This is a genomic window from Phyllobacterium sp. SYP-B3895 (genome assembly GCF_009647635.1).
Taxonomy (GTDB): domain Bacteria; phylum Pseudomonadota; class Alphaproteobacteria; order Rhizobiales; family Rhizobiaceae; genus Phyllobacterium; species Phyllobacterium pellucidum.
Genome location: NZ_WJIG01000004.1, coordinates 113,654 through 169,698, shown reverse-complemented (window position 1 = coordinate 169,698; position 56,045 = coordinate 113,654). Strand labels below are relative to the sequence as shown.

At 59.0% G+C, this 56,045-nt stretch carries 56 protein-coding genes and 1 pseudogene (2 of these 57 running past the window's edge); 30 read left to right on the top strand and 27 right to left on the bottom strand.

Translation table 11 applies throughout. The annotated features are described in order from the left end of the window. From GF108_RS18470 to GF108_RS18435, 8 genes and pseudogenes are all read left to right on the top strand, one after another. Window positions 1-803, top strand: partial view of an alpha/beta fold hydrolase gene (locus GF108_RS18470; RefSeq protein WP_153669772.1) — the 3' portion only. The gene continues 232 nt to the left of window position 1, outside the view; 803 of the gene's 1,035 nt are visible here — the last part of the coding sequence; its start codon lies off the left edge, out of view; it ends in the stop codon at window positions 801-803. A 38-nt stretch (window positions 804-841) separates the two neighbouring features. After that, a complete protein-coding gene (locus tag GF108_RS18465) occupies window positions 842-1,582 on the top strand; it encodes a response regulator (protein ID WP_153669770.1) in 741 nt (246 codons plus the stop codon). Then, a complete protein-coding gene (locus GF108_RS18460; protein ID WP_153669768.1) occupies window positions 1,579-2,895 on the top strand; it encodes an ATP-binding protein in 1,317 nt (438 codons plus the stop codon). The genes GF108_RS18465 and GF108_RS18460 overlap by 4 nt, the downstream gene beginning before the upstream one ends. Window positions 2,896-3,037: 142 nt before the next feature. Beyond that, window positions 3,038-4,336: pseudogene (locus GF108_RS18455) on the top strand (cytochrome c biogenesis protein DipZ); the annotation flags it as partial. A gap of 93 nt (window positions 4,337-4,429) precedes the next feature. Beyond that, complete coding sequence (locus GF108_RS18450; protein ID WP_036814633.1) at window positions 4,430-4,639, top strand: hypothetical protein; 210 nt, start codon at window positions 4,430-4,432, stop codon at window positions 4,637-4,639. Next, window positions 4,636-5,145 carry a peptide-methionine (S)-S-oxide reductase MsrA gene (gene msrA / locus GF108_RS18445; RefSeq protein WP_153669764.1) on the top strand — a complete coding sequence of 170 codons (510 nt, stop codon included), beginning with the start codon at window positions 4,636-4,638 and terminating at the stop codon, window positions 5,143-5,145. The genes GF108_RS18450 and msrA overlap by 4 nt, the downstream gene beginning before the upstream one ends. Beyond that, window positions 5,146-5,610 (top strand): NUDIX domain-containing protein, encoded by a 465-nt coding sequence (locus tag GF108_RS18440; RefSeq protein ID WP_153669762.1) that lies wholly within the window; start codon window positions 5,146-5,148, stop codon window positions 5,608-5,610. A 91-nt stretch (window positions 5,611-5,701) separates the two neighbouring features. Beyond that, window positions 5,702-6,016, top strand: a complete 315-nt coding sequence (locus GF108_RS18435) for a hypothetical protein (RefSeq protein WP_091923220.1) — start codon at window positions 5,702-5,704, stop codon at window positions 6,014-6,016. Between the two features lie 559 nt (window positions 6,017-6,575). Here GF108_RS18435 and GF108_RS18430 read toward each other — a convergent pair. Further along, a complete protein-coding gene (locus tag GF108_RS18430; RefSeq protein ID WP_153669760.1) occupies window positions 6,576-7,061 on the bottom strand; it encodes a hypothetical protein in 486 nt (161 codons plus the stop codon). A 247-nt stretch (window positions 7,062-7,308) separates the two neighbouring features. On the opposite strand from GF108_RS18430, the gene GF108_RS18425 reads away from it, so the two are divergent. Genes GF108_RS18425 through GF108_RS18415 form a run of 3 tightly spaced genes read left to right on the top strand, consistent with a single transcriptional unit; the run spans window position 7,309 to window position 9,346 of the window. Continuing rightward, a complete protein-coding gene (locus GF108_RS18425) occupies window positions 7,309-7,713 on the top strand; it encodes a hypothetical protein (protein WP_246664052.1) in 405 nt (134 codons plus the stop codon). A gap of 27 nt (window positions 7,714-7,740) precedes the next feature. Further along, window positions 7,741-8,310: an OmpA family protein gene (locus tag GF108_RS18420; RefSeq protein ID WP_027232108.1), complete on the top strand. Its 570-nt coding sequence runs from the start codon at window positions 7,741-7,743 to the stop codon at window positions 8,308-8,310. Between the two features lie 16 nt (window positions 8,311-8,326). Then, window positions 8,327-9,346: a DUF4105 domain-containing protein gene (locus GF108_RS18415; protein ID WP_153669757.1), complete on the top strand. Its 1,020-nt coding sequence runs from the start codon at window positions 8,327-8,329 to the stop codon at window positions 9,344-9,346. A gap of 11 nt (window positions 9,347-9,357) precedes the next feature. Here the strand turns inward: GF108_RS18415 and GF108_RS18410 are convergent, their stop codons facing one another. Beyond that, window positions 9,358-9,633 carry a hypothetical protein gene (locus GF108_RS18410; protein WP_153669755.1) on the bottom strand — a complete coding sequence of 92 codons (276 nt, stop codon included), beginning with the start codon at window positions 9,631-9,633 and terminating at the stop codon, window positions 9,358-9,360. A gap of 134 nt (window positions 9,634-9,767) precedes the next feature. On the opposite strand from GF108_RS18410, the gene GF108_RS18405 reads away from it, so the two are divergent. From GF108_RS18405 to GF108_RS18395, 4 genes are all read left to right on the top strand, one after another. Further along, on the top strand, window positions 9,768-11,579 hold the full coding sequence (locus GF108_RS18405; protein ID WP_246664023.1) for an adenylate cyclase: 1,812 nt from the start codon (window positions 9,768-9,770) through the stop codon (window positions 11,577-11,579). A 108-nt stretch (window positions 11,580-11,687) separates the two neighbouring features. Continuing rightward, window positions 11,688-12,497 carry a DUF2092 domain-containing protein gene (locus GF108_RS18400; protein WP_153669753.1) on the top strand — a complete coding sequence of 270 codons (810 nt, stop codon included), beginning with the start codon at window positions 11,688-11,690 and terminating at the stop codon, window positions 12,495-12,497. Next, window positions 12,494-12,706, top strand: coding sequence for a hypothetical protein (locus tag GF108_RS22535; RefSeq protein WP_246664022.1), 213 nt, complete (start codon window positions 12,494-12,496; stop codon window positions 12,704-12,706). The genes GF108_RS18400 and GF108_RS22535 overlap by 4 nt, the downstream gene beginning before the upstream one ends. Before the next feature lie 48 nt (window positions 12,707-12,754). Next, complete coding sequence (locus GF108_RS18395; RefSeq protein WP_246664021.1) at window positions 12,755-14,038, top strand: alpha/beta hydrolase; 1,284 nt, start codon at window positions 12,755-12,757, stop codon at window positions 14,036-14,038. Between the two features lie 144 nt (window positions 14,039-14,182). Here GF108_RS18395 and GF108_RS18390 read toward each other — a convergent pair whose 3' ends face one another. From GF108_RS18390 to GF108_RS18355, 8 genes are all read right to left on the bottom strand, one after another. Continuing rightward, entirely contained in the window at window positions 14,183-15,010 is an 828-nt protein-coding gene (locus GF108_RS18390) for a Hint domain-containing protein (protein ID WP_153669750.1), read from the bottom strand. A 218-nt stretch (window positions 15,011-15,228) separates the two neighbouring features. Further along, window positions 15,229-15,732 carry an acyl-CoA thioesterase gene (locus GF108_RS18385; protein ID WP_027232102.1) on the bottom strand — a complete coding sequence of 168 codons (504 nt, stop codon included), beginning with the start codon at window positions 15,730-15,732 and terminating at the stop codon, window positions 15,229-15,231. A gap of 179 nt (window positions 15,733-15,911) precedes the next feature. After that, window positions 15,912-16,559 (bottom strand): VOC family protein, encoded by a 648-nt coding sequence (locus GF108_RS18380; protein WP_153669749.1) that lies wholly within the window; start codon window positions 16,557-16,559, stop codon window positions 15,912-15,914. A 38-nt stretch (window positions 16,560-16,597) separates the two neighbouring features. Then, window positions 16,598-18,796 (bottom strand): xanthine dehydrogenase family protein molybdopterin-binding subunit, encoded by a 2,199-nt coding sequence (locus GF108_RS18375; protein ID WP_153669748.1) that lies wholly within the window; start codon window positions 18,794-18,796, stop codon window positions 16,598-16,600. Between the two features lie 5 nt (window positions 18,797-18,801). Further along, window positions 18,802-19,272 (bottom strand): (2Fe-2S)-binding protein, encoded by a 471-nt coding sequence (locus tag GF108_RS18370; protein ID WP_153669747.1) that lies wholly within the window; start codon window positions 19,270-19,272, stop codon window positions 18,802-18,804. A gap of 308 nt (window positions 19,273-19,580) precedes the next feature. Beyond that, on the bottom strand, window positions 19,581-20,261 hold the full coding sequence (locus tag GF108_RS18365) for a superoxide dismutase (RefSeq protein ID WP_153669746.1): 681 nt from the start codon (window positions 20,259-20,261) through the stop codon (window positions 19,581-19,583). Between the two features lie 42 nt (window positions 20,262-20,303). Then, complete coding sequence (locus tag GF108_RS18360; protein ID WP_153669745.1) at window positions 20,304-20,648, bottom strand: hypothetical protein; 345 nt, start codon at window positions 20,646-20,648, stop codon at window positions 20,304-20,306. Window positions 20,649-20,712: 64 nt separating this feature from the next. After that, complete coding sequence (locus tag GF108_RS18355; RefSeq protein ID WP_153669744.1) at window positions 20,713-22,263, bottom strand: DHA2 family efflux MFS transporter permease subunit; 1,551 nt, start codon at window positions 22,261-22,263, stop codon at window positions 20,713-20,715. 282 nt (window positions 22,264-22,545) lie between these two features. Between GF108_RS18355 and crcB (GF108_RS18350) the strand changes: the two genes are divergently transcribed. Further along, entirely contained in the window at window positions 22,546-22,947 is a 402-nt protein-coding gene (gene crcB / locus GF108_RS18350) for a fluoride efflux transporter CrcB (protein WP_153669743.1), read from the top strand. Then, on the top strand, window positions 22,944-23,351 hold the full coding sequence (gene crcB / locus GF108_RS18345) for a fluoride efflux transporter CrcB (protein WP_153669742.1): 408 nt from the start codon (window positions 22,944-22,946) through the stop codon (window positions 23,349-23,351). Before crcB (GF108_RS18350) ends, crcB (GF108_RS18345) begins: the two co-directional genes overlap by 4 nt. Window positions 23,352-23,370: 19 nt before the next feature. On the opposite strand, the gene GF108_RS18340 is transcribed toward crcB (GF108_RS18345), so the two are convergent. Further along, window positions 23,371-24,453 (bottom strand): ABC transporter ATP-binding protein, encoded by a 1,083-nt coding sequence (locus tag GF108_RS18340; protein WP_153669741.1) that lies wholly within the window; start codon window positions 24,451-24,453, stop codon window positions 23,371-23,373. A gap of 60 nt (window positions 24,454-24,513) precedes the next feature. On the opposite strand from GF108_RS18340, the gene GF108_RS18335 reads away from it, so the two are divergent. From GF108_RS18335 to GF108_RS18305, 7 genes are read left to right on the top strand one after another with little or no spacing between them, the layout of a single operon-like run. After that, on the top strand, window positions 24,514-25,248 hold the full coding sequence (locus tag GF108_RS18335) for a GntR family transcriptional regulator (RefSeq protein WP_153669740.1): 735 nt from the start codon (window positions 24,514-24,516) through the stop codon (window positions 25,246-25,248). Next, a complete protein-coding gene (locus tag GF108_RS18330) occupies window positions 25,245-26,231 on the top strand; it encodes an alpha/beta hydrolase (RefSeq protein WP_153669739.1) in 987 nt (328 codons plus the stop codon). Before GF108_RS18335 ends, GF108_RS18330 begins: the two co-directional genes overlap by 4 nt. 27 nt (window positions 26,232-26,258) lie before the next feature. Beyond that, entirely contained in the window at window positions 26,259-27,461 is a 1,203-nt protein-coding gene (locus tag GF108_RS18325; RefSeq protein ID WP_091923192.1) for a sugar ABC transporter substrate-binding protein, read from the top strand. Window positions 27,462-27,510: 49 nt separating this feature from the next. After that, window positions 27,511-28,434, top strand: a complete 924-nt coding sequence (locus GF108_RS18320; protein ID WP_091923190.1) for a carbohydrate ABC transporter permease — start codon at window positions 27,511-27,513, stop codon at window positions 28,432-28,434. Continuing rightward, window positions 28,431-29,264 carry a carbohydrate ABC transporter permease gene (locus GF108_RS18315; RefSeq protein WP_153669738.1) on the top strand — a complete coding sequence of 278 codons (834 nt, stop codon included), beginning with the start codon at window positions 28,431-28,433 and terminating at the stop codon, window positions 29,262-29,264. Before GF108_RS18320 ends, GF108_RS18315 begins: the two co-directional genes overlap by 4 nt. A 26-nt stretch (window positions 29,265-29,290) precedes the next feature. Then, window positions 29,291-30,172 (top strand): sugar phosphate isomerase/epimerase family protein, encoded by an 882-nt coding sequence (locus tag GF108_RS18310; protein ID WP_027232088.1) that lies wholly within the window; start codon window positions 29,291-29,293, stop codon window positions 30,170-30,172. Beyond that, entirely contained in the window at window positions 30,169-31,164 is a 996-nt protein-coding gene (locus GF108_RS18305; RefSeq protein WP_091923188.1) for a Gfo/Idh/MocA family protein, read from the top strand. Before GF108_RS18310 ends, GF108_RS18305 begins: the two co-directional genes overlap by 4 nt. Window positions 31,165-31,279: 115 nt before the next feature. Here the strand turns inward: GF108_RS18305 and GF108_RS18300 are convergent, their stop codons facing one another. From GF108_RS18300 to GF108_RS18265, 8 genes are all read right to left on the bottom strand, one after another. Beyond that, on the bottom strand, window positions 31,280-31,717 hold the full coding sequence (locus tag GF108_RS18300) for a hypothetical protein (protein ID WP_153669737.1): 438 nt from the start codon (window positions 31,715-31,717) through the stop codon (window positions 31,280-31,282). 153 nt (window positions 31,718-31,870) lie between these two features. Continuing rightward, entirely contained in the window at window positions 31,871-33,280 is a 1,410-nt protein-coding gene (locus GF108_RS18295; RefSeq protein ID WP_153669736.1) for an adenylate/guanylate cyclase domain-containing protein, read from the bottom strand. A 71-nt stretch (window positions 33,281-33,351) separates the two neighbouring features. Then, window positions 33,352-34,734, bottom strand: coding sequence for an FAD-binding oxidoreductase (locus GF108_RS18290; protein WP_153669734.1), 1,383 nt, complete (start codon window positions 34,732-34,734; stop codon window positions 33,352-33,354). Further along, entirely contained in the window at window positions 34,731-35,543 is an 813-nt protein-coding gene (locus GF108_RS18285) for an ABC transporter permease (protein ID WP_091950903.1), read from the bottom strand. The genes GF108_RS18290 and GF108_RS18285 overlap by 4 nt, the downstream gene beginning before the upstream one ends. 2 nt (window positions 35,544-35,545) lie before the next feature. Further along, entirely contained in the window at window positions 35,546-36,379 is an 834-nt protein-coding gene (locus GF108_RS18280; protein ID WP_027232082.1) for an ABC transporter permease, read from the bottom strand. 67 nt (window positions 36,380-36,446) lie between these two features. After that, complete coding sequence (locus GF108_RS18275) at window positions 36,447-37,562, bottom strand: ABC transporter substrate-binding protein (RefSeq protein WP_153669732.1); 1,116 nt, start codon at window positions 37,560-37,562, stop codon at window positions 36,447-36,449. 44 nt (window positions 37,563-37,606) lie between these two features. Then, window positions 37,607-38,713: an ABC transporter ATP-binding protein gene (locus GF108_RS18270; protein WP_153669731.1), complete on the bottom strand. Its 1,107-nt coding sequence runs from the start codon at window positions 38,711-38,713 to the stop codon at window positions 37,607-37,609. Window positions 38,714-38,841: 128 nt separating this feature from the next. Continuing rightward, on the bottom strand, window positions 38,842-39,732 hold the full coding sequence (locus tag GF108_RS18265) for a LysR substrate-binding domain-containing protein (protein WP_027232079.1): 891 nt from the start codon (window positions 39,730-39,732) through the stop codon (window positions 38,842-38,844). A 110-nt stretch (window positions 39,733-39,842) separates the two neighbouring features. Between GF108_RS18265 and GF108_RS18260 the strand changes: the two genes are divergently transcribed. Both GF108_RS18260 and GF108_RS18255 read left to right on the top strand, forming a co-directional pair. After that, window positions 39,843-41,429: an amidohydrolase gene (locus GF108_RS18260; protein ID WP_153669729.1), complete on the top strand. Its 1,587-nt coding sequence runs from the start codon at window positions 39,843-39,845 to the stop codon at window positions 41,427-41,429. Window positions 41,430-41,443: 14 nt separating this feature from the next. Further along, window positions 41,444-42,379, top strand: a complete 936-nt coding sequence (locus GF108_RS18255) for a dimethylarginine dimethylaminohydrolase family protein (RefSeq protein WP_153669727.1) — start codon at window positions 41,444-41,446, stop codon at window positions 42,377-42,379. On the opposite strand, the gene GF108_RS18250 is transcribed toward GF108_RS18255, so the two are convergent. From GF108_RS18250 to GF108_RS18225, 6 genes are all read right to left on the bottom strand, one after another. Beyond that, on the bottom strand, window positions 42,380-43,153 hold the full coding sequence (locus tag GF108_RS18250) for a phosphodiesterase (protein ID WP_153669725.1): 774 nt from the start codon (window positions 43,151-43,153) through the stop codon (window positions 42,380-42,382). It lies immediately after the preceding gene. Next, on the bottom strand, window positions 43,150-44,217 hold the full coding sequence (locus GF108_RS18245) for a LacI family DNA-binding transcriptional regulator (protein ID WP_153669723.1): 1,068 nt from the start codon (window positions 44,215-44,217) through the stop codon (window positions 43,150-43,152). Before GF108_RS18245 ends, GF108_RS18250 begins: the two co-directional genes overlap by 4 nt. A 2-nt stretch (window positions 44,218-44,219) precedes the next feature. Beyond that, window positions 44,220-45,032 (bottom strand): ABC transporter permease, encoded by an 813-nt coding sequence (locus GF108_RS18240; protein WP_091950890.1) that lies wholly within the window; start codon window positions 45,030-45,032, stop codon window positions 44,220-44,222. Then, complete coding sequence (locus GF108_RS18235; protein ID WP_027232074.1) at window positions 45,029-45,850, bottom strand: ABC transporter permease; 822 nt, start codon at window positions 45,848-45,850, stop codon at window positions 45,029-45,031. Before GF108_RS18235 ends, GF108_RS18240 begins: the two co-directional genes overlap by 4 nt. Before the next feature lie 54 nt (window positions 45,851-45,904). Next, on the bottom strand, window positions 45,905-47,041 hold the full coding sequence (locus GF108_RS18230) for an extracellular solute-binding protein (protein WP_153669722.1): 1,137 nt from the start codon (window positions 47,039-47,041) through the stop codon (window positions 45,905-45,907). A gap of 85 nt (window positions 47,042-47,126) precedes the next feature. Next, complete coding sequence (locus GF108_RS18225; protein ID WP_153669720.1) at window positions 47,127-48,206, bottom strand: ABC transporter ATP-binding protein; 1,080 nt, start codon at window positions 48,204-48,206, stop codon at window positions 47,127-47,129. Window positions 48,207-48,547: 341 nt separating this feature from the next. Between GF108_RS18225 and GF108_RS18220 the strand changes: the two genes are divergently transcribed. The 4 genes from GF108_RS18220 (at window position 48,548) to GF108_RS18205 (ending at window position 54,776) form a co-directional block, all read left to right on the top strand. Beyond that, window positions 48,548-49,798, top strand: a complete 1,251-nt coding sequence (locus GF108_RS18220; protein ID WP_172982673.1) for an efflux RND transporter periplasmic adaptor subunit — start codon at window positions 48,548-48,550, stop codon at window positions 49,796-49,798. Then, on the top strand, window positions 49,795-52,908 hold the full coding sequence (locus GF108_RS18215) for an efflux RND transporter permease subunit (protein WP_153669716.1): 3,114 nt from the start codon (window positions 49,795-49,797) through the stop codon (window positions 52,906-52,908). Before GF108_RS18220 ends, GF108_RS18215 begins: the two co-directional genes overlap by 4 nt. A 284-nt stretch (window positions 52,909-53,192) precedes the next feature. Next, window positions 53,193-54,239, top strand: coding sequence for a glutamine synthetase beta-grasp domain-containing protein (locus tag GF108_RS18210; RefSeq protein ID WP_091923162.1), 1,047 nt, complete (start codon window positions 53,193-53,195; stop codon window positions 54,237-54,239). A gap of 294 nt (window positions 54,240-54,533) precedes the next feature. Further along, the gene (locus GF108_RS18205) at window positions 54,534-54,776 is read left to right on the top strand and encodes a hypothetical protein (RefSeq protein ID WP_036814624.1); all 243 of its coding nucleotides are present in this window, start codon (window positions 54,534-54,536) and stop codon (window positions 54,774-54,776) included. A 32-nt stretch (window positions 54,777-54,808) separates the two neighbouring features. Here the strand turns inward: GF108_RS18205 and GF108_RS18200 are convergent, their stop codons facing one another. Continuing rightward, window positions 54,809-55,615, bottom strand: a complete 807-nt coding sequence (locus GF108_RS18200; protein ID WP_153669714.1) for a hypothetical protein — start codon at window positions 55,613-55,615, stop codon at window positions 54,809-54,811. Window positions 55,616-55,938: 323 nt separating this feature from the next. Then, a protein-coding gene (locus tag GF108_RS18195; RefSeq protein ID WP_091950876.1) for a hypothetical protein crosses the window boundary here: on the bottom strand, window positions 55,939-56,045 show its 3' portion. Its footprint extends 244 nt past the window's final position; the window shows 107 of its 351 coding nt (coding positions 245-351); its start codon lies off the right edge, out of view; its stop codon occupies window positions 55,939-55,941.

Here is a 56,045-nt window from a genome sequence, read left to right as displayed (position 1 = left end):
ACGGCTGGCCGTATGATGTCTACAGCTTTGTCGACGTCGCGCCACTTCTTGCCGGAGCGGGTTACCGCGTCGTCATGCCTTATCTTCGCGGCTACGGCACGACCCGGTTTCTCGCGAGCGAGACGATCCGCAACGGCCAGCAGGCGGTCATTGCCACGGACATTGTCGCGCTGATGGATGCATTGAAAATTCGGACCGCGATCATCGCAGGTTATGACTGGGGAGCGCGGACGGCGAACATAGTGGCAGCGCTATGGCCCGAGCGCTGCAAGGCCATGGTTTCGGTGAGCGGCTACCTGATCGGCAGTCAGGAAGCCAACAAGAAGCCCTTGCCGCCGAAGGCAGAGCTTGCCTGGTGGTACCAGTTCTATTTTGCCACTGATCGCGGCCGCCAGGGCTACGACAGCAACCGGCATGACTTCGCAAAGCTCATCTGGCAGCTTGCATCGCCAAAGTGGAACTTTGACGATGCTACCTTCGATCGATCCGCCGAAGCGTTCAACAATCCGGATCATGTCGACATCGTTATCCACAATTACCGCTGGAGGCTTGGCCTTGCGCAGGGCGAACCGCAGTACGACGCTTTGGAAAAGAAGCTTGCCGCGGGCCCGCTAATCAGCGTGCCGACGATCACAATGGAAGGAGACGCGAATGGCGCGCCGCATCCCGAACCGGCATCCTATCGCCAGAAATTTTCCGGCAAGTACGAGCATCGAACGATCACAGGCGGCATAGGCCATAATCTGCCGCAGGAAGCGCCTCAGGCTTTTGCCCAGGCAGTCATCGATGTCGATGGCTTCTGAGGCTCAAGCAGGCAGGGCAACACAAACGAGCAGGTGTGATGGACCACATTGACCACGTCTTGATCGTCGATGATGACCGTGAGATCCGCGAACTGGTCGCGGCCTACCTTGCCAGGAACGGCTTGCGCGTCGGCGTCGCGGCAGACGGCCGGCACATGCGCGCTTTCCTTGAAACGAATGCTGTCGATCTCATCGTTCTCGATATCATGATGCCTGGCGACGACGGGCTGGTGCTGTGCCGCGAGTTGAGGGCGGGTAAGCACAAGGCGACGCCGATCCTCATGCTGACAGCGCGAAACGATGAGACCGATCGCATCATCGGGCTTGAAATGGGTGCCGACGACTATCTGGTGAAGCCATTTGCGGCACGTGAATTGCTGGCACGGATCAAGGCCGTGCTGCGGCGAACCCGTATGCTTCCGCCCAACCTCCAGATCACGGAGGCCGGCCAACGCGTGCGGTTCGGCGATTGGGAACTCGACACGGTAGGCCGGTATCTGGTTGACAAGACCGGAACCACGGTCACACTCAGCGGCGCCGAGTACCGACTGCTTCGCGTTTTTGTCGATCACCCGCAGCGCGTGCTTAATCGCGACCAACTGCTCAATTTGACGCAAGGCCGCGATGCGGAGCTCTTCGATCGTTCGATCGACCTGCTTGTCAGCAGGCTGAGGCAGCGACTTTGCGACGATGCGCGTGAACCTGCCTATATCAAGACCGTACGGAGCGAGGGCTACGTTTTCTCGATGCCAGTTGAAATTGCCGAGCTGCGACAATGAGCACTGCGGGGAGCCCGCATCCTTGGCGATGGCCCCGCACGCTCGGCGCGCGCCTGTTCCTGATCCTTCTCGCGGGCTTGATCCTTGCTCATGCGCTGTCCTTCAGTGCCTTGTTTCTCGAACGCTATATGGCAACGCGGAACGTCATGCTGAACACGCTCGAAAGCGATGTCGCGACCTCAATTGCCATTCTCGATCGGCTGCCCGCCAATGAGCGCGCGAACTGGCTCGACCGCCTTGATCGTGGAACCTATCGCTTCGAACTCGGAACCGGCCTGCCCGGCGTCCCGGACATGAGCAAGCGGGGGGCCGAGATCGCGGCAAAGATAGAAGCTGCCGGTGGTCAGCGCTTTCCCATCCATGTAGAATCCATCCCGGGCGATGCGATGCGCCTGCAGGCCCATCTGACATTGAGCGACGGCGCGCCATTGACGATCGATGTACAACCGGCGGCGATGCCGCTCGCAGATTGGTTGCCGTACGTGCTCGTTGCTCAACTGCTCCTGCTCGTTCTTTGCACCTGGTATGCGGTGCGCCAGGCAATCCGCCCACTTGTCGATCTCGCCCATGCAGCCGATACGCTCGACCCTAACAAAAAGGCTCCAAGGCTCAGCGAGTCAGGTCCGAGTGAAGTTGCCTATGCCGCAACTGCCTTCAATGCCATGCGCGACCGGATCGCGCACTATCTCGAGGAACGCGTGCAAATCCTAGCTGCGATCTCCCACGACCTGCAGACCCCGATTACCCGAATGAAGCTTCGTGCTGAGGTCGGTGAGGATTCCGCCGAGAAAGACAAGCTGATCCAGGATCTGACCGAGATCGAGCGGCTTGTCCATGAAGGCGTGGCTTATGCCCGCAGCGCCCACGGCGATGCGGAGAAGTCCTCCCGCATCGACATTACCTCATTTATGGAAAGCCTCGTCTACGACTACCAGGACACAGGTAAGGCCGTAACGATTGAAGGAAAAATCCTTGCCCCGGTCGAGACTCGGCCCCATGCATTGCGGCGGATCTTCACCAACCTCATCGACAATGCGCTGAAATTTGGCGGCAGCGCCGAGGTATATCTTGAAAGTGACAACAACGGTCAAGTGACCGTCAAGATCATGGATCGTGGCCCCGGCATTCCGGAAAACCATTTGGAGGCGGTGTTGCAGCCGTTCTTCCGGCTTGAGCAGTCACGCAACCGCGGCACCGGGGGCACCGGGCTGGGACTGGCCATCGCCCACCAACTTGCGCTTGCCATTGGTGCATCGCTGCAATTGCGCAATCGTGCCGGTGGCGGCCTTTCAGCGGAAGTCACCATTCGCTGAAGCGTGATATCATCCCGCGCATTCGTACAATCCGATACAATTCGAGCCCTATAGGACACATCCAGGATACGTCGCTGCCGCTTTATGCGGTCCGTGACTGATCTTCAGTCGTCGCACACACATCGCTTCGAAGGAGATGATGATGACGCTTCTGTTTGTTGCCTACCTCGCGGGCGCGCTGACGATCCTCAGCCCCTGCATCCTGCCCGTACTTCCCTTTGTCTTCGCGCGCGCGGGGCAACCCTTCATCAAGAGTACCTTGCCGATGCTGGTCGGCATGGCAATGACGTTTGCCCTTGTCGCTTCGCTCGCCGCTGTTGGGGGCAGTTGGGCCGTGGAAGCCAATGAGTATGGGCGCTACGCGGCACTTGTGCTGTTGGCCGCGTTTGGCCTGACCCTTGTTTCTCCGCGGCTCGCCGCCATCGCGACCACTCCCATTGTGACTTTTGCCAACAGATTGCTGAACGCAACCGGCGGACCCGGGTCCGTTCCGACATTCGGAGGAGCGCTCATCCTTGGCGTTGCAACGGGCATGCTCTGGGCGCCCTGTGCCGGACCGATTCTCGGCCTGGTCCTGACGGGAGCCGCGCTTCAGGGCGCCAGCATTCAAACGACGCTGCTTCTTCTCGCCTATGCGGCAGGCGCAGCGACATCGCTTGCACTGGCAATGCTCGTTGGCGGTCAGGTCTTCGCTGTGATGAAGCGCTGGATAGGCGCCGGCGAATGGCTGCGTCGTGGCCTCGGCATCGCCGTTCTTGCCGGCGTCGCCGCCATCGCGCTCGGCGCAGATACGGGCTATCTGGCTCGGCTCTCGGGGCCGGCCACGGGCAAGGCCGAGCAGGCGCTTCTCGATGCGCTCAAGCCGCGTACTTCACCGCAATCAGCGGCAGACCGTGGCGTTATGCTGGCCGCCAACACCCAACCGGCCTTTCACAGTGATTTGCCGGTCGAAGGCAAGTTTCCCTCACTGGGTGGCGCTGTCGAATGGCTGAATTCAGCGCCGCTGACCCCGGAGCAATTGCGCGGCAAGGTCGTGCTGGTCGATTTCTGGACTTATTCGTGCATCAACTGCATTCATACGGTGCCCTATGTCGTGGAATGGTCCGAGAAATATAAGGATCAGGGTCTTGTCGTCATTGGCGTGCACGCCCCGGAATATGCCTTTGAAAAGAAGATCGACAACGTGAAGAAGGCGATCGCCGACTTTGGGATCAAATATCCGGTTGCGGTCGATAACAACTACAAAATCTGGCAGGCTTTCGAGAACAGCTATTGGCCGGCTCACTACTTCATCGATGCCAAGGGTCAGATCCGCTACCACCATTTCGGCGAAGGCGAATACGACACGTCGGAAAAGGTAATCCAGGATCTCTTAGCTGAAGCCAAGGGCGAGCAGGCAGCCAATCAGCCCGTCATGCCCGAGGTCAAGGCAGCCCGTAGCTGACGATCGGAACGATATCGCCCCCGCCTTGAGGGGCGATATCTTCGTCTATGATCGTACGATATCGCTCCACCTTTGAGAGGAAAAGCCGGAATGAAATTCGTTATAAAGTGCCTGATCGTCGCAGGAGTGCTAGGTTCGCCTTGCATTTACGATGTAACTTCGCGTGAACCTTCACCGGCAGCCGGTGTCATTGCACTTGGCGGCCCGCTTCTGGCGGCTGGAGACGCGCATCCCTATATTCAGGGCATGTGGACCAGCGATACAGCAGTCCATCCCAAAAAACTGGAGGTAAATTCATGAGCCAAGAACGCGCAATTCTCGCTGGCGGATGCTTCTGGGGCATGCAGGATTTGTTTCGCCGCTATGACGGGGTGATTTCGACACGCGTCGGCTATAGCGGCGGCGACGTTCCGAACGCGACCTACCGCAACCATGGAACCCATGCGGAGGCAATCGAAATCGTCTTTGATCCGGCCCGCATCAGTTATCGGCAGATTCTTGAATTCTTTTTCCAGATTCACGATCCGAGCACCCGCAACCGCCAGGGGAATGATGTTGGCATGAGCTATCGTTCGGCGATTTTCTATACGAACGAGGACCAGAAGCGCGTTGCGCTCGATACGATCGCAGACGTTGACGCTTCGGGATTGTGGCCTGGCAAAGTTGTCACCGAAGTGGCCCCGGCCAGCGATTTCTGGGAAGCCGAGCCCGAGCATCAGGATTATCTCGAGCGCATCCCGAACGGATATACCTGTCACTTCATCCGGCCCGGCTGGAAGCTTCCGGTCCGTGCTGCGTCGGCCTGAATGGTACAGCGCAGCGCCGGCCTTCTGATCTATCGCTACGGCGAGGGAACTCTCGAAGTGCTGCTCGTCCATCCCGGCGGGCCCTATTGGGCTCGCAAGGATGATGGCGCGTGGTCGATACCGAAAGGCCTTATCGACGACAACGAGGATGAGCTGGCCGCGGCGCGACGCGAGACCAGGGAAGAGATTGGCGTCGATATAAACGGCACCTTCGCGCCGCTCGGCGAATTCAAGCAGCCGAGCGGCAAGATAATAGTTGCCTGGTCGGTCGAAGCCGATGCGGCGGTGAATGCCGAAACCATTGTCAGCAATACGTTCGAAATGGAGTGGCCGCCTAAATCAGGCTCGATGCAAGCATTTCCCGAGGTCGATCGCGCGGGGTGGTTCCCGTTGCCCGTGGCCGCGCAGAAAATTCTCAAGGGCCAGCGGACCATCCTGTCAGAGTTCGCAGCAAGACGGGCTTGACCTTGCGGACTTGATGCATGCGGCCAAGGCATGCATCAATGGGGCAGGGGCTTACGCCTCGGCACAAGCACAATGGAAAGGACGGGTTCCCATGGTCGAAACCAGATTGCTCACGGATCACCAGGAAATAAAGGATTGGGCCGCAGGTCGTTCCGGTGTGCCCACCATCCGCGATTCCGCCGATTTGATCGGTAGCGACGTTCCAGTCCTCGCGCTTGCCTTTGGCCAGCACGCCTATGAGGACGACGACGATCAGGGCGCTGACCGCCCAGCGGATTTTGGCCGTCCGCGGCTCGTTGAATGGGACGAATGGTTTGCCATCTTTGACGCCGAGGGCCTTGGCCTGGTCGTCGCCGAGGACCTTCCCGGCCAGCATGACGAGTTCCACGAGATCATCCGGCGCTAGCGCGACAATCGACGAGATCGATTGCGCCGGAAAATAAGAAGAAAGCGCGGACAAGTAAGGTGAGGCTCGGCTCGAGGAGAAAGGAAGGGTCGACCCGAGCCCCGATGTTGCAGATCGCTAGAAGCGCAACCCCGAAAGCGTGCGCCCGCTGCAGCTTCCCGTCAACTCACGATAATGTAAAAGGTGAGGTCCGGCATTTCGCTCAATGTGACTCACCGAACCTCACATCGAGCGTTGGCCTCTCGACTCACCAACCTTGCTGCACCGCAACAGGCCTGTCAATGGCCCTGCTTGATAGCCATTTCAAGGATTTCATTCCGGCGGCCCCCCGGCGCGGCCTCTATTTACGTTACGACGCACCTAAAAAGAGGAGGAGGGAAACGTTTACAAGGGGGAACCTTATCGTCTCTTGCTCCTCCTAAAGCTGATCGCCGGTTTCTTGGGGGCAGTGTGGCGATCAGAAGTCGATCATACGATAGCCTGAGTGATGCAAGAGTGACACCTCGCAGGAATGATACTGCCTCGTCCCGATTTCAGCACAACTAGCAAGCTATTGCGTTCAATGATTCCTGATCATATTGAGGAAGATGGAAGCGATCTTGTCGAGATGCGCGTCGCCGCCTTCTAGGTAGGCTTGGCGCCCAGCCCCTGCGACCGCATGGAACAGCCGATTTTCGCCAATGGAAAGTGCCTCGATTTCGCGCGCAAGTTCGTTTGGGTCGCGTTCGCTTTGGTCCTTGCGCTTCAAATACTCCGCCAGAAGCCGGCGGCGCCGTTCGGCATCGGTCGTCAGTGCTCCGTAGATCCCCCAGGCAAACCAGGATTCGCCTACGCGCAAGTCGGAATCGCCTATCTGCTCAACAAATTTCGGGGAAAGTTTGGCCTTTTGCGTTTCGACGATTCCATTCGCCACTTCAAAAGCGTCCTGATCAGTCAATTGTTTCTCGGCGCTCATTCCGGCCTCCAACTCATGCTGCGGTTTCGAGTGCAAGATAGTGTGCCGGGCCCGCGTTTGACAGAACAAAACGGAAAAAACTGAATGCAACGACCTGTCGGTTGCTCCGAGCGCCTCGCTCCATCCCCAATTCTCCGTGTGAGCGTATCCTACAGTAAATTACTCCCCGACTGCCGGTAAGTTCAGTAGTTTTCGGCCGATGACGCCACATTGGCGCAGTGAGCATGCTTCAATTTCACGCCATCGGCCCTGCACGAAAGCTACTTGGGGAGGGGCCGGCACTACCAGAAACGTCAATCGGGAGGAGGGGTAATTTGTGATGAAGAAACTACGCCTCATGAGCGGAGCGGTGGCAATCGTGACGCTTTTCATGGCCGGGACCAGCTCGGCGGATACGATCAGCTACGCTGATGCGGTCAGTGCGCTTGCCAAGGACTGCGGCAAGGATATCAAGAAACTTTGCAGCGGTCTCAACCTTGGCAACAACCGCATTCAGGACTGCCTGCAGAAAAACGAGGCGAAGGTTTCTCCAACCTGCACCACCACGCTGACTTCGGTCACGGCCTCGATCAGTCAGCGGCAAGCCGCGCAGACTGGTTTTTTCAAGCTCTGCGAACATGACGCTGCCGAGTTCTGCAAGGGCGTGAAGGGCGAAGGCAATATTCTTGCCTGTCTCTTGAAGACGAAGCGGATCGACAACGGAAAGTGCAACCAGGCGATTACCGATGCGGGATGGCGTTGAACCATGCGCGGCTTAGGGAGACAAAGAATGCTTGTTCATCGACTGCGCGCCGGCCTGGCGCTTGGCCTCTTGCTCGCTGCCGGTCCTGTCGCGGCGCAGCAGCTTACCGACCGCCAGCTCGTTACCAGCTTGAGCCAGGTATCGTCCGAGGCACCGGCGATCGATATCGCATTGCTCATGGAAGAAGCGAACGCCAATGTCGGCAAGGGGGTGGCGAACCAGCCGAACTGGAGCCAACTCACTCATCTCGCGCAATTGCTTGTCGAGATCGACTTCGAGAACGATTCTGTCGCGATAGAGCCGCAGTCCTACCGGACGGTAGGACTTATCGCCGATGCGCTGCATCATCCGAACCTCATGTTCTACAAGTTCCTCGTCGTCGGGCACACAAGTTCGACAGGTGATGCCAGGCATAACCTAAAGCTCAGCCAGGAACGGGCAGACGCGATCCGGGAGGCATTGACCACAACTTTTGCCGTTTCGCCCGATCGACTTTATGCTGTGGGCGTGGGCCAGGAAATGCCGGTCGATGCCGCCAATCCGAAGGCAGCGTCAAACCGCCGGGTCCAGCTGATCAACCTTGGCATGGTGAAATAGTGCCAGCGAAGGGGGCTTGTTGCGGCTTGTAGCGCGCATTCTGATCGCAACCATCCTGTCGCTGGTCATTGTGCTGGCGACAGCATGGGCGGCGCTCGCGCTTTGGTACCGCCTGCCGGGGCCGGAATATCTACGCGCGCTTGCGGGGTGCGTCTTCGTCATTCTCGGCATCGTGGCTATCATTGCCCTGTTCACGCGCAGGATGTTTCGCGGCCTTGCCGCCTTTCTGATCGCATTCGTGGCCTTGCTGCTCTGGTGGAGCACGATCCGACCGCCGGCCCAGGCAGATTGGGCACCTGAAGTGTCCCGGCAGGTAACCGGCACGGTGGATGGCAACGTGCTGACGCTGACAAATGTTCGCGAATTCGAATGGCGCGGCAAGACGGATTTCGTCGAACGCTGGTCTACCCGCAGCTACGACCTCAGCAAACTCCAAACCGCTGATCTTTTCATGTCCTATTGGGGCAATCCCAATATTGCGCATGTCGTCATGAGCTTTGGTTTCGAGCAAGATCAGTATGTTGCATGGTCGATTGAGGTAAAGCGGCGTGTGGGCGGCGCGTTCTCGCCGATAGCTGATCTATTCAAGAGTGATCCTCTCGTCATCATCGCGGCCGACGAGCGTGACGTCATTGGCGTCAGGTCGAACTTTCGCGGCGAGGATGTGCAGATTTATCGCCTGAGGGCGGGACCAGAGGCCGCAAGAGCGCTGCTTCTCGAATACGTTGCCGATGCCAACGCCCTGTCGACGTCACCGGAATTCTATAATTCGATCACGACGAACTGTACGACGACGGTCGTCAAGATGATGCGTGCCGTCGGCGACGTCGTCCCTTTCGACTGGCGGCTGATCGTCAATGGCTATTTGCCTGAATATGCATACGACCACGGGGCGCTCGAGAAAAGCTATTCGCTCGCAGATTTGCGCGCCCGCGCTCATATCGACGAGCGGGCAAATGCCGCCGGCTTGTCGCAGGATTTTTCCCGCCTCATTCGGGTCGGGGTGCCATCGCCGGCGGGCAAGAACGCCAACTGAGCGCGAGGCTGTCAGGTTCGGGGCCCACGTCTGTGAAACGGGATGATGGCAGCACGATCGAGCGCCGCGCCGATCTCGCCTGCAAGATCGTCTACGAGTTGCAGATACTCGGCATAACGCTCATTGCGCTTTGGCTCCGTCGATTGCTCCCAACGGTACAGTTCCACCTCCGCGTCCGCGAAATCGGCACACAATTCGCGGAACTCGTCATCGCGGGCAGCACGTTCCTCGATCGCTTGACCTCGGAAAGGAAATCGCCTTTTCGCAGCCACTACCCCTCTATCCATGTCAAAGAGCTCCCTTTCCGGAGCAAAAGGAGTTTCGAACTTACTATCGTGGACGGGGACGCATTTGGGGAGTAGGTTACCGTAGCATACAACTAGAAGATGCGGGCGGTTTCTGTTCATCGGGGGATGAAAGAATGCAGGACCAAATGGAGGCCCGGACTGAACAGGCAGCCGGCGCACAACGCGTGCCGCCCGCTCCGGAGGATATCCGTGCCCAGTTGGATCGCATGGTTGCCAGTCCTGAATTCCCCAATGCAGGACATGCGCATGCCTTTCTTCGCTACGTCGTTGAAGAGACGCTTGCAGGGCGTGCCGAGCGCATCAAGGGCTATTCCATCGCCATAGAGGTTTTTAATCGCGACGAGGGGTTCAACCAGGACGATCCGGTTGTACGGATCGAGGCGGGCCGTCTGCGCCGTACGCTTGAGCGTTATTATCTGATCGCCGGCAAGGATGATCCGGTAAGGATCGATATACCAAAGGGCAAGTACGTCCCGTATTTCTCCTGGAACGAAGCCGGGACGGTGTCAGAGCCTGCCGTTGCTCCCGTCGTGGCTCCACCGAAATCCCTGTTCGCCCGCCCCGGTAGGCTGGCTGCGTGGATGCTCGCGGCTGCAATTGCAATTGCATTATTCGGTTACTGGACGTTTGCGCGCACGGTGTTCGATTCAGGTGCCTCATTCACGTCAGTTCCGAATGAACCCTCGCTCGTCGTCGCGCCCTTTGCCAATCTCGGCGAGAGCTCACAGGCCAATCTTTACGCGCTGGGTCTGACGGAAGAACTGTTGACGGCGCTGCCCCGCTTCAAGGAACTCAAAGTGTTTGGGCGGGAAACATCCGAGGCTTTGCCAACCGGCGTGGACGCGTCGCATATACGCGGCAAGCTCGGGGCACGATACCTGCTGACCGGGGGCGTGCGTATATCCGATGATCGCGTGCGAGTGACTTCCCGGCTTATCGATACAGCGACAAATGCTATTCTTTGGTCAGACACTTATGAGGATGATCTTCGCTCGCGCGGCCTTTTTGCCATCCAGACCGATGTCGCAAACAAGGTCGCGAAAGCCATAGCCCAGCCATACGGCATAATCACGCAAGTCAACACGGCAAACCCGCCGCCAGATGATCTCGACGCGTACGGGTGCACTCTTCGCTTCTACGCCTACCGCGCCGAGCTCAGCGTTGAACGCCACGCCAATGTCCGCGCGTGCCTGGAAACAGCTGTGGCGCGTTATTCGACCTACGCAACAGCCTGGGCAATGCTGTCGATCGTCTATCTGGACGAGGATCGGTTCGGCTACAATCCTCGGTCGAATTCACAACCCCCACTCCAACGTGCGTTGCAGGCCGCCCGGCGCGCCGTCGAACTCGAGCCTGACAACAGCCGCGCCCTCCAGGCGCTGATGACCGCTCTGTTCTTCAATCAGCAACTGGCGGAATCGATGCGCGTGGGCGAAGAGGCGCTTGCCATCAATCCCAACGATACCGAACTCATGGGTGAATACGGGGTTCGCCTCGCCATGGGCGGCGAATGGAAGCAAGGCGCACAGGTCCTGGACCAGGCACTCGCATTCAATCCAGGCGGTGCCGGCTACTACCACGGCAATCGCGCCCTCGCTGCCTATATGCTCGAAGATTACGATACGGCGCTTATCGAAATCCGTCAGGCGAACCTCGAGAAATTTCCCCTCTTTCATCTGGTCGCTGCCGTCATCTACGCCGAAAAAGGGATGATGGACGAGGCAAAACGAGAAGGCGACACGTTCGTCGCCATGCGCCCGGGGTTCATTCCAAACCTCGTAACCGAACTCAAGCTCCGCAATATTCAACCGAATGATCAGGCCCGCATGATCGCAGGCATTCGCAAGGCCGGCCTGCTGCTGCCGCCCGGCGCAGAAGCAGCGGCGGGCGCGGTGCCGGCAGCTGCGTCTGCTCCATCTCGGTAGTGGCGTGGCGCGGGGGGTAACATACCCGATACTACAAGCTTAATGGCATCGCAGCGCATAGTGTTGTTCCTGCCTGCTCAAGCGGGCGAAATAGGGAGGGATGCTTCAATGCAGAAGATGGCTCGAAACGTTAAGCGGTTCGCTGCGACAACCCTGTCGGTAGCGACGGTGGCGCTCTATGCAGTAGCGGCAACATCATCCGCGGCAAGTGCTGACGAGGCGGACGCCAAGAAATTGCTCAAGGCAATGTCCGACTATGTCACGGCGCAAAAGCAAATCTCGTTAAATTACGACACCAATCTCGAGGTTGTCACCAAGGAACATCAGAAACTCCTGCTGGCAAGTTCCGGAACGATCGAACTCGACCGTCCCGACAAGATCCGTGCTACGCGGCATGGCGGATTCGCCAATGTGGAAATGACCTTCGATGGCAAGACGGTGACCCTGTTTGGCAAGGACGCCAATGTTTATACGCAAGTGGATTCGCCCGGCAGCATCGATCATCTCATCGACGAACTGCGGGATAAACTGCATCGGCCTGTTCCCGGCGCCGACCTGCTCCTACCCAACGTCTACGATGAACTGATGCGGGATGTCACGAATGTGAAGGACCTCGGCAGCGGCGTAATCGGCGGGACCGAATGCGATCATCTTGCGTTCCGGGCCAAGGAGGTTGACTGGCAGATCTGGATTGCCCAGGGCGACCATCCTTATCCCTGCAGATATGTCATCACGGCGAAAAAGGTAGACCAGGGGCCGCAATACAGCATTCAGATCAGCGACTGGAAGACGGGGACAGACGTCTCGGCAGCTGACTTCGGATTCAAGAACGCCACGGATGCCAAGCAGGTCGATCTCAAGAAATTGGGCGATATCGACGAACTTCCACAACACTTCGCCGTAGGAGGCAGCAAATGAAAACCGCAAGGAAGCTGAGGATAGTAGTGTTGACGGCGATCGTCGGACTGTTCGTGTTGGAAGCCGGTTTCGAATTGTCGGTCCCGGGCATATCCGGTTTCGTTACGCCCGCCGACGCCAGGATCGGACGTCCGCTCACGCCTGTGAGCGTAGCAGGAGTTGCCCGGCGAACAGTTCGCCGCTGTGCCGTCGGCGTGTACTATTGTTAAGGCCATGAGTGGGAGCGGTGCCATCTGATGCAGTTGTGTAAAAAAGTCATGCGTTCTGAACGTCGATATGGGGCGTTCATTCTATTGTTGGCCATTCTCGCTTCAGGTTGTGCGAGCCATCCGAAAAACGTGCTGGCGCCGGTTGCCGAGACGGCGCCGGCGGCAAGCCAGGTTGATATGCTCGTCACGACGACCCGCAAGCGCTCCACCAATCCCGGCGAAATGTTCAGCGGCGAGCGGGGGCTCGCGCCGGCATTTGCTGACATCACCGTTTCGATCCCGCCAAAGACGGTGCGCAAGGAGGGTGAAGTAGCTTGGCCGAAGCGACTTCCTCCCAACCCGGCAACAGATTTTGCGACGCTGAAGACAGATGATTTGACGCTGGATGAAGCCAAGCAATGGCTCCGTACGGGGGTCCGAAAATCCCCTGATCGCAGCGTTCTCGTGTTTGTCCATGGATTTAATAACAGGTTCGAAAGTTCCGTTTTCCGCTTTGCGCAGATCGTAAAGGATTCGGGCGTTCATAGTGCGCCGATACTTGTGACATGGCCGTCGCGCGGAAGCCTTCTTGCCTATGGCTACGATCGTGAAAGCACCAATTACACGCGCAATGCCCTCGAAAACCTGTTCCAGTATCTGGCGCGGGATCCAGAGGTTAAGGAAGTCTCCGTGCTGGCGCATTCGATGGGAAACTGGCTCGCACTCGAGTCTCTCCGCCAGATGGCGATCCGTAATGGCAAGCTGCCTGCGAAATTCACCAATGTGATGCTGGCGGCACCCGATGTCGATGTCGACGTTTTCCGGTCGCAGATTGCAGATATGGGAAGCCAGCATCCCCGCTTCACACTGTTTGTGTCGCGCGATGATCGCGCCCTGGCGCTATCGCGGCGTATCTGGGGGGACATTCCGCGGCTTGGGTCGATCGATCCCGAGCAGGCGCCTTACAAGGCGGAACTCGAGAACAACAAGATCGCCGTCATCGATCTCACCAAGATCAAGGCCGGCGACGATCTCCACCACTCGAAGTTTGCCGAATCTCCGGAGATTGTGCAACTCATCGGCCAGCGCATTTCCGAGGGCCAGACGCTGACCGACAGCAAGACAGGTCTCGGCGATCAGATTCTCGCCGCGACGACCGGAACGGCTGCCGCAGCAGGCGGCGCGGCCGGGTTGATATTGGCTGCCCCGGTCGCGGTTGTCGATCAAGCAACGCGAGACAATTACGGGGATCAGCTCAGCGGGACCTTTGGGGTGTCGCAGAACACCACGACAAAGAAAGCGCCTGCCAAGGACTGCAGCGCCAGCCTTGCTTCGACAAGGAGATGCGACTGAGCCCGTCTGGAGCGGGCCGGATAGTTCGATCCCGGCTCCTGAACAGATCCTGTTGGTCAGCGAGACGGCCGGCCGTCGCATTGGCAAATATGGCGCTGGCAACGGCTAGGGGGCGGTCAGACGCCGCCCCCTCAGCGGTCAGGATCAGCTGACGACCTGCTCGGCCCGCGCTGCAATCCTCTGATAGGCCTTTTCGATCGGATCGCTTACCTTGACGAACGGCGAAGCCCAGATGCGAAGCAGTGCCTTGAGGTGTTCGCGGCCACCCTCGTAACCGACGATCGGTGCAAATGGCGTCATGGCCACAGGCGCTTCGTCGGCATATAGGCGCTTGTAATCCGCGAAATTGGTGAAGTGCTCATAATTGCTTTCCCTAACGAGAAGCGTCTCGGCAGCCAACCCTTCCGCCTGGATCACTTCATGGGTATCCAGTACGATATGGTAGTAGTCGAGCACCTCGCCGCGGTTGGGAGTAACAGGAGCAATAGTAGCCCCGTTTACGAGGTCCTTCACGCGGATAAGGACGCCATCAATATAGAGCGCATGGTTGGGAGAGAGGTAAAGGTCTTTGTGCGGCGTGCGATCATCGAGCGCATGACGCGAAACCTTGATGGGAACGACGCTTTCGTGCCAGGATTTTCCGCCGTTCTTGTAGCGTTGATGCCCGACCCATTTGATGGGCACTGCATGGCCCCGCATTGTGACCACCAGATCACCCACCTTGAGTTCCTCGATCATCGCCTCGCCTGTCGGCGTCATGATCGAAGTGCCGCGCAGGAAGCAGTTCTGGCCGCTGGAACCGGAGCCTGAACCCGATCCGGAGCCCTTGTTGCCTCCTCTTCTCCAGGTCTTGTGACCCATCGCGTCCGCCGCTGAAGAAGCAACGACTGTCGCTGTGATTGCACCCGCCACGCCAAGGAAATGTCTTCGCGCTCGGTTGTGCGGTGAATTTTGTCTTTTACCTGATGACATCATGCCCCTCCATTTTGTTATTGGTGCGGTTTCTACCGATATTGGCCCAAGATCATCCTACATGAACTGCGGGCGCTAGAAACGCTCATGGTTAGTGCTTGCCAGCTGATGAATTAGGCGTAGCAATTGCTTGAAAAATATGCACTTCGAGAGAAATCATACTACTTTGGAAGTAGGGGGGCTCCGCAGAGGACACCGCGGCAGGCCGGTTGGCGGCGCTAGCCCTCGCCAGCGCTTTCGGAAGAAGCCGCCTCCTTGAACCGCGTCTCGAACTCGCGGCGCAGGCTCCGCCGCGTTTCCGCTGCCCGCAATCGTCGCTTTGCAATCTCAGATTGTGGATCATACGCTGGAATGGCGGTCGGCTTTCCTTCTTCATCCACGGCCACCATCGTGAAGTAGCATGAATTGGTGTGCCGGCGGACGCCGCTACGGATGTCTTCCGCTTCCACCCGAATGCCCACTTCCATTGAGGTTCGTCCCGCGTAATTGATCGAGGCGCGGAACGTTACGAGTTCACCGACAAGGATGGGTTGGCGAAACACCACCTGGTCTACCGACAGAGTCACCGCATATTGCTTGGAAAAGCGCGAGGCACAGGAGAAGGCGACGCGGTCGAGAAGATTGAGAAGCGCGCCGCCGTGGACCTTGCCGCTGAAATTCGCCATGTCCGGTGTCATGAGGACCACCATCTCCACATGACTCGTATCGGTGTGATCGCCCATATTTCCCCATCTCCTTATGGTGGCTCCATGGGAGGCCACTTGCGCACGCAAGCCACTATGTAAGAAATGCTTTCCGGTCGCAACGCGGCTTCGCCAGGCGCAAAACGCGTCAGGCGTCCATTTGAAGCGGCGTATGATTGCGCATCGTCCGAGCGGGTAGGGCTTTCGCGCCGGGTTCGCTAAAGCGGCAGTTCCTTCCCGGCCTGCTCGCGCACGATGTATTCCGCGTACCAATCGGGCCAGTTCTCGTCGTGCTTGCCGCCCTCGCGTTTCTCATGTTCGCCATGCGCGGTGGCAGCCCGGCGCAAGGCGGCAGCAAGCTCGGACGAGGAATTGAACAAGGTGTTGTCTGCGTCGACGCGCCCCGGCAGCCGTGCCGTGATTTCCTGCAATAGCCAGCCATTGCCGTCAGGATCGCTGAATGACGCGAACGAACGGTAGGTACCCCGTTCGGGATCAAGGCCGCTGACCCGGACACTGCCAAACAGGTAGGGTTCGTCGGATCCGGTATAGGTGTCGCCGGCATGGTGAAATGTTTCGCTGACCTTGACTCCGTGGCGGATCAACTCGGTGCGCGCTGCCTCGATGTCGGAAACAATGAGATAGAGCCCCTTGACTGAACCTGGAGCCGCAGCTGTGACGCTCTTGCCGAAAATGACCGAGCAACCTGAACCCGGCGGCGTGAACTGAATGACGCGAAAGTCGTCGGCAGGGTAGTCGGCGTCGAGCCGCCAGCCGAGACTTGAGTAGAATTCCTTCGCCCTGTCGACGTCCGAAACAGGGATGACGACGATCTCCAACTTCATGTCCACGCCCGTAGTTGTCATAGTTCCCTCCCCGTGTTGCTAAGCTAGCGACGTTCAACTTACGCCCGTTTCAGAAGACCAGGATTTGCCGGCATCTTGCGCAGACGCGTCCCGGTTGCTGCATAGATTGCATTAGCGATTGCTGGGACGATTGCCGATGTACCGGTCTCGCCCATCCCTCCGGGTGGTTCCGTGGTCGCCACAATGTGAACCTCGATGGCCGGTGCTTCGTTCATGCGCAGCATCTGGTAGGAGTCGAAATTGGTCTGCTCGACACGCCCGTTCTTGAGCGTAATTTCCCCATAGAGTGCTGCCGTCGCTCCGAAGATGATGCCGCTCTGAATTTGAGCCTCGATCGTATTTGGGTTGACGGGGGTGCCGCAATCCATCGCGCAGACGACGCGTCGAAGCTGGACAGTGCCGTCTTTCGCCACTTCGACCTCGGCAACCTGTGCCATGTAGCTGCCGAAGACAAACTGCAGCGAAACCCCGCGTCCGCTTCCCTCGGGCAGCGTGCTTCCCCATCCGGCTTTTTCTGCCGCAAGGTCGAGAACGGCCTTGGCGCGGGGCGACTTGTCGAGAAGCGCCCGCCTGTAAGCAACGGGGTCCTGCTTTGCCGCTGCTGCCAGTTCATCGACGAAGCTTTCGGTTACGAACACATTGTGCGAGGGGCCGACACTACGCCAGAAACCAGTCGGAATGGCCGGAGGCTCTGCCCGCACATATTCGACGTGGAAGTTCGGCAAATCGTAGACGAGATCGATAGCTCCTTCGGTCGAGTCCGGATCGAGCCCATCCTTAAAGCCTGGGGGCAGCCACCGCGCGATGACGGACGACCCGGCAAACCGGTTTTTCCAGGCAATTGGCCTGCCCTTGTCGTCGAGGCCTGCTGAAAGGCGATCGAACCAGTAGGGGCGGTATAGGTCGTGCTGGATATCTTCCTCGCGCGTCCATACCACTTTTACCGGACCATCGACTTGCTTGGCGATCTCGACGGCGCGGACCGCGCCATCCGCCTCAAGGCGCCTGCCGAAGCCGCCGCCGATCAGGTGGTTGTGAACAATGACCTTCTCCTGCGGCAGACCCGCTGCTTGCGCCGCCATCGCCTGAACCCGCGCGATCGCTTGATTGCCGATCCAGATCTCACATTCGTCCTTACGGAAATGCACGGTACAGTTCATCGGCTCCATCGGCGCATGTGCCAGGAACGGCAGCTGATAGCTCGCCTCGACCTTCGTGACCGCGCTGCCCATGGCCTTGTCCACGTCGCCGATATTCTGCGCAACGGCACCTGGGCTCATTGTCGCCTTGTCGAGCTCGCGGGCAATATCCTCGGTGGCAAGCGAAGCGTGCTGGCCGTCATCCCATTCGACCTGCAGCGCTTCCATGCCCTTCTTGGCAGCGCCCATATGATCGGCCACGACCGCGACAGCATCGTCAAGCCTTACAACCTGGCGCACGCCCTTAACGGCCAGAGCGGCCGCGTCATTAAGGCTCTTCACCTTGCCGCCAAAGACCGGAGACTGTGCAAGCGTTGCGATCTTTACCCCGGGCGGCCGGACATCGATGCCATAAATTGCAGTGCCGTTGACCTTTGTCGGCGTATCGAGCCGCTTGATTGGCTTGCCTATTAACGTGAAACGATCGGGCGATTTCAGCGCAACATCTTTCGGCACCGGCATGTTCGCGGCCGTGCCGGCCAGCGCTCCATATGTCAGTCGCTTGCCGGTCTCATCGTGTATCACCTCACCGCCCTGCGCGCGGCAAGTACCCGGATCGACATTCCACTGCTTGGCGGCCGCTGCAACCAACATCATGCGCGCGGTTGCACCCGCCTCCCGCATTGGTTTCCATGCGCCCCGCATGGCGTTCGAATTACCCGTGGCCTGCACCCCGAGCAGCGGATTAGCATAAAGCTGTTCATTCGGGGGCGCATGTTCGAGGTGAACCTTGTCTAGGTTCACTTCAAGTTCTTCGGCTATCAGCATGGGGATCGCCGTATAGGTGCCCTGACCCATTTCGACATAGGGCATCGTCAGGAAAACCTCACCATTGCCATCGATGCGAATGATGGCGTTTGGCTCGAAGCCTGCCGCTTCGCTCGCCCTCGCTGTATTTCTTGATGATGGCAGGTGAAGGCTCAGGACAAGTCCACCGCCGATGGCCGCACTTGCCTGAAGGAAGCTGCGGCGGGAGAGATTTGCCGGCAACAGAGACTGGCGTGAACCCCTTTCGGTCAAGGCGTGATCGATGGTCATGGTCGTCAACCTCCATTTCCAGCCGATTGTGCGGCAAGCTTTATGGCCGCGCGAATGCGAACATAGGTACCGCACCTGCAGATATTGCCGCTCATGGCATCATCGATATCGGCGTCCGTCGGGTTTGGGTTGCCAGCCAGCAACGCCGAGGCCGACATGATCTGACCGGATTGGCAGTAGCCACATTGGGGAACCTCGTGTTCGAGCCACGCTTTCTGTATTCTGGCGCCTGCTGGAGTCGAGCCGATCGCTTCGATCGTCGTAACCTCGGACTCGCCAAGGCTATCGACCGTCGTAATGCAGGAGCGTGTGGCGACACCGTCGATCTGAACGGTGCAGGCGCCGCAAAGCGCCATCCCGCAACCGAATTTCGTGCCGGTCATACCCAACACATCCCGTAGGACCCACAGAAGTGGCGTGTCGTCGTCGACATCGACGCTGTGGGTATTTCCATTGATTTTGATGGCAACAGCCATGGCGCACTCTCCCGTTTATGAGGATCGGCAGCGCAGTCCGCCGATAATATGCGAACGCTATGATTTTGTTAAGCGAAGGCGATTGAGACGCAGATACGTGAACTGACCCCATGTAGGGGGACAAAGATCCCCTCAGACCGTGTGCTCGTAAACGTTCATCTTAGGCCAGACCAGCGAGGTTGACCAGATCTTCGTATGGTGGGGACGGAACGTGATTTTCTGCTGCATCGGCCTCATTGTAGCCGATGCAGATCATGATGGCCGAGAATTGGACGCGCAATCACAACGCGGAACAGCGGCTCGAACGCTTATCCCGCAAACTGTTCGCTGACATAGTCCCAATTGACGAGCTTGCTCAACACCGCAGCGACATGCTCTGGGCGACGATTCTCATAATCGAGATAGTAGGCGTGTTCCCATACATCGATCCCGACGAGGGCTTTCTTGCCATCAGCTAGCGGCGTTCCAGCGTCCTGTAGACCAACGATTGTCAGCTTGTCGCCATCCTTGACGAGCCAGACCCAACCGGTTCCAAAGACCTTGTCGCCCTCGGCCACCATTTTCTTTTGCATGTCGTCCAGCCCGCCGAAGCTGGTCTTCACCGCATCGAGCAGCGCGCCCTTTGGCGCGGCCGATCCGCCCTTGAATTGTTGCCAATAGAGGTTGTGGTTCCAGGCCTGCGCAGCGTTGTTGAAGATGTCGGTGTCACCTTGTTTCTTCGATCGGACGACGACCTCTTCCAGCGAAAGGTCGGCATAAGGCGTCTTTTCCACCAGCGTGTTCAGCTTCTTGAAATAGCCTGCATGGTGCTTGCCATAATGGAGCCCGACCGTCCTTGCCGAAATGGCTGGGGCCAGAGCGCCTTCGGCATAAGGCAGTTCGGGTTGTTTGAACGGTGCAGCGGCCCGCGAGCGTCCCGCAGGCGCAAACAGTGTCGTCGCAGCCGAAGCTGCTGTCAGTGCGAGTACGCCACGTCGATTGAATTTCATTCTTGCCTCCTTGGCCCGTCCGTACGCTGGCGCTCCGGCATTTCAATACCAGCGGCGTCGCGTATCCTCTGCTGTCATGCGACCGACCAACACGCCGAGGAAAAATCCAAGAATGCCTATTGCGCCGACTGCCGACACCGCTCGTCCCGGGTTGCGCCGCACCGGACCGGCCACAGACTCTGCCTGACGGCGAACCGTCCGCGCAGCCGTCGTCGCCATGGACGAAGCATAGTCCGCCAAGCCGGAGTCAGCACTTTTGGCGGTTTGTTTGCGTGGAGAAGCCTTGCTCTTGGTTGTGTCCTTCCGAGTGGCGGCGCTTCGGGTCTTCGGCTTTGTCTTGCTCTGATCCGCAGCCACTTCGCCGTCCGTGATCGTATTGTCGTCCATTGGTTCGCCTCCTCGCGTGAATATTGAGCAACGATCCGCGAGAAGGTTGGTTCCGCAATTGACTTCAGGTCGCAACCCCGTGGGGATCGCGCTTTATCGGCCGGGCAAAGGGCACGACGATAAGGGAGACGAGGGTGATCAGCGCAATCATCGCCCAGGCGTCATTGATGGACTGCACCAGCGCAGCCTTCGCCACCAATGGGCTGAACATCACCTCGGCGCCAGCCCCTGCCATGCCGTCACCGCGCAGTTGGTCGAGCGGAATGCCGACGAACGCCGCGGTCTTCGCATCGCCGATGAGAAGGCCGTTGGCCAACTCCAGTCCGTGTGTGGCGGCACGCGAGTAGATCACCGTATCGATCAGGGCCAGGCTCAGGGCACCGCCGAGATTGCGCATCAGATTGAAAAGGCCGCTCGCATCCGGAATGCGGTGATGCGGCAGGTTGCCGAGTGCGAGACGCGTCGGCGGCAAAATGCAGAACATGATCGCAACGCCGCGTATTATTTGCGGCCAGAACATGCCGTCCCCGTCGGTTGCCGGCGTCTGAAAGGCGCTGCATCCAAGGCCGATGGCAAAGACAGCATACCCAATGGCGGTCAAGACTCGCGCATCCATGCGCTGCTCGAGAAAAACCGCTATTGGCGCGACGAGGATTTGCGCGACCCCCGTCGCCAGCATCATGGTTCCAATGGTAAAAGCGCTGTGGCCACGCACATAGGCCAGGAACAAGGGCATCAGATAAACCGAGCCGAACAGTCCGAAGCCCAGAATGAAGCTCAATGCGCAGCCGATCGTAAAATTCAGTTCCTTGAAGTTTCGCAGGTTTACCAAGGGCACCTTGTTGCGCCAGGTGCGCCGGACAAAGCCGGCAAGGGTCGCGGCGCTTACAACGGCAAGCCCGAGTACGATGCCATCGGTCCAACCGCGCTTAGGGGCTTCCTTGAGACCAATCTCCATGGCGGCGAGGCCAATCGCCATCATCAACAGGGACATGACGTCCAGCGTCCGAATCTCCTGAAACTTCGTCGTTTCGCGCGGCAGCAAAGTAGCCGCGAGGCCAGCTGCGACGATCCCCGGGATGACGTTGATGAGAAACAGCCAATGCCAGGAATATGCCTCGGTGATCCAGCCGCCCACCATCGGTCCGACTGTCGGAGCCATGACTGCGACGACGCCTGCCGCTGTTGTGGCGATACCCTGCAGGTTTCCCGGAAACAGGATGAACACCGCCGAAAATATGAGCGGTATAAGCGCGCCGCCGGCAAGACCCTGAAGGATCCGCCAGGCGAGCAACTCCGAGAAATCACCGCTCAAGGCGCATCCAACGGAGGCCAGCGTAAAAAGAATGATGCCGCATACGAAAAGCCAGCGCATCGTCAGCGTTCGCGTGAGAAAGCCGTTCAATGGAATGGCGACCACCTCCGCGATGAGGTAGGCGGTCTGTATCCAGCTCATCTGATCGGGATCGATGTCGAGCGCGTTCTGGATATTTGGCAGGGAGGTCGAGACGATCTGCACGTCGAGGATCGCCATGAACATGCCGATGCACAAAGCGGCAAAGCCGAACCAGGTACTCGCCGTAGCAGCTGCGATAGACCTGGCATGTGTCGACATTAAATGACTCCGAAAGTGCCTTCGCTCCACTGACGGATTGCCGCTATGCAAACTGTTCAGCATCGGGACTACGCCGCCAGTAAGGTGGCAAATCGCACCTATAAGACACTGTTGCAGAGCTTTGTTCCAGCTATCTCTTATCTGGAATGCGTTTGGTGGGCTAACCGCTCGTCGTGCCCGCTGCGTTTTATAAGGACGGGTGCTTCGAATTTGGCGCCATTGCAGAAACGGCAGGGAACCAATATCACGTCACTATTGCTTTCGACCGCGGAACCCGCCCAGATGAGTCCTGTAGCCTGTCTCCTAGTCCTCATCGGCGGGTTTGTCGGCGGTATTTCGCGCCTCTATCTGTCGACGCTCGTCGGCAGAAGATTCGATGAATATTTCCCCTGGGGAACGTTTGTCGTGAATGTCAGCGGCGCGCTTGTAATCGGGATTATCGCCGCGCTTGGACGCAACTCCAGCGGTTTTCTTGCGGACCTGTTGTTTCGCGACTTTGTGGTTGTCGGCCTCTTGGGCGGCTATACGACCGTATCGTCATTCTGCCTGCAAAGCCTCTACCTTGCCGCCAGCGGTGAGATGCGTCGTGCAGCATTCAATGTCGTCGGCTCGTCTCTCCTGTGCCTCTTCGCCGTGGCTCTCGGTTTTCGTCTTGTCGAATGGTCAGGCAGTTTGCTCGGATGACGGAAAAAGCAAACGTCGGTCGGATGTATCTCGCAGTCGGCTGTGGTGCCGCGATTGGCTCGCTGCTGCGCTTTCTGGCGGGCGTCGTCATCGTCGATGGACTGGGTCAAAGCGTGCTTTGGACCACCACCTTCGTCAATGTCGTAGGCTCGTTCATCATAATGCTGTTCGCCACGTCGACCGGTCCCGAGGGACGGTGGCCCGTTGGTGCGATGGGGCGCCTTTTCGTCATGGGCGGGGTTTGCGGGGGCTTCACGACGTTTTCGGCGATGAGCCTCGATTCTTACCTGCTCATGCTCGATGCGAGCATCGTTACCGGCGCGCTCTATCTTGGTGCCGTCGTTTTATTGTCGCTCGCCGCAGCCTGGTGCGGTCATGTGCTGGCCGTCCATATCAACAGGTGAATGCCAGCAGATAACGCGCTCAATTCAGGCGTTGTCCGTTTTGACTGTCAAAGAGGTGAGCTTTGGCGCTCTCGCCCTTCACCGAAATCCGGTCGCCGACATTGACCTCGGCTACGCGCGGAAACTCCACAGTAATGAGTTTTCCAGTTCCGGCGTCCAGATAGCCGAACGTCTGGCTGCCAAGGCGTTCAACGACGACCAACTCGCCGGAAAACCATGCATTGTCCGGCTCGCACACCGTCAGGTCTTCGGGTCGGACACCGAAGGTAACAGCTTTGGCGTTCCTGGTGGATCGATCTTGAACCGCAATTGCTGCCCGCCCGGCAGGCAACTGAACAACCAGGTCTTCGCCGGCGGATTCTGAAACATCGACGGCTAGCGTATTCATTGTCGGGCTGCCGATGAAGCGGGCGACGAAAAGGCTGGCGGGTTTCCGGTAGAGATCGAGCGGCTTGCCGATCTGTTCGACATGACCGGCATTCATGACGACGATGCGATCGGCCAGGGTCATTGCCTCGACCTGGTCGTGGGTGACGTATACCGTCGTCGCCTGCATCTGCCGATGCAACTTGGCGATCTCAAGGCGCATCTCGACGCGCAGCGCCGCATCGAGATTGGACAGCGGCTCGTCAAACAGGAATGCCTTCGGGCGCCGCACGATCGCCCGTCCCATGGCAACGCGCTGCCTTTGGCCGCCGGAAAGCTGCGCCGGGCGCCGGGCGAGGTAGTCCTGAAGCTTGAGAATATCCGCGGCGCTCGACACGCGCGTATTGATCTCGCTTGCTCCTTCGCTGCGCATCTTCAGGCCGAATGCCATGTTTTCCTCGACGCTCATGTGCGGATAGAGCGCATAATCCTGGAACACCATGGCGATATCCCGGTCTGAAGGCGGCAGCGCATTGACCACCTTGTCACCTATACGCAGTTCGCCGCCGCTGATCTCTTCGAGACCGGCGATCATCCGCAACAGCGTGGACTTGCCGCAGCCTGAGGGGCCGACGAGCACGAGAAACTCGCCGCTCGCGATCGTTATGTCGACGCCATGAATTACTGGAACGGTGCCATAGACCTTCTTGATCTTATCGAGGCTGATCGCTGTCATGTGAAAATTCCTCCGTCCCATTATCTCTATTGACGTTCATTATCGATATCAATATCAATAATGATATTTCGCGTCGTCTGCAACAACAAGAAAGGGCTTGCAGTGTCCAACTCCCTGTCCCGCCGTCTGGCTCGCACGCCGCAGAGCCCTTTAGCCGCAAAGGCATCGGTTGCGTTTGCCTCGCTGAAACGGGACATCATGCTTGGCGAGCTCAGGGCAGGCGAACCCTTGACGGAACTCGATCTGGCGGCGCGGTTCCAGTGCAGCCAGGGAACCGTACGGGAAGCGCTCCTGCAACTGCAGGAAGAGGGACTTGTACGGCGTCAGGGTCATCGTGGCACGCAGGTCTCCGCCTGCACCGTGGATGAAGCGGTGGAGATGTTTCGCGTCCGCCAGCAGATCGAGTGCAGCGGCATGGCCCGGGTGATGCGGCACAAGAGCCGCAGCCTCATACCCGACCTGCAGGACATGGCCGAAGATATGCTTGACGCGGCGAAGGCCGACGACGAATTGCAGCTCGCTGCAATAGACCGCGACTTCCATCGCCGCATTTTCCGCGACGCCGACCTGCCTGCGCTCGATCCGATCCTGCACCGCTGCCTCGTCCACAATCACCGCTTCAAGATTTCGCGAAGCATAGGAACGCGCGACCTCATGGCGACTGCCCTGCGTCACCGCGTGATCATCGAAGCGATCGGCGAGGGGGACATGGCGGCGGCAACGCAGACACTGCACCATCACATCGCGACCATCGTCGATTTCGGTCCCACACTGTTCCCGGATGCCGAGCAATGAGCACCTCAAACGAATTTCCGAGTGAACTTTCGGCGGAGATGCGCATGATCATGTCACGCGTCGAGGCGGAACTTGGGCCACTCCCTGATCCGAGCTTGCTTGCACCTGCGGAGGGGCGGGCGCAATCCGAGCGCATCAACGAACGTAATAACGTGAACCTTCCGCCGGTCGCCAAAGCAGCGGAAGTCATGGTCGAAGCCAATTCCGACCTTGGCCCGGCAGATTGCAGGATGAAGGTCTTTATACCGGAAGGTGCGGGCCCCGGCGCAGTGCTCTTCGTCCATGGCGGGGGTTTCGCGTTCTGCAGTCCGCAAACCCATGAGCGATGCGCGCGGGTCCTTGCTATTGAAACAGGGTTGCCTGTGCTCGTACCCGACTATCGCCTTGCCCCTGAGCATCCCTATCCGAATGGATTGCATGATGTTGTCGCTTGCCTGCGCGCCGCATTTCCGGCAACGGCAGCAGTCGGCGTCGAAGAAGGGCCGCTGCTCGTTTCGGGAGATTCTGCTGGCGCCAATCTCGCGCTTGCCGCCATGATTCACGAACTTGAAGCAGGTCGTGCGGTCCCGGCGGGCGCGCTGCTCTTCTACGGAACCTACGCCGCGGATTTCACCACGCCTTCCTATCAGCAATTCGCGGATGGCCCGGGACTGACGCGCGGCAAGATGCAGCGCTATTGGAACTGGTACTGCCGTGATGAGGATTTGCGCCGCGGTCCGATGGCATCGCCGCTTCACGCCAGCGACCGCACGCTGAAGGCCCTGCCGCCGCTTTATCTTTTGGCTGCCGGCATCGATCCGCTGCTCTCCGACACCCTGCTTCTCGCCGACAGGCTGAAGTCAGCTGGCCGGGATAGCCCCGTTTCGATCGTGCCGGGCGTCACGCATGGATTTTTGCAGAACACCAATGAATTGGCCGCGGCACGGGAGGCGCTCGCGGCTGCCGGTGAGGCCGCCCATCGGATGATCCGGAACAGTCGTTAATTTCGAAGAACAACAGTGGAGGACACAATGAGCATTTTCAAGAAACTCAGCGTCAGCTGCGCATTCGTCGCAGGTCTCGCCATGGGGAGCGCAAACGCCGCCGAGACCGTGCGCTTCTGGTATCACTTCGACAATCCGGAAAATCCGATGTCGGATCTCGTGCAGAAGTTTGAGGCCAAAAACCCCGATATCAAGATCGAGGCCGAAAACGTTCCGTGGAACAGCTATTACGACAATCTCTATACATCGCTCGTCGGGGGTAATGCTCCCGATGCCGGCATGGTCAAGCTCTTCGCCCAGCCGCGGCTTGCTGAAATGGGTGCGCTCGAACCGCTTGGCGAACGCATCAACGCCTGGCCGGGAAAGGCCGACCTTCTCGACAATCTGCTTGAACTCAACAAGGGCCCCGATGGACAGCAGTACTACTTGCCCATCCAGTATGTGGTGCTTTACCTCTACTACCGCGCCGACCTCTTCAAGGAAGCCGGCCTGAACCCGCCGACCACATGCGAGGAATTCCGCACGGCTGCACAGAAGCTCACAAAGTCCCCCGACACCTATGGATTTGGCCTGCGCGGCGGCAAGGGCGGCTGGGACCAGTGGGGAACGTTCGTGTTCTCGCAGGGTGCTGAACTGAAACCGGGCGGCTTGACCAAACCGGAAGCTGTGGCGGCCAACCAGTGGCTCATCGATCTCTTCCAGAAGGACAAGGTCATTCCGCCGTCCGCGCCGAATGACGGGTTCCAGGAAATAGTCGCGGCTTTCAAGGCCGGCAAGACTGCAATGACCATTCACCACATCGGCTCGTCCAACGATCTCGTCAAGGCGCTGGGTGACAAGGTCTCGGCTGTCCCCGTGCCGAAGTGCGGCGGCAATCAGTGGACGTCCTATGGCGACGAATCGCTGGCCATCTTCTCCGGATCGCAAGTCAAGGATGCCGCGTGGAAGTGGATCTCGTTCCTTGCGGAAGGCGAGAACAACGTGGCCTTCAACAAGGCGACCGGCCAGATGACCGTAACGAAGAGCGGTGCGGAACATTGGACGCTGCATGAACGCCGCTTCGTCGATGCCACCGTGCAGTCTCTCCCCTTCGCGCATGTCCTGCCGCAAAGCACTGCCACTGCCGAATTTGTAAATACCGCCTGGCAAACCTCGATGCAGCAGGCGCTGACGGGGCAGATCACCTCGCAGCAGATGATGGAGCAGCTTGAGACCCTTTTCGCGCAATAGCGCGGAAAGGTTCGCAAGAGGCCGATCGACGAACGCCGGAAAGTAAGTCATGTCAACGCTTGTATCATCTGCACCAGCAGAGGCCGCACAGCTCCGTCCGCTGCGCAGCAGGCTTATGCCCTATGCCCTGCTGGCGCCAGCCGTGCTGGTGACACTCGTCATCGTGTTCTTTCCAATGGTGCAGGCGCTCGTCACCAGCTTCTATGACCTCGTCTTGTGGAAGCCGAATGCCACCCGCTTCGTCGGATTCGGCAACTACGTGAAGCTGCTGCGTGATCCCGTGTTCTGGACGTCTCTTGGTCACACAGCGATATGGATCGGCCTGACTGTGCCGCTGCAAATGGGCCTTGGCCTCATCGCGGCACTCTTGCTCAACCGTGATTTTCCATGGCGCGGGCTCGCGCGCGCCCTGGTCATCATCCCCTGGGCACTGCCAAGCGTCGTGATCGCCCTTATGTGGCGATGGATTTACGATCCGACGACTGGGGTTCTCAATGACATACTCCTTTACCTGTCGATCATTCACTCGACGGTACCCTGGCTTGCCGATCCGCAGCTCGCGCTCTACGCCGTGATAGCCACGCTCACCTGGCAAGGCTTCCCGTTCTTCGCGGTCATGATCCTCGCCGGTCTGCAGGGCATTCCGCAAAGCCAGTATGAGGCCGCTTCCATCGATGGGGCGAGCAGCTGGCGTCAGTTCATCCACATCACGCTGCCGGGTATCGCTCCCGTCCTTGCGACCGCCGGGTTGCTGCGCATCATCTGGGTCGCGAATTCCATGGATGTCATATTCGTGATGACTGGGGGAGGGCCGGGCTATGCGACGCATACGCTGCCGCTCTATGCCTTCATCAAGGCGCGTCAGAATCTCGATTTCGGCTATGGCACTGCCATTGCGGTGACCTTCACCATCCTGCTCGGCGCGATCGTCGCCGTCTATATCGTCCGCACGATGCGGGAGGTGGAACGATGAACAAGCCATCCACTCTCAAACGGATCCTCACAACCGATATTCCGGTCGTCCTCATCATCCTCCTTGCCATCGGACCCTTTGCCTGGATGATCCTGACGTCGCTGACCCCGACCGCGCAGTTATCGGCTTCCGGCGTTTCACTGTCGCCCGCCGGCTGGAGTCTCGACAATTATATACGCCTGCTCGAACAGACCTCGTTCCTAGGCAATATGCTGCACAGCCTGATCATCGCAGGCGGAACGGTGATACTTGGCCTCGTCGTATCGGTTACGGCAGCCTATGCCCTGTCGCGCTTCCGGTTCCCGGGGCGCAAGATCATCATGCTGCAGTTCCTGCTCGTCAACATGTTCCCGATCGTCCTCCTGATCCTGCCGCTGTTCGTACTGTTCCGGAAGATCGGCATCCTCGATACCCATATCGGCTTGATCCTGGCCAATTCCACCGTGGCGATCCCCTTTGCCGTGTGGATGCTTACGAGCTACATCGCCGCAATACCGCGCAGCCTCGATGAGGCGGCGATGATGGACGGCTGCTCACGACTTCAGGCCCTGCGCCGCGTCGTGCTGCCGCTCGCCATGCCCGGGATTATCTCGACCGGCATCTATATCTTCATCACCGCCTGGAACGAATATCTTTATGCCTTGACCCTCGGCGGCCGAAATGTCCGCCCGGTCACGGTAGCAATCCAGACGCTCATCGGCGAATACCAGATCGAGTGGGGACTACTTGCCGCCGGCGGGGTCGTCGGCGCATTGCCCGCAACCATACTTTTCCTTCTCGTCCAACGCCGGCTTATCGGCGGCCTGACCCAAGGCGCAGTGAAGGGATGAACATGCCAATCAAAAAAGGAACAGCGATGAATCCCATCGGATTGATCTCCATGCAATATGCGCGGCCGTTTACCGCCGAGCACTTCCACCTCTTCAGGCAGATGCGCGAACTCGGCTATGATTTCGTCGAACTTCTGGTGCCGGAACCAGGCGAGATCGATCTTGCCGCCGCACGGCGTGCGCTTGAAGATGCAGGGCTTGGCGTCGTCCTTGCCGCGCGGGTTAATCTCCAGCGCAACCTTTCGTCGGACGACAAGGACGCGCATCGTGCCGGCATCGATTATCTGCGCTATACGGCCGATTGCGCAAACGCGCTCGGTGCGACGATCGTCGGCGGACCGTTGACCGGCAATCCCCTGGTCTTCGCCGGTAGGCCGCCTGCGCCCGTCTCCGAGGACGAGCGTTTGAAGCGCAAGGAGCGCTGCGTCGTCGGCCTCAAAGAAGCCGGCGACCACGCAGCCAAGGCGGGCGTCGTTCTTGCCGTCGAGCCGCTCAACCGCTTTGAGAGCGACGTTTTGTGTACGACACAACAGGCAAACGAGCTTCTCGATGCGGTTGATCATCCGGCGATCAAGCTGATGCTCGATACGTTCCACATGCATATGGAAGAGGCATCGATTGCCGAGGCGATCCGGCTTGGCGGTGACCGTCTCGTTCATTTCCAGGCGAATGAAAACCACCGCGGCTTTCCGGGGACAGGTTCGACCGATTGGGTCGCTGTCGGTCGCGCGTTGCACGAGATCGCCTACAAGGGTCCGGTATCGCTCGAACCGTTCCGGCGCAATGACGACCGTTTCGGCGTACCGTTCGCGCAATGGCGCGCGCCGCACGAGGATGAAAGCGAACGGCTCGCGGCCAGCGCTGCCTTTATCAAATCCCATCTCACCTTGACGGAATATCGGCGATGACCTTGAAAATCGGCTGGATCGGTTGCGGCATTCACGCAACCCAGATGCTTCTACCCCAACTCGTGCGCCACGATGTTGAAATCGTTGCGCTGTGCGATATCGACGGCAAGCGGCTTGCCGATGCCGGACGACAGTTTGGCGTTTCGCGATTGACCAGCGATGCCGAGGAGCTTATCCGCACGCCGGGTATCGACGCTATCGGCATGGCGGTAGGACCAGATCAGCATTTGCGTTTTGGCAAGCTCGCACTTGAGCGTGGACTTTCCGTCTTCATGGAAAAGCCGCCTTCGGGTACGGCTGAAGGCGCGCGGGAATTGCGCGCGGCGTCGGAGCGATCGGGCAAACCATTGTTCGTCGGCTTCATGAAGCGCTATTCCGTCGGCAACAAGATCGCCCACAACATCATCAAGTCGGGTCGGTTTGGCCCGGTGCTCGGCCTCACCGGCTATTACATGACGGCGCCCGGCTATTTTACCGGCAATGTCGACTATACAGGCTTCTTCCTGCATCACTGCGTGCACTACATGGACCTTGTATCGTTCTTTGTCTCGCCCGTGCGCACGCTATCCGCCCGGAAAGTCGAAAAGACGCCGGGCCGGGTCCTCTTCCACGTCGGCTTCGAATTCGACTGCGGCGCGATCGGCAATATTGCCATGGGTACGATCCAGTCGCGCGGAACGCCGGTCGAGCGCATCGAACTGATGAGCGATCACCAGCGGCTCGAAGTGGACGATGTCATAGAAGTACGGTGGAACCGTAATCCACCCTTCAAGGTGGACGATCCCAACGCCACGCTTGCGGACGATGTCGACACCCTGACCTGGAAGCCGAATTTCACGGCAGCAGCCAATGAGGACCCCAAAGGCTACTACTCTCTGCTTGCTGACGTCGTGCCGGGGCTCGGCGGGGCATCAACGCCGGCGCCGACGATCCATGACGGTGTGATAGCCATGGAACGGCTGGAGGCGCTACGCCGCGAACTTGAACTCTAGGAGTGGAGCGCAGGATGTTGATCCTGCGCTTTTCTTTCGCCTACTGCCGGCATAGAGGCGCGCCAACGCGTTCGCCCGAGGACGCAACATGGCGTTTGCGCGCTTGTCCTATAAACTAAACTGCAAACAACTGCCGGAGCCAGCCCATCATGCCCTTGCCTTGCGAGGGCAGGAACCTGCGCACGTATCGGGCGGTCGTCCCAGCGCTTACATTGGCGCCGAAATGACAATAGCAGACCATTCTGTGGAGTTGATGGTCGTTGAGTTCGAAGAAGCGCTTGGCTTCGCCATAGCTATCGTCGGAGAGGCCTGATCCCCGCAGATAGGAATCCTCGAACGCCACCGTCAGAGCAGAACCATCAGCGCGCATCGCATCGCGGGTCCCGGCCGATTGGAACTCGGTCTGATATAGTGTCGTAAGCCGCCGTGCGGGGTTGCGCTCCAGGAGTTCAGCCCAGCGCTCGATACGCTCATTGCGCGACAGAATCTGGCGCGGGTAGTCGGGATCAGTTTTTTCAAGGACCTGCAATTGTTCAAGAGCGAGATGTTTCATTCTGGCCTCCTATATCAACGATAGTTGGTCCGCCCAAAATCCCGGTCTTAGCCCACCAGCCAGCCTGACTCTGTCACGCTTTGAAGTCCAATCACGATCATTATCGGGACCACATTTTTCACGAAGTTGTGCAGACGCCGCGCGGATCGCCGCTCACGGAATCGTATAAACGCTGATCTCATCGGTGATCCCGCGCAGCGTCACGCTCTGCGACATCGGCTTCAGGCCGTGCCGGACTAGCAGGTCGGAGGCGCGCGGATCGTCAAGGACGGAGCCGGTGGCGAATATCTCCCGCGACGTCGCAAGGTGCTGGACGCGCGAGGCGATGTTCACCGTCTGGCCGAAATAGTCCTGCCGCTCGTTGAGGTTCACGGCGATGCACGGTCCTTCGTGGATGCCGATCTTCAACAGGAGATCCTCGCTGCCGCGCTCGCCGTTCAGCTTCAGCATCGCTTCGCGCATCCGCATGGCCGCAAGAACGGCCCGGTCGGGGGTCGGGAAGGTCGCCATCACCGCGTCTCCGATGGTTTTGACGACTGCGCCCGCCTCAGAGCTCACAATATCGTTGAGAATGCCGAAATGCATGCGCACGAGGTCAAACGCTGCAAGGTCGCCGACCCTATCGTAGAGTTCGGTCGAGCCGCGCAGATCGGTGAAAAGGAAGGTGAGGCTGGTGATTTTTAGTCTCTGATCCACGTCGATCGTGTCGGTGCGGTAAATATCGCGGAATGTCTGGTTGGTGAGCAGCCGCTTTGCGGTAAGGAATGGCCGCCGACGGCCGAGCAAATTATGCAGCGCCTCGTTGGCTATGCAAACCGATGGCAGGACGCGAACGTCGGTGTGATTTTCCAGTGCAATGCGCAACGGGCCAGGGCGAAGGGTAAGCGTTTCGTGGTGGCGATGCGTGCGATCGAAGATGAGCGAGAGGCTCTGACGCTCCTTCGTCGGCTCACCCTTGACGTCGAGAAACTGGGCGGCGTGTGTTACCGGCTCGAAGACGATGACGAAGTCCGCCGGCAATTGCAGGGAGATTACTGCCTTTCCGCCCGGTGGCAGTTCAAGCTCTTCGAGCATGAAACCGTCCACTTTGGCTTCGAAATCGTCCTCGGGCAGTTCAATACCGGAGCCCCAATAGATCTGACGAAAGTATTCGAGCGTGGGCAGCCGATGTGGATCGTGTGCCTCGATATGGCGCACGCGCGGGCTGACTGTGAATGTCACCTCAACCATTTCGTCCAGCGTCGGCTCGTAGCCTGCGGCACAGAGTGCGCAGGTATATTCTTCGCTCTGGACCGTCTTCAGCGAGGTATTCGCATCAAGCACCCCGCCGCAGCCCGGACACAAAACGTTCCATGACATCTCGAAGATGCCAAGGTGGGCAGCATGCAGAAAGGCGTTGATCGTTTCCTCTTCATCCAGTCTTTCACTGGCGGCAAAGGCGAGCGCATTGACGCGACAAAGCTTCCGGTCGGGAGCTTCACGTACAAGCCGCTCGATCTTGTCGACGATGTCCGGTTGGACCGACTGGCGCAGCACACCGAACAGTGGCTGGATATCATCCATGGAGCTATTTTATACCTAAACCCGTCGAGGCCAATAGGAGATTCAACTGAAATGTCAGGAGTGATTGGCGCTCAGCCTATCACCTTGCTGGGGTTCATGATGCCGTTCGGATCAAGCGCCTGCTTGACCATGCGCATCAGGCTCAGCTTGACCGGATCGCCTTCGGATATCAGTTCAGGTCGCTTTTCGAGGCCGATACCATGTTCGGCCGAGAAGGATCCCCCCATCTTGCGGAGATTGGCATAGATGATCGCCTTGGCGCGCTCCTTGTCGGGCCAGGCGGTTTCGCCGGCGACGCCGATATGGAGATTGCCGTCGCCAAGATGACCAAAGGCGAACCCGCGAAATTCGCTGCCGAGAGCGGCAATCCCGCCATTGAACTGTTGCAGCCATGTTTCGAGCGTACCGAGCGGCACGGAAATATCGAACCAATGACAATAGGGGCAGTTACGGTCGATCACGCTGCTGTCTTCGCGAATATTCCAGATTGCGTTCCGCTCTTTCTCGCTTTGAGCAATGATCGCATCGACCACCTGCCCGCGTTCAATCGCAAGGCCGAGTGCCTCCTCCAGCCTCGATCGGGCCGTAGGCTGGTCCGGATCGTCCGTTTCGAGAATGAGGTAGGCCGGCGCTTGCGTAAAGGCGGCAAGCGATGCGGGGCCGAGGCTCTGCGACGCCAGATGGAAGTAGTCGTGCGCCATGAATTCTGCGCGAAGCAAATGGATACCGCGGTCACGCTGCAGCGCCTGGAACAGGGTAACGGCATCGGTGGCGGACGGACAGGCGACTAGTGCGGTCGCTGTAAAAGCGTCGGCGGCCGTCAACTTCACCACCGCTCGCGTAACAACGCCGAGCGTCCCCTCGGCGCCGATGAATATCTGCTTCAGATCGTAGCCCTCGTTGCATTTGCTGACCTCGCTCATGTCACGCATGATCGAGCCATCAGCCAGCACGACTTCAAGTCCCAGAATACGCTGGCGCATTACACCATGGCGGAAGGCCTCCATGCCGCCGGCATTGGTTGCAATCATGCCGCCAATCGTGGCGCTGCCGCGCGAGGCGATATCAATACCCGTGGACAGGCCTTCCCTTGCGGCGGCCTCCTGCAGTGCATGCAGTGTCACGCCGGCTTCAACGATGGCTGTCGCTGCGGAAGCGGAAAGAGATTCAATGCGGTTCAACCCGGCAAGCGAGAGAATGACCTCGCCCTCACTCGACACTGCACCGCCGGCGAGTCCGGTGCGTCCGCCGTGGGGCACGACGGCTATGCGGTGGTCATTGCAGAAACGGAGAATGTCGGCGACTTGTTGCGTAGTCGCCGGTGTAACCATCAGCCCGGCATCGAGATTGCGCGCATCGGACCCAGGATGGACAAGGCGCAGTGCGTCGGCCTCCTTCACACCATTCGGTCCGACGATCGAACGGAGGTGCCTGGCGATGTCGTCTCTGGTCATTGCTGTTGCGCTGCTCCCCGCCGTTCAATGAAAATGCGGATGCCGAGGATAACGGCCGTCACGATGATAAGGACGACGGAGATCGCAGCAATAGCAGGATCGATATTGTCGCGCAGTCCCATCCACATCAAGCGGGGCAGGGTTATCGCATTGACGCTGGTGATGAACAGGGTGACGCCGATCTCTTCCCAGGAGAGGACGAACGATAGGAGCGCTGCCGTGGCAATGCCGAACTTTATGTTCGGGATGATGATTTTTAGAGCTCGTGTGGCAAGATTTGCCCCCAGACCCCGTGCGGCAAGATCGATGCGCCTATCAACCTGATAAAGCGCAACGAGGATGAGAACGACGGCGAAAGGCGTGATCATCACGGCATGTGCAAGCGCTACCCCAAGCCAGGTATCGTAGCCGATCCAGTTGTTGACGGAGGAAAGGGCGGTCATCAGGAAGTAGAGCGTCATGGCCGAGACGACCGGGGGGACCACCAGCGGAAGCAGAACGAAGCCGATCATAAGAGCCGAAAATCTCGGCTGGAACATCCAGATGCCGAGACCAAACAGCGTGGCCAGGCTGGTGGCGATGGCGCTCGACAGAATGCCGATGCGCAGGCTCAGCAATATGCTTTGCCCCCACTGCGGGTTGTCGATCAGCGCCTGATAGTGGCGCAGGGACAGCGTGCCGGAGGGCATCGAAAGGAAGCGAGCCGGCGTGAATGAAACCGGCACCACCGCGATCAGCGGCATGAGCAGGAACAGCGCAATGGCTGTTGCGAGAATGAGGATGACGGGTCCTGGTCTTGATGATTGCATGGCTATCCCACCAGGTGTGCGGGTTTGATGAAACGCCGCATGAGGGCAAGAAGGACCCCGATGAACACGACGAGGACGACGCTGATCGCCGCGCCAAGCCCCCAGTCCGGGCTCTGGAATATGCGCAGGTAAACGAGTTCGGCGACCATCACGCTGCGTCCGCCGCCAAGGATGGCGGGCGTAACGAAGAAACCGAGCGCGAACACGAAAACGATGAGCGCCGCCCCGATCAGCCCACCATAGGTGAGCGGTACGAAGACGGTCCAGAAGATGCGCGTGCGCGACGCGCCCATGCCGCGCGCCGCAAGCAACACGCGCTCGTCGATGCTGCGCATGGCCGATGCAATCGGAAAGACGGCAAAGGGTATCAGGAAATGCGTCATGCCGATGATGACGCCTAGCTCGTTGCGGGCGAGCGCCAACGGTTCACTGATGATGCCCGCGGACTGCAGCCATGTATTGATCAACCCGCGATTGGAAAGCATCGCCAGCCAACCGAATGCGCGCGTCAACACCGAGATCCAGAAGGGAACGAGAATGCAGAATTCGGCGAGCATCCGCTGGAGCGAACTTCCGCGCACCCAGACATAGGCGATCGCATAGGCCGCAATGAGCGAAGCTGCCGTGACGACGAGGCAGATCCTCAAGGTGCGGATGAACACCGACTGGACGAGGGGATCGGTAAAGACTGCGCGATACTGTCCGATACCGGGCTCGGGGAGGGTAAAGCTCCAGCGTACGACGCCGAAAAACGGCACGGCATAGGCAAGACCGAGAAACAGCAGCAGCGGGGCCAGCAACAGGATCTTTCTGGAGGTGGCGGACTTCCCGATCATTCAACGTCCTTCATGGCATAAAAACGAAAACCCGGCGCGGGGGCGTTGAACCCCCGCACCATCGATGTCATGCGGAAATGACTTTGGTGTATTCGTCGAATGCCTTGCCGTAATTTTCGGCATACCATTCCATGTCGAGCGGCACCTGCTTTGCCATATTGGCGGGATCGACGCAGTTGACGCGCTTTTTGTCGACCGGGATCAGCGCATCCGTCGCGGGATTTGCCGGGCCCTGGCCGAGCATTTCGAACATGACCAGCTGCCGCTCCGGTGCCTGGGCGCTGGCAATGAACTTCATTGCATTATCCTTGCCGCCGGGATTGTTCTTCATGACGCCGAGAGCACCGGGAGAGATCAGGCCCTGATCCCAGATGAACTTGATGTTGCCGCCGGAGTCCTGCTCGAGAAGCTGCGCGCGCGTCGACCAGATCAGCGCCATGGATGCTTCGCCATTCATCAGCACGGACTGGCTCTCGGCACCGCCGCCCCAATAGGCGACGACGTTTTCTTTGAATGCGGCAATCTTGTCGTGCGCGCGCTTCAGGTCGAGCGGGTAAAGTTTTTCCGGGGCGACGCCATCTGCCATGAGTGCGGCTTCCCACATGGCAGAGCCCCACTTGTAGAGTGAACGCTTGCCCGGGAACTTCTTCACATCGAAGAAATCAGCCATGCCAGTTGGTGCCTGGTCGCCGAATTTCGAGGAATCGTAGGCAATGATATAAGAGAAGAAGTAGGTGGAAGCGGCGTGGTCCCAGCCGAAGCCCGGCCGCATCTTGTTCTTGTCGACGATATTGTAGTCGATGGCTTCCAGCATGCCCTGCTTGCCAAGCGAAATTCCCGAGAATGGATCGATGTCGAGAAGATCCCAGCTCGGCTTGCCGCTCTTGAACTGCGCCGTGATGGCGCCTTCGGTCGGTCCCGACCCGTCCATCTTGACCGCGACGCCGCTTTCCTTGGTGAATGGCTGGCCGTAGGCCTTGTCATAGGCCGTCATCGCGTCGCCGCCCCAGTTGACGAGCACCAATTCCTTGGCCTGCGCATAGGAGCCGGTGGAGCGGAGCAGGGCCGGCGCTCCAGCAAGGAACATTGCGGCCATCTGGGTAAAACGCCTGCGGCTGATCTCGCCGCGTTCGACCTTCGCCGCGAGGATTTCGAGGCAGTCTTTTTCAAACTCAGTGTTCATCTTTTTTCCCTCTGGATTGTTATTTTCGCATTCCCGTCGCCGCGCTAATTTCCGCTTGGCAGCAAGAAACCCTGGTTCGTCGGCCACGAAACCCAAACATCCGTTTGCGGCGCGATCGGCGCTATCGCAGCGGTCGGCATCGATACCGCAAGGCTCGTACCCTTGCTTGTCCGCAAATGATATTTGGTCGAAGCGCCGAAATAGGTTGCGCCCTCGACTCGGCAGGTAATCGCGTTGCTGTCGACCGTTGCTGGCTGCGTCGTAATCACCATGTGCTCGGGCCGCACTGCCGCGACGGCGCTGGTCCCATCGAGCCTGGTCGTCGTGTTGAGAATGATCGTGCGATCTTCGAACTGGCCCGCAGCGCGGTCACCGTCGAGCTTGACGGCATCGAGCGGCAGTAGATTGACCTCGCCAAGGAACTCCGCGACGAAGCGGTTGTCCGGCCGTTCATAGACATCCTGAGGCCGCCCCACCTGCAGCAGTTCACCATGGTTGAAGATCGCGACCCGGGAGGAAAGGGCAAGCGCCTCCGACTGGTCGTGCGTGACGAACACGAAAGTTGTTCCTGTCTCCTGGTGCAGCCGCTTGACCTCTTCCTGCATCATTTCGCGCAAGTTCTTGTCGAGAGCCGAGAAAGGTTCGTCGAGCAGGAGGACCGCTGGCTCGAACACGAGTGCCCGGGCGAGGGCTACACGTTGCTGCTGTCCGCCCGAGAGTTTCGCAGGGAGCTTGCGCTCGTGACCAACGAGGCCGACGCGCTCGACCATCTCGCCAACACGCCGCTTGATCTCGGCGGAGGAGCGTCCCCTTACCTTCAGCGGGAAAGCGATATTTTGTTCGACGGTCAGATGCGGAAACAGAGCATAGCCCTGAAAAACCATGCCGTACGACCGATCCTCGGCAGGCACGTCGGTAATGTCCTTGCCATCCATCATCAGGCGGCCGGTTGTGGGCGCGGTGAAACCCGCAAGGATCGTCAGGAAAGTCGTTTTGCCGGAACCGGAGGGACCAAGAAGGGTGAGGAATTCGCCGCGGCCAATATCAAGCGAAAGATTTTTCAGCGCATGGAACGCGCCAAACGTCTTGCCGATCGATACGGCTTTGATCTCGGCGGCCTTCGAGTCGCCCAGTTGCATGCTTTGCGGCATTGATCGACTTTCTTTCCCCATATTTTTAAGGCAAGCCTAGGCACAATCCGGCGCGACGACAATTGAATTATATTGCCCTCACACGTGAACAAAATTCACGCCATTCAATTTCGCGTTCATGTCTCCGGTCAGGTATTGCGGGTTTGCGACAGACGCGATTTCAACCATTCCGTAAACGCTGTCTGGGCCGGATGCTCGATTTTGGCATAGTCGGTGACGAGGAAATAGGATTTCGGCGACTTGATGCTGAGGTCGAAGGGCCGGATCAATTGGCCTGCCCGCATTGCCTTCCGGCAGGTCAGTTCGTCGCCCATGGCGATTCCCTGCGCGGTGATCGCGGCAGAAAAGACAAGGTTCATATCCGAGAACACGATTCCGCGCTCGGAGTCCGGGTTGTCGACATTCGCGAGCGCGAGCCAGCGCGTCCAATCCTCGAAATCGTCGAGGTGGAGGAGGGGCGCGCGCAATATGTCCTTGGGTTCAGCAAGGCCCCCAAGATTATTGAGAAGAACCGGACTGCAGAGCGGCGTGAATTCGACCTCGCAGAGCAGTTCCACCGAGCGGTTCGGCCAATTGCCGTCGCCGAAAGCGATGAACAAATCGACGCTTGCATCGGTAACGTCATCGAGTTTGCGGGGTGTGAGAATGCGTAGCGCAATGTCCGGATATTTTTCCTGAAATTCAGCGATATGGGTGCAAAGCCACAAGGACGCAAAGCCGGCCGTGCAGCTGACGCACAGCGAACCGCCGGTGCTCGCCGAGCTTTGCCGGCCGCCAGCATCGTCGATCACGATCAGCGCTTTGCGCACGTCATTGGCATATTTGCGCCCGCGAGGCGTCAGCATCACGCCCTTGCCGTCACGCTGCAGCAGTTGAAAGCCGAGATCGCGTTCGAGCAGACGCAATTGATGACTGACCGCGCTGCGAGTCAGGTGCAATTCCTCCGCGGCCCGCCAGACGCTGCCGTGCCGGGCGAAGCTTTCCAATGCACGCAGCGCCTGGGTCGATGGGATGCGCATGAATAGGCCTTGAGGACAAAGAGGTGAATGGAATTTGCACGTTTTGAAAAAACATATCACTTTTTGTCCCGGCTTCCAGATGATTATCTCCCGCCAGCGGGAGAATGTTCATGGTTACGGCATCAGCGACGACGGCACGAGATTTTGTTGACGGGCGCGCCTCCGACCTTTCCACCTGGACCCGTACCATCTTCGATTTCGGCGAAACGGCATGGCGCGAGTATCAGTCAGCCGACTGGTACGTGAACCGGCTGCGTCAGGAAGGATTCGATGTGGAGGCGGGGTCTGGCGGCATGCCCACCGCTTTCTGCGCCCACTGGACCAACAAGGCCGGGACTAACTCCAGGTCGCCCACGATCGGGATGTATGCCGAGTATGACGCCGTACCCGGCAATTGCCAGGACGCCACCACGCAAAAGCGTCCGCGTCCTGGTCTTGGCGAGCACGCAGGCGGGCATACCGATCCGCATTCGGGCCTTGGAATTTCCGGACTTGGCGGACTTCTTGCAACCAAGGCTGCAATGGAGCGCCACGGCATTGCCGGGACGCTGCGATTTACCGGCGAGCCCGCCGAAAAGGTGCGGGGATCGAAGCCCATCCATGCGGCCAAGGGCTACTATGACGGCCTCGACGGCATGATCTCGTTCCATCCGTTCTACATGCTGCCGATGTGCAATACGGTGCGCTGGGATACGCATTGCGGTGCCGCCTATTCGATGATCTACCGCTTTGTATGCGATCAGCCGGAACGTTGGGGGCTCAGCGATGGCGCGCCTATCCCCCAGTCGCACTCGGCGGCGCGTGCTCCCGGCGCCAATGATGCGCTGATGCTGATGTACTTCTCCTCCAAAGCGCTCCGCGATTCCATGCTGCCGCATCAGGGCGGTTGGTCGATCAGCGAAGCGATCCTGACCGCCGGGCAGGCCACAGCCGACAACCTCCCCGCCGCCCTTGCCGAAATCCAGTACATGATGCGGGTTCCGACGATCGCGATGGCCGAGAAGATCACCGCTGTGCTCGACCGCAATGCCGAGCATGCGGCGGCCATGTCCGGCTGCCGTGTCGAGCGTCACTGGGTTTGCAAGTCGCGGCCGGGGCTTGCCAATCATACGATGGCGAATATCACGTGGGAGGCACTCCAGACGGTCGGCGCCCCCCGCTGGGGCGATGCCGCAAAAGCGATCGCACGCGAGATACAGGCCAATGTCGGCATCGGTCCGATCGCCGAGCCGTTCATCGACGAGTGCGAGCGGCTGATCGCACCGCAGGAGGCCGAGGCGATCTTGCGGCGCGACTTGCCGCCCTCGCAGCTCAATTCGACGTCGGATGATTACACTGACATGACGTGGCACGCGCCGACGGTCCGCTTCTACGTGGCGCGCCCCGCATTGAAAGCACCGAAAGGCTTTGCCTATCCGGGCTGGGTGATGAATGCGCTCGGAGGCATCCCGGAAACGATCGATCCGATGGTCAATTGCGCGGCAAAAACTGTGGCACTGACGGCCTTGCGGCTTCTCGAGGACGAGAGTGCCAGAACGCAGGCGAAGGACGAATTCATCGAGCGAACGGGCGGAGGCATCGGCGGATCGAAGTGGGTTGCCCCGCTTTGCGATTATGAACCGCCGATTCGTTTCCGTTGGCCGGAATATGTAACAACGGCGCGCGGGCGCGAATGGTGGATACCAACCGCCGCCTAACGAGGAGAATTGTCATGACACGGCACGAACAGGACCTTGCAAGCGAAAGTTTCACATTGAAACGCCGCAATTCCAATGGCGGGACCAGGCCGCTTTCAGGCTGGGGATTTCGCAACGAGACCGATCCGCTGACCGACGTTCTCCTCGGCTCGCCGGCGTTCCTGCGGCACATGGCGACAAGCTCCCTGTCGCGCAAGCATTTGCGTGAAGCGCCGTGCAATATCCAGGCGGCGCAAGCGCAGCACAAGGAACTGGTTTCCGCATATGAACATTTTGGCGTCAAGATCCATTGGCACGAGCCGGAACCCGAACTGCCAATGCAGGTCTATTCGCGCGATTCCAGCGTGATGACTCCTTACGGCGCGATCATCACTGCCATGGCCAACTGGTGGCGCCGCGGCGAAAACTATGCGGCGATCCGCACCTATGAACGGCTCGGCATCCCAATCTACGATATGGTGACGGCAGGAACGTTCGAGGGCGGCGATTTCAACGTCATCGAGGAGGGCTGCGTGCTCATCGGCTGCGGCGGCGCACGAACCCAGGAAGAGGGCGCCCGACAGGTCGAGGAATGGTTCCGCAAGGAAGGCTGGGAAACCCGCCTTGCTTTCATCGACGAATATTACGTCCACATCGACCTTATGGTCGTGCCGATCGCGCCGAAATTGACGGCCGTCTGCCTTGCCTGCACGGAGCCCGGCATCGTCGACTGGCTGAAGGCAAAGGGGCACGAAATCATCGACGTTCCGTTCCAGGATACAATGAACCTCGGCTGCAACTTCATGTCGCTCGGCAACGACCGGGTTATAGCGCCCTCGTCGAGCAAGACGCTCATCGACAAGCTCAAGGCGACAGGATTCGAAGTCGCCTCGGTCGACATGAGTGAAATCTCCAAGACCGGCGGTGGCATCCATTGCATGGCGCAGGCGCTGGTGCGGCAAGCCGCCTGATCAGTAATAGGCGGCGGTCCTGTCGAGAAAATCGTGGAAATGCACGATCACGCCGTTTGCGTCGATGAAGATCACCGCGTAGGCAGGCGGCTCGTGCGTGTTGGCGATGCGGTCTGGCGAAAAATCGAGCGCCGACTGATGGTTGGTGCCACGCAGGACGCTGACCGGAATGCCGAGCCAGCTTCCCACGATCGGTCGATGCGCGTGTCCGGCAAAGATGTGCCGGACATTGCCATGCTCGCGCAGCAGCGGATAGAGCGCCTCAGCTTCGATGATGCCCATGCGGTCGAGCAAGGGCATGTGTATCGGAAACGGCGGATGATGCGAGAACAGGAAGACAGGGCGATCTGACGCTTCGTCCAGACGGTCGCGAAGCCAGGCAAGCCGCGCCTCGTCAAGTCGGCCTTCCGGCCGGCCGGGAAGCAGCGTATCGAGCAGGATGAGGCGCCCCTCGCGCGTATCTTCGACACCTTGTACGAATCCCCCATGCGTTGCGGCCTTGTCGAAGACACGCAGGAAGTTGTCGCGGTTATCATGGTTGCCGAGCATCAACCGGTGGGCCGGGACGAGTTCGCTCAAAGCACCCGCCAAAGCCCTGTAGGTGATCTCTTCCCCGGTCTCGCTGAGGTCGCCGGTGAATATCACCAGTTCGGCATCGGAATGGTTGCGGTTGATATCCGCGACACATGCTTCGAGCCGGGCCAACGGGTCGAGGCCGCACAGGGTTTCCCCCGGCGTTACCAGGTGGAGGTCGGTTACCTGCAATATCTTCATCGGATTCGCTCGCGTTCGGACCTGGATTTGGCGGTTGCGTTACGGGTGCTGCCGCGTAGGACAAGTTCGGTTGTGAGCCGGTCGTGTGCCGGCGGACGGTCGGGTTCCGACTCCCGTTGATCGAGAAGCGCTACCGCATGGGCAGCCATCACGGTGGCATCCTGCCGGAAGGTGGTGAGATTGAAGGCGTCCCATTGCGCTTCGGGAATGTCGTCGAAGCCGATCACCGACACATCGCCGGGAATTGTGAGGTTCGTATGGTGGGTGATGTAGTCAATAAGCCCGAAAGCAACGAGATCGTTGACGCAGAAAACAGCATCCGGCCGCTTCGCGCCGGAGAACAACTGCTGGGCAGCCTCTTGGCCGCCGGAATAGTTGGAGTTGCTGCCATTGCCGATCATTACCTCGGCACCGCGCAATTCTCCTTCGTGTCGAAATCCGTGCTCGCGTTCGATGGTGGTCGGCGTGCGCGACATCGCACCTGCGAAGCCCAGCAGTTTTGCACCACCGGCGACGAAAAACCGGGCAGCTTCGCGTCCCGCGCCCTCATTGTCGATGTTGACATCGTCGGCCCCCGTTTCTGAACGTCCGAGCACAATGAGGGGTTGACCATTGCGGCGGGCAAGATCAACGAAGGATGAGGGCGGGGAACCGGACAGAATGATCGTCGCCTCGGCACGATAGCCGAACAGCGTCTTCTGGGCGGCAACAAGTTCTTCTTCGGTATTGCCGGTATTGATAACGATGGGAACGCTGCCGCGCTGAATCAATGCCTTGGTAAGGGCCGCGACAAGGTGGGAGCGATAGCCAAGCTCGGGGTTGGTGACGACAAGGCCGACAAGCCGGCTCTTGCGCGCCAGCAGACCGCGGGCGAGGTCATTGACCTGGTAGCCGAGCGCTTCGGCGGCCTCCATGATTTTTTCGCGTTTCTTGGCGGAAACACTGGCCCCAGGCGTAAAGGCGCGCGACACCGCCGAGCGCGAGACGCCGGCATACTTGGCCACTTGCAGCGCACTGACGAACTGCTTGTCATCCTTCGACGTTTTCTTGTCCTTGGATTTCATTTCTAATGTCCGACCTTGGATAGTACGTCCGCCCGCAAGAATCGCTCCACGACCAGCATGAAGCCTATCGACGGCACGAGCAACAGAAGAGCGGTGATGGATGCAATCTGGTAATTGCCGCCGGCGCCCGCCGTATAGAGCAGCAACGGCAAGGTGTTCACATCCGGCGCGCCGACAAAGTAGCTGCCGGTGAATTCGTCCAGCGATTCCAGAAAAACGAAGATGGCGCTGGCGAGGAGGCCGGGGGCCGCGAGCGGCAATGTGACATCGCGAAACGCGCGCAAAGGGCCGGCGCCGATCGAGCGAGCTGCCTCTTCAAGATCGACATCGACTGCTGCGAAGGCCGCAGTTGCAATCCATACAGCATAGACCAGCCCATGTGTCACATGAACGAGCACGACGCCGGTGATCGTACCGTTGAGGCCGATTTCATAGAAGAAGCGGGCAATGTTCACATAGACAGGCAGGTTGGGAAACGCCTGCGGTATCAGGAATGCCAATAGGATCAGCCCGCGGAAGGGCAGTTTCAGGCGCGACAGCGCATAGCCCGCCGGGATGGCAAGGACCAGCGATACGAGGACGGTGAGCGATGCGATAAGGATGCTGGTCGCGAGCGAGGACATGGCGTTGCCGCGCGACGAGAATACCCGTTGCCAGAAGCTGAACCCATATTCGAGCGGGAGCATATGCGGGAAATACCATTTTTCGGCGACTGTCCAGAGGACGAGATTGGTAAGGGGGCCGAAGATGATGAAGGCGATGAGGCCGAGAACAACGGCGCGCGGCAGCCACCAGAGATCGAAGCGAGCCGTCATGACCGCTCCTTCACCGAATGACGCAGATAAATGAGGGCAACACCCGCCGTCAGCAACAGTGATATCATCCCGAGCGCATTGGCGACGCCGTAGTCGCCATGGGCATTGATGCGGAAAGCGATATCCGCCGTCAGCATGGTCGGCGACTGGGCGTTTATCATCAAGGGCACCGAAAGCACCGACATCATCGTCACGAATGACAGGATCAGGCCGACGAGCAGTGTGCCGGCAACCTGCGGCAGCACGATTTCTATGAGAATGCGCAAACGCGATGCACCGAGATTGCGCGCCGCCTCGATGGTGCTGCGGTCGAGCGAGGCCATCGCGCCAGCAAGGAGGAGCGTCACGAAAGGCGTCTGCTTCCAGACGAAAGCGATAACGATGCCGCGCCAGTCCAGAAATCCGGTTGTTTGGAGAGGTGTCAGTATGCCGAGACTGACCAGGACATTGTTCATCAACCCGTTCTTGGCGAGAAAGGTGCGCATGACCTGGCCGACGACGATGAACGGGATGAACATGGGCCAGCGATAAAGCCAGCGCAGCACGGCCACGGCGCGTGGATTTTCGCCGAGGGTGAGGTAGCCGCCAATGGCAATGGCAATGATGCCGATGAGAGCCGTCGAAATCGCGACGATGACGAGCGTGAATATCATGTCGCTCGAATAAAGATCGAAGGATTTGGCGAAATTATCCAGACCGAACCGGTCGCCAACCTCGAATGCGCCGATGATGGATGCCGCGAGCGGCACGATGAAAAACAGAAGGATCATCGCCAGGGCGGGCAGGACGAGCAGGAGGGCTAGAAGACGTTTGGGCATGAACTGGTCCGGATGAGGAGTGGCCGCCGGGGGGTGCCGGCGGCCCAGTTGCTATCAGTTGGCGACGTTCTTCTCATAGGCTTCGAGGATGGCCTTGTTATAAGGCGCGATCGGGAAGGGCTTGCCCTTGCTGGCCAGGTCATCAGGCGTGATATCGACGAAGAGCTTGTCCCAGCTCGCCTTGTCCAGTTCCGGCTGCACGAATTTCGCGTCGATGCCCGGATACCAGTTGAAGCGCTTGACGATGCCATCGGCCTGCACTTTCGGGCTGGTTGCCAGTGCAACGAACTTCTCGGCGAGTTCCGTATTCGGGCTCTTCGCGGGAATGACATAGTGCATGGGCTGGCCTGGCATGCCCGGCGCAGGCAGGATCAGTTTCATTTCCGGCGGAAGCTTGCCGTCCGCTTTCCACGAATAGAACATATCGACCCAGACCGGACCCATGGCGATTTCGCCACGGCTCAGCATGTCGAGTGTCCCGGCATTGCCAGGCGTGAGCGTCGCGTTGGTGGTAAAATCCTTGAGGCTGGCGAAAGCCTTGTCCCACTTTTTGGTTTCGGCTTCCTCGAAGGGTCCGTTCATCAGCTTTGTCGCATCGCCATCGCCGAAAGCATAGATCCAGCCCATGACGAAGCTGACCCCAGAAGCGCCGCCCTTGATGCCGTTATAGCCGAACTGCTTCGGATTTTCCTTGGCCCAGCTTACGAGCTCCTGATAGCTCTTCGGCGGATTGGGCACGGTGGTCGGATTGTAGGCAATGGCGGTCTGGCTCGAGAACATGGGCATGACATAGCCATCGACATTGGCGCCGAGCGCAAGCTTCGCCTTTTCGCTCGTCACCATCTCACCGGACGGAATCTTGGATTTGTAGGCTTCAAGGTAGCCGTCAGCGACGAGGGGTCCGGCGAATTTTTCGTGGACGACAGCGACGTCCACATCCCACTTGTCTGCGTTGGCTTTCGCCTGCGCGTCGAAGCGCTCGACGATCTTCTGCGAACCGGCATCGCCTGGGCCCGTTCCGACAACGCGCACCTTCGCGCCGGGATTTTCCTTCTCGAAGAGCGGAGCAAGGTAATCATTCACATAATCGACCATGTTCTGGTCGCCTGCGGTCACGACAGTAAGATCCGCGGCGGCCGCCGGTGTTGTGGCGAGGCCGAGGATGATCGAAGCTTGAAGAAGATGTTTCATTCCGTAACTCCCTGAGCAAGATTTGGTTATCAACTCTATTCCTTGGCGCACTTCGGTATGGCGCCAAAACTCCGTGCGAACGCCATCACGCGTTGAAGATGAAGAGCGAACTCTCCGGCACATGTACCTTCACTGTTTCGCCCTGATCGAAGGGCTGGTCAGCGTCGACGAGAATCTCCTGGTTGCCGAGATGCACGGCATGGCGCCAATGTCCGCCGGGATAGGTGACGCTCGCCACCTGACCGTGCAACTCGAGGGCGCCAGCTGCAGGCGTTGTGTTCTCGCCGTTGCTGACGAGGCTCGCCGCCTCGGCGCGAAAACGAAGTTCAACCGGCCCGCTTGTGACGTCCCGGCCGCTACGTCCTGTCACGGTCGGCGGGCTGATCGCGCTCTCCATCAGCTCGATGTGTTCGCCGCTCACCCTCGCCTGCATTGTCAGAAGGTTTTCGGCGCCCATGAAGGCGGCAACGAAGGGTGAAGCCGGCCTGTTATAGACGTCTTCGGGCGTTCCCTGCTGTTCGATGCGCCCCGCATTCATGATGACGATGCGATCGGCCATGACCATGGCCTCTTCCCGATCATGGGTGACATGAATGGCAGTGATGCCCAGTCGCTTCTGCAGCGAGCGAATTTCATGTCGCACTGTCAGCCGGATCCGCGCATCGAGGTTTGACAAGGGCTCATCGAGGAGCAGGATTTCGGGATCGATGGCCAGGGCGCGGCCGAGCGCCACGCGTTGACGCTGGCCGCCTGAAAGCTGGCCGGGTTTGCGACTGCCAAGGCCGCCAAGGCCAAGCAGCACCTGCATTTCGGTCACACGCTTTTCTATCTCACCACGCGAGCGCCCCTGCAGCTTCAGTCCGTAGCCGATGTTCTGCGCGACCGTCATGTGCGGCCACAGCGCGTAGGATTGAAAGACGAGAGCCATGCCGCGTTTGTCCGGAGGCAATTGCGTTACGTCGCGTCCGGCGACCGAGACTGCTCCGGCCGAGGGTTTGGCAAAGCCGGCGATTGTTCTTAAGAGTGTTGTCTTCCCGCAGCCGGACGAGCCAAGAAGCGCCACGAATTCGCCCTTGCCGATCGAAAGGTCAAGATCGGTCAGCACGGTTGTCCCGCCATAGCCTACACTGAGATTCTCTACCTTGAGAAAAGCCTTCCCGTTCATTTTCTTCCCCGTATTGCACAGCTGCGCAATTATTTTCCTTGTACTGTCTTTTTATAACAGTCCCGTGACAAGCGAAAAATTCAGTGAAGCGTTTTTCGCCTGCGGGCAGCCATGACGTGGCAGGTTCGTCCAACCCTTCGCAACCTGCGTTAAATCGTAACAATTGCGTGACCGACAGTTGATGGCTGGCCCGCGCCCCGCGAAAAACCCAATTGCCGCCTATAGGTGGGACGGGAGACGAAGCCGTGCACCTTATGAATATTACAAAACTATAATTTGTAATGGGCCGCCGGAGGGGTAGTTCTGACATGTTCGATAGAGTTCGAGAAAGAGAACACCTCATGAAGCGTATAGGCCTTGTGATCGCAATTCCGGTCATGATCGGCGTCGGCTATTTTCTCGCCTATCCCGAACTCTCGCTTCGTGCCTCTGCACCGGACAAGGGCGCAATGCCGACAGGCTCGCTCTCCGCAAGCGGGGGCAATGCACAGGCGCAGACAAAGAAGCGTAATGCCATCGTGCCACTCGTCGTGGTTGCAGAGGCGAAGAAAGAGGACGTTCCGGTTACGAAAACGGTCGTCGGGTCGATCGAGCCCATCGAGACCGTCGCGGTTCGCCCGCAGATTGACGGCGTCGTCGTCGAAAAGCACGTCATCGATGGCCAGATGATCAAAGCCGGCGATGTGCTTTTCAAACTGGACGATCGAGCGCTCAATGCAACGCTTGCCAAGGACCAGTCCTTGCTTGCGAAGGATGAAGCCAGCCTCGTGTCGGCCAAACTCGATCTTTCGGGTGCGCAGGATCTTGCCAAACAACGTGTGGGTACGGACCAGCAGGCCTACCAGGCGGATGCCGCGGTAAAGGTCATCGAGGCGACGATCGATATGGACAAGGCGCAAATAGCGGCGGATCAGGTCCAACTCTCTTATACGACGATCAAGGCTCCGATCGACGGCCGCGTCGGGGTCGTCAATACCTCCGTCGGCAATCTGGTGCGCACCGCCGATACGACGAACCTTTTGACGATCACCCGCATGGCTCCGCTGCGCGTCGCGTTCACGCTTGCCGAAAGCGATTTGCCGGCGTTGCGGGCGGCGGTCGCCAGTCATCCGGCGTCCGTCCAGATCAAGCTTCCTGGCAGCAATGATGTTATCGCGACCGGGACGCTCGACTTCATCGATTCCAGCGTCGACACCGCCTCCGGCACCATCGTCCTCAAGGCCGATATTGCCAATGAGGATGGTGCGCTTTGGCCCGGGCAATATGTGAAAACCGTTGTCGATCTCAGTCTGCAGAAGGATGCGACGACTGTTCCCCTTATCGCCGTGCAGCAGGGCAATAGCGGCTCATTTGTCTTCCTTGTCCATCCCGACAAGAAAGTGGCTATGCAGAACGTGACGCTCGCCAATACCGTCGGCGAAACCGCTGTCATCGCATCGGGCATCCAGCCCGGCGATCAGGTCGTGGTTGACGGCCAATTGCACCTCCAGGACGGTGCGACTGTGCAGACGACGACGAAGGAAGCGCAGGCGGCCCCCGTGACAGACCCTGGCAATGACAACAAGGCGCTGCCCGTCGAGGCCGCCCAATGAACCTTTCGGCACTCTTCATCCGGCGGCCGATTGCGACGATATTATTATCCGTCGCACTCGCAGCTTCGGGGATATTTGCCTATAAGTTCCTCCCGGTTGCGGCGCTGCCGCAGGTCGATTTTCCCATCGTAACGGTTTCGGCGAAACTGCCTGGTGCATCGCCCGATACCATGGCCAATGCGGTTGCAACGCCGCTCATCAAGCAGTTTTCAACGATCCAGGCCATTTCGACGATCAGTTCGACGAGTACGCTCGGCTCGACCCAGATCACGCTCGAATTCGATCTCAACCGCGACATCGACCAAGCCGCAGCCGATGTCGAAGCGGCGATCGCCAGTACGCTCCGCCGCCTGCCGCCGAATATGACGACCCCGCCGAGCTACCGGAAGACCAATCCCGCCGATGCACCGGTGGTTCTCGTCGCGCTGCAGAGCGACACGATGCAGCTTTCGAAACTCGACGACTACGCCGAAAATGTCATGTCGCCGGCTTTCTCGACAATCAGCGGTGTTGGCGAAGTCCAGGTCCTGGGTACCAAGCAATATGCGGTGCGCGTCGAAGTCGATCCCAATGCGGCAACGGCGCGCGGCATCGGCCTCGACGAATTGACCACCGCGGTGGCGGCGAAAAACTCAATTGCTCCGGTCGGCACCATATCGAGCCCGACGCAGCAGATGGCGATCCAGGCCAATACCCAAGCGGAAAACGCTGATACTTTCCGTCAGATCATCGTTGCCGCGCCCAACGGGAAGATGGTGCGGCTCGGCGATGTTGCGCGCGTCATCGATTCGGTCGCGACGACCCAGACCGAGAGCCGCTATGACGGCAAGCCATCGCTGGTGCTGGCCGTGTTCCGGCAGCCCGGCGCCAATACGGTAGACGTGGTGGACCGCGTGCGCGAAATCCTGCCGCAGTTCGAAAAGGATCTCGGCCCATCGGCCAGCATTCATATCGTCAACGATCGTTCGGCATCCATCCGCCAGGCCGTCTCCGATGTGCAGTTCACTCTGCTTCTGACGATTGCCCTGGTCATACTGGTGATCTTCGTCTTCTTGCGCCGGCTCTCCGCGACGCTGATTCCCGTCGTCGCGGTTCCCCTGTCGCTTATCGCCACGCTCGGGGCGATGTATGTCCTCGGCTTTTCCATCGATAATATTTCGCTTCTGGGTCTGACACTTTCGGTGGGTCTCGTCGTCGACGACGCCATCGTCATGCTCGAAAACATAACCCGGCATATCGAAGAGGGGATGCCCCCATTCGAAGCGGCGCTGAAGGGCAGCGAGGAGATCGGCTTTACCATTATTTCGATCACTACTTCGCTGGTGGCGGTGTTCATTCCCATCCTTTTGATGGGCGGCGTCGTCGGACGCATATTCAATGAATTCGCGGTCGTTGTCACAGTCGCGATCTGCGCCTCGGCTCTTATATCGCTCACGCTGACGCCGATGCTCTGCAGTCATTTGCGCGGCCACCAGAACGAGACGGAAAAGAAGAAGCCACCGCTGACCGAACGCGTATTCGACGCCGTTCAGGGAGGTTATGGGCGCCTGCTCGACATTTGCCTACGCGCCCGCCCGGTCATCCTTGTCGTTTTCCTCCTGACCGTTGTCGCCACGGTCTATCTCTTTTCGACGATCAACAAGGGCTTCCTTCCGACCGAAGATATCGGACAATTATCCATCTCGACGGAAGCACGGCAGGACATCTCTTATGATGCGATGGTGGCACTGCAAAAGCAGGTGGCGAGTGCCGTATCCGGCCGTCCCTATGTTGCCCATGTCGTTTCCAGCGTAGGCGGCGGTTTCAACTCCGCCAGCCTCAATCAGGGGCGGCTGTTCGTGGAGCTGAAGCCGAAGTCCGAACGGATGCCGCTGGAAGAACTCCTGCGTGACCTGCGGCAGACGCTGGCAAAAATTCCGGGCATTACCAGCTATCCCGTCGCGGTGCAGAACCTGCGTATCGGCGGCGTATCCTCGAATGCACAGTATCAATATGTGCTGCAGAGTGTCAGTTCGACGGACCTCTATCCCTGGTCGCAAAAAATGCTGCTCGCCATGCAGCAGGAGCGGCAGACATTCGTGGATGTGTCGAGCAATCTGCAGAACAATGCCCTACAGGCCAACCTCGTCATCGATCACGACAAGGCGCAATTGCTCGGCATCAATTCGGACCAGCTTCGTAATACGCTTTATTACGCGTTCGGCACGAACCAGGCATCGACCATCTTCGCCACAGGCGACAGCTACGAGGTCATTGTCGAGCTTGACCCCGATATTCCGTGGACAGCCGACAAGCTTGACCAGATGCAGATCCGCTCGACCACGACCAACAAGCTCATTCCGCTTTCAGCCTTCGCCCGGGTGGAGCGCACCACGGGTCTCCTTGCAGTCAACCAGCTCGGCCAGCTCCCCGCAGTCACGATCTCGTTCAACCTGCCGCAGGGCGTGTCGCTCGGTCAGGCGATACAGGAACTCGACACACTGAAGACCCAGCTCGGCGTGCCAACGACGATAACCTCCACCTTCACGGGAACGGCCCAGGTATTCGAGCAATCACTGGCAAATCAGGGCTTGCTTGTCGGCGCGGCGATTCTGACGATCTATATCGTGCTGGGAATTCTCTACGAGAGCTTCGTTCACCCGCTGACCATCTTGACCGGACTGCCCGCTGCTGCCGCCGGCGCGCTGGCCACTCTCGAGCTCTTCGGCTACGACCTCAGCGTCATCGCCATCATCGGCATCCTGATGCTGATCGGTATCGTCAAGAAAAATGCCATCATGATGATCGACTTCGCGCTGGTCCGGCAAAGGGCGGGTGAAACGTCGCTTGATGCCATCCGCGAAGCGTGCCTTGTCCGTTTCCGGCCTATCATGATGACGACGCTTGCTGCATTGATGGGCACAATTCCAATCGCGATCGGTGCAGGCGCAAGTTCCGAGTTGCGTCAGCCGCTCGGTGTCGCGGTCGTCGGCGGCCTCATCGTTTCGCAGATACTTACGCTGTTCATCACGCCGGTGATCTTCCTCTATATGGAAGACCTGTCGCGGCTTCTCGGCAAGGCCGCAAAGCGGCTGTCGCGTGGCGCCCATGTTCCCGAGGCGGCAGAGTAACGTCCCCGCAACCTGCTCAAAACATAGGCAAATCGACGCCCTTACGTGTCGAATTTTTGAGCGTAGGCCGATATATATGTCATCGGCGAAAGGGCATCGGGTCGTCGGCGGGCGTGAGACGTTCAAACGAAACCGGCGATTCCTCGATTTTGCGGGGCGCCCCACACCCATCGCGTCAGTTGGCACACAAATTGCTTTAATGAAATCATCCAGCAAGTCGCGCCCAAATCAACGAGACGCTTGCGGCAGGATCACTAGGCAAATTACGTGTGAGAGAACGCAAAATGACAAAATACAAGCTCGAGTACATCTGGCTCGACGGTCACGAACCGGTACAGAATCTTCGCGGCAAGACGCAGATCAAGGAATTCGCGGAATTCCCCACGCTTGAACAGCTTCCTCTCTGGGGCTTCGATGGCAGCTCCACCAATCAGGCCGAAGGCCGCAGCTCGGATTGCGTGTTGAAACCGGTTGCCGTTTATCCGGATCCGGAGCGCACGAACGGCGTTCTCGTCATGTGCGAAGTCATGATGCCAGATGGCGTCACACCGCACGTTTCCAACAAGCGCGCAACCGTCCTCGACGATGACGGCGCCTGGTTCGGCTTCGAACAGGAATACTTCTTCTACAAAAACGGTCGCCCGCTCGGTTTCCCGGAGGCCGGTTACCCGGCGCCGCAAGGTCCGTACTATACAGGCGTTGGCTATAGCAATGTGGGCGACGTCGCTCGCAAGATCGTTGAAGAACATCTCGATGTGTGCCTTGCTGCCGGCATCAATCATGAAGGGATCAACGCCGAAGTCGCCAAGGGCCAGTGGGAATTCCAGATTTTCGGAAAGGGCTCCAGGAAGGCTGCCGACGAAGTCTGGCTTGCACGTTACCTGATGCTGCGCCTGACCGAAAAATATGGCATCGACATCGAATGGCACTGCAAGCCGCTCGGCGATACGGACTGGAACGGCTCGGGCATGCATGCCAACTTCTCGACCACCTACATGCGCGAAGTTGGCGGCAAGGAGTATTTCGAGGACCTGATGGCAGCATTTGAATCGGCGCGCGCCGATCACATCGCCGTCTATGGCCCGGACAACCACATGCGACTGACCGGCAAGCACGAAACGCAGTCGATCCACACGTTCAGCTACGGAATTGCAGACCGTGGTGCCTCGATCCGCGTTCCGCACAGCTTCGTCAACAGCGGCTACCGCGGTTATCTGGAAGATCGCCGTCCGAATTCTCAGGGCAACCCCTACGAGATCGCTTCGCAGATCCTCAAGACGATCGCTTCGGTTCCGGTTGAAATCGAGCAGCGGCTCGCCGCAGCGGAATAAATCCATTGTCACGGCGCGGCGGTTTGCTGCGCCGTGACATTGCTTCAGACTGTTCGATATCCCGAACAAGGTCGATCAGATAATTGCGCGAAACCGGAGCAAATTGGCTCTGGCGCCCCAAGACCCCACTCGGCAACGCCGCTTCGGCGCGTTGACTGAATCGTGATGCGACGAATTAAATCGCATATGGATAGACGCGTGGGTGCGCGCTACGTTAAAACCCAAAGAGGCACTTCCCGGCGATGCGCTGCTCATGCTGGAAAGCGTGCTGTTAAACTTTGGGGGGAACTGACGATGACCATCGAAAGGCCGCAACGCCCGCGCACCCATCCGGCGCGATTTCACCAGTGTCAGTTGGCGATTGAGGACGAGGTGATTGAACTCGTCGGCAGGGCGTGCGATGCTGGCTGGCATCGTGACGAAATCCTTTCAGCCATGATGGAAGTCATCGATGACCTCGCGCTTGCGCGTCGTGAGGATGTGGCTATTTCGGTCGAAGTGCGGGTCTCCCGGCTCCTTGGGAGAAGCCAAGGGTAAGGGGGCAGGCCGAGGCGACCCTCCTGCACTGATCAGCCCATTTTGCTGGTGCGCAATGGCAGGCCGGAGGCAACAACCTTCGAATCCGGGTCATTCACGCCAATTTCAGCCAGTTTCGCAATGATCGCATCCCGGATCGGGCCTGCCTGATCCGTTGGTCCGATAATGATGCGGTCGATTAGTTCGGGCAGCTCGATGCCGGTCAAATGGTTGCCCGGGTCATTCTTCAGCGGCAAGGCGTAGACGGGCTGCGGGATTCGGTCGATAACCTCGTGCGTCTTGAAGAGCCGTTTTGAAGGCCAGAGCAAGGGATTGGTCAGAACGCGCCATTCGCGCTCATCACGCAGGCCCGGATGCTTCCAGCAAGTCACTGCGAAAAGCAGCATTAGGAACACGACTTCCGTGAGCGCACCCTTGCTGAGCTTTGCCAGAAAATCCCGGTTCGAAGCGACACGGTGGGCCACAAGTTTGAACTCGTCGTCAAACTGCTTGTTGGTCCAGTAGGTCACCGGGCCTGGATATGCCTGAAGTGCATCGGTCATTTGTATGAACGGCGCGACGTTCACGACGGCGGCAACGGCGACTTCCTCGTCGTCGAAGGCCCGCCACAGCGATAGCCGGCCGGTCGAGTGCTCTTCGAGATCGTGCTCGGCAACGGACAAGACATAGGTCTCGTTGCGCAATCGCGGCAGCCACAGCTCGAATTTCTTTACCCCGTCCTGCCAGATGCCGGGCATGCAGAATTCGAGCGTCTGCGCGAGTTGTGCGGTGCGGCCGCTATCGTTCAGCCATTCCTGAACCTTTGCGGCCGCGTATTCCGTGTCACCGTCGTCATTCATGCACCTTGCATTTCGAAACCAGACTTGCTGCCTGTCGAGAATGCGGAATAGGTTCGCTGCGGTCGTATAGTGCACAAAGCGCGAATGTCGTTTGATCGACGCTCGCCCTTCAAAGGCGGTCGGCATGAAAATGCTGAGCATTTTGACGACTACCGGATCCCATTCTTCCATGACTGTTACCGCATCTCTGGATTGGCGAGTCGCCACTCTGCGCCTGCCATTTGTGATCGGCAATGCCTCGCTTTGCCACGTCCACTTCTACAGGTCCGCGCTTGCGTCAACCTGTTTCCCATGGCGACGATCGACGCAAAATGGAGACGGATTTACTGACCGCAGAAGCGGGCTGTCGCCGTTCCTATCGACTGGAATTTGCCGTTGGCGGTGACGACGCTGGCGCAGACTTGAGTCCGCGCGTTCCACCAGTAAGCCG

What these genes read in the sequence shown, in the direction of transcription:
- GF108_RS18465 (WP_153669770.1), top strand. Translation starts at nt 842, where the DNA reads ATGGACCACATTGACCACGTCTTGATCGTCGATGATGACCGTGAGATC.
- GF108_RS18460 (WP_153669768.1), top strand. Translation starts at nt 1,579, where the DNA reads ATGAGCACTGCGGGGAGCCCGCATCCTTGGCGATGGCCCCGCACGCTC.
- GF108_RS18450 (WP_036814633.1), top strand. Translation starts at nt 4,430, where the DNA reads ATGAAATTCGTTATAAAGTGCCTGATCGTCGCAGGAGTGCTAGGTTCG.
- msrA (WP_153669764.1), top strand. Translation starts at nt 4,636, where the DNA reads ATGAGCCAAGAACGCGCAATTCTCGCTGGCGGATGCTTCTGGGGCATG.
- GF108_RS18440 (WP_153669762.1), top strand. Translation starts at nt 5,146, where the DNA reads ATGGTACAGCGCAGCGCCGGCCTTCTGATCTATCGCTACGGCGAGGGA.
- GF108_RS18435 (WP_091923220.1), top strand. Translation starts at nt 5,702, where the DNA reads ATGGTCGAAACCAGATTGCTCACGGATCACCAGGAAATAAAGGATTGG.
- GF108_RS18425 (WP_246664052.1), top strand. Translation starts at nt 7,309, where the DNA reads ATGAGCGGAGCGGTGGCAATCGTGACGCTTTTCATGGCCGGGACCAGC.
- GF108_RS18420 (WP_027232108.1), top strand. Translation starts at nt 7,741, where the DNA reads ATGCTTGTTCATCGACTGCGCGCCGGCCTGGCGCTTGGCCTCTTGCTC.
- GF108_RS18410 (WP_153669755.1), bottom strand. Translation starts at nt 9,633, where the DNA reads ATGGATAGAGGGGTAGTGGCTGCGAAAAGGCGATTTCCTTTCCGAGGT.
- GF108_RS18405 (WP_246664023.1), top strand. Translation starts at nt 9,768, where the DNA reads ATGCAGGACCAAATGGAGGCCCGGACTGAACAGGCAGCCGGCGCACAA.
- GF108_RS18400 (WP_153669753.1), top strand. Translation starts at nt 11,688, where the DNA reads ATGCAGAAGATGGCTCGAAACGTTAAGCGGTTCGCTGCGACAACCCTG.
- GF108_RS22535 (WP_246664022.1), top strand. Translation starts at nt 12,494, where the DNA reads ATGAAAACCGCAAGGAAGCTGAGGATAGTAGTGTTGACGGCGATCGTC.
- GF108_RS18395 (WP_246664021.1), top strand. Translation starts at nt 12,755, where the DNA reads ATGCGTTCTGAACGTCGATATGGGGCGTTCATTCTATTGTTGGCCATT.
- GF108_RS18390 (WP_153669750.1), bottom strand. Translation starts at nt 15,010, where the DNA reads ATGTCATCAGGTAAAAGACAAAATTCACCGCACAACCGAGCGCGAAGA.
- GF108_RS18385 (WP_027232102.1), bottom strand. Translation starts at nt 15,732, where the DNA reads ATGGGCGATCACACCGATACGAGTCATGTGGAGATGGTGGTCCTCATG.
- GF108_RS18380 (WP_153669749.1), bottom strand. Translation starts at nt 16,559, where the DNA reads ATGACAACTACGGGCGTGGACATGAAGTTGGAGATCGTCGTCATCCCT.
- GF108_RS18375 (WP_153669748.1), bottom strand. Translation starts at nt 18,796, where the DNA reads ATGACCATCGATCACGCCTTGACCGAAAGGGGTTCACGCCAGTCTCTG.
- GF108_RS18370 (WP_153669747.1), bottom strand. Translation starts at nt 19,272, where the DNA reads ATGGCTGTTGCCATCAAAATCAATGGAAATACCCACAGCGTCGATGTC.
- GF108_RS18365 (WP_153669746.1), bottom strand. Translation starts at nt 20,261, where the DNA reads ATGAAATTCAATCGACGTGGCGTACTCGCACTGACAGCAGCTTCGGCT.
- GF108_RS18360 (WP_153669745.1), bottom strand. Translation starts at nt 20,648, where the DNA reads ATGGACGACAATACGATCACGGACGGCGAAGTGGCTGCGGATCAGAGC.
- GF108_RS18355 (WP_153669744.1), bottom strand. Translation starts at nt 22,263, where the DNA reads ATGTCGACACATGCCAGGTCTATCGCAGCTGCTACGGCGAGTACCTGG.
- crcB (WP_153669743.1), top strand. Translation starts at nt 22,546, where the DNA reads ATGAGTCCTGTAGCCTGTCTCCTAGTCCTCATCGGCGGGTTTGTCGGC.
- crcB (WP_153669742.1), top strand. Translation starts at nt 22,944, where the DNA reads ATGACGGAAAAAGCAAACGTCGGTCGGATGTATCTCGCAGTCGGCTGT.
- GF108_RS18340 (WP_153669741.1), bottom strand. Translation starts at nt 24,453, where the DNA reads ATGACAGCGATCAGCCTCGATAAGATCAAGAAGGTCTATGGCACCGTT.
- GF108_RS18335 (WP_153669740.1), top strand. Translation starts at nt 24,514, where the DNA reads ATGATATTTCGCGTCGTCTGCAACAACAAGAAAGGGCTTGCAGTGTCC.
- GF108_RS18330 (WP_153669739.1), top strand. Translation starts at nt 25,245, where the DNA reads ATGAGCACCTCAAACGAATTTCCGAGTGAACTTTCGGCGGAGATGCGC.
- GF108_RS18325 (WP_091923192.1), top strand. Translation starts at nt 26,259, where the DNA reads ATGAGCATTTTCAAGAAACTCAGCGTCAGCTGCGCATTCGTCGCAGGT.
- GF108_RS18320 (WP_091923190.1), top strand. Translation starts at nt 27,511, where the DNA reads ATGTCAACGCTTGTATCATCTGCACCAGCAGAGGCCGCACAGCTCCGT.
- GF108_RS18315 (WP_153669738.1), top strand. Translation starts at nt 28,431, where the DNA reads ATGAACAAGCCATCCACTCTCAAACGGATCCTCACAACCGATATTCCG.
- GF108_RS18310 (WP_027232088.1), top strand. Translation starts at nt 29,291, where the DNA reads ATGAATCCCATCGGATTGATCTCCATGCAATATGCGCGGCCGTTTACC.
- GF108_RS18305 (WP_091923188.1), top strand. Translation starts at nt 30,169, where the DNA reads ATGACCTTGAAAATCGGCTGGATCGGTTGCGGCATTCACGCAACCCAG.
- GF108_RS18300 (WP_153669737.1), bottom strand. Translation starts at nt 31,717, where the DNA reads ATGAAACATCTCGCTCTTGAACAATTGCAGGTCCTTGAAAAAACTGAT.
- GF108_RS18295 (WP_153669736.1), bottom strand. Translation starts at nt 33,280, where the DNA reads ATGGATGATATCCAGCCACTGTTCGGTGTGCTGCGCCAGTCGGTCCAA.
- GF108_RS18290 (WP_153669734.1), bottom strand. Translation starts at nt 34,734, where the DNA reads ATGACCAGAGACGACATCGCCAGGCACCTCCGTTCGATCGTCGGACCG.
- GF108_RS18285 (WP_091950903.1), bottom strand. Translation starts at nt 35,543, where the DNA reads ATGCAATCATCAAGACCAGGACCCGTCATCCTCATTCTCGCAACAGCC.
- GF108_RS18280 (WP_027232082.1), bottom strand. Translation starts at nt 36,379, where the DNA reads ATGATCGGGAAGTCCGCCACCTCCAGAAAGATCCTGTTGCTGGCCCCG.
- GF108_RS18275 (WP_153669732.1), bottom strand. Translation starts at nt 37,562, where the DNA reads ATGAACACTGAGTTTGAAAAAGACTGCCTCGAAATCCTCGCGGCGAAG.
- GF108_RS18270 (WP_153669731.1), bottom strand. Translation starts at nt 38,713, where the DNA reads ATGCCGCAAAGCATGCAACTGGGCGACTCGAAGGCCGCCGAGATCAAA.
- GF108_RS18265 (WP_027232079.1), bottom strand. Translation starts at nt 39,732, where the DNA reads ATGCGCATCCCATCGACCCAGGCGCTGCGTGCATTGGAAAGCTTCGCC.
- GF108_RS18260 (WP_153669729.1), top strand. Translation starts at nt 39,843, where the DNA reads ATGGTTACGGCATCAGCGACGACGGCACGAGATTTTGTTGACGGGCGC.
- GF108_RS18255 (WP_153669727.1), top strand. Translation starts at nt 41,444, where the DNA reads ATGACACGGCACGAACAGGACCTTGCAAGCGAAAGTTTCACATTGAAA.
- GF108_RS18250 (WP_153669725.1), bottom strand. Translation starts at nt 43,153, where the DNA reads ATGAAGATATTGCAGGTAACCGACCTCCACCTGGTAACGCCGGGGGAA.
- GF108_RS18245 (WP_153669723.1), bottom strand. Translation starts at nt 44,217, where the DNA reads ATGAAATCCAAGGACAAGAAAACGTCGAAGGATGACAAGCAGTTCGTC.
- GF108_RS18240 (WP_091950890.1), bottom strand. Translation starts at nt 45,032, where the DNA reads ATGACGGCTCGCTTCGATCTCTGGTGGCTGCCGCGCGCCGTTGTTCTC.
- GF108_RS18235 (WP_027232074.1), bottom strand. Translation starts at nt 45,850, where the DNA reads ATGCCCAAACGTCTTCTAGCCCTCCTGCTCGTCCTGCCCGCCCTGGCG.
- GF108_RS18230 (WP_153669722.1), bottom strand. Translation starts at nt 47,041, where the DNA reads ATGAAACATCTTCTTCAAGCTTCGATCATCCTCGGCCTCGCCACAACA.
- GF108_RS18225 (WP_153669720.1), bottom strand. Translation starts at nt 48,206, where the DNA reads ATGAACGGGAAGGCTTTTCTCAAGGTAGAGAATCTCAGTGTAGGCTAT.
- GF108_RS18220 (WP_172982673.1), top strand. Translation starts at nt 48,548, where the DNA reads ATGAAGCGTATAGGCCTTGTGATCGCAATTCCGGTCATGATCGGCGTC.
- GF108_RS18215 (WP_153669716.1), top strand. Translation starts at nt 49,795, where the DNA reads ATGAACCTTTCGGCACTCTTCATCCGGCGGCCGATTGCGACGATATTA.
- GF108_RS18210 (WP_091923162.1), top strand. Translation starts at nt 53,193, where the DNA reads ATGACAAAATACAAGCTCGAGTACATCTGGCTCGACGGTCACGAACCG.
- GF108_RS18205 (WP_036814624.1), top strand. Translation starts at nt 54,534, where the DNA reads ATGACCATCGAAAGGCCGCAACGCCCGCGCACCCATCCGGCGCGATTT.
- GF108_RS18200 (WP_153669714.1), bottom strand. Translation starts at nt 55,615, where the DNA reads ATGAATGACGACGGTGACACGGAATACGCGGCCGCAAAGGTTCAGGAA.